Origin of the sequence: Agreia pratensis (assembly GCF_900177685.1) — a bacterium.
GTDB lineage: Bacteria > Actinomycetota > Actinomycetes > Actinomycetales > Microbacteriaceae > Agreia > Agreia pratensis.
Map to the genome: position 1 here is coordinate 1 of NZ_FXAY01000006.1, position 55,388 is coordinate 55,388.

At 63.9% G+C, this 55,388-nt stretch carries 58 protein-coding genes (1 of these 58 running past the window's edge); 12 read left to right on the forward strand and 46 right to left on the reverse strand.

Annotation, left to right across the window (positions count from 1 at the left end; all coding sequences use genetic code 11):
• Positions 1-386: 386 nt before the first annotated feature.
• Positions 387-1,694 (reverse strand): tyrosine--tRNA ligase, encoded by a 1,308-nt coding sequence (gene tyrS, locus B9Y86_RS15100; RefSeq protein ID WP_085487878.1) that lies wholly within the window; start codon positions 1,692-1,694, stop codon positions 387-389.
• A 140-nt stretch (positions 1,695-1,834) separates the two neighbouring features.
• Here tyrS and B9Y86_RS15105 point away from each other — a divergent pair, with 140 nt between their 5' ends.
• Together B9Y86_RS15105 and B9Y86_RS17795 are read left to right on the forward strand one after the other, a co-directional pair.
• Entirely contained in the window at positions 1,835-2,461 is a 627-nt protein-coding gene (locus B9Y86_RS15105; protein WP_085487632.1) for a hypothetical protein, read from the forward strand.
• Entirely contained in the window at positions 2,458-3,189 is a 732-nt protein-coding gene (locus B9Y86_RS17795) for a hypothetical protein (RefSeq protein WP_085487634.1), read from the forward strand. The genes B9Y86_RS15105 and B9Y86_RS17795 overlap by 4 nt, the downstream gene beginning before the upstream one ends.
• Before the next feature lie 32 nt (positions 3,190-3,221).
• Here B9Y86_RS17795 and B9Y86_RS15115 read toward each other — a convergent pair whose 3' ends face one another.
• The 18 genes from B9Y86_RS15115 to infC all read right to left on the reverse strand — a co-directional run bounded on the left by B9Y86_RS15115 (position 3,222) and on the right by infC (position 20,017).
• Complete coding sequence (locus B9Y86_RS15115; protein WP_085487636.1) at positions 3,222-3,845, reverse strand: DNA-3-methyladenine glycosylase; 624 nt, start codon at positions 3,843-3,845, stop codon at positions 3,222-3,224.
• Between the two features lie 4 nt (positions 3,846-3,849).
• Positions 3,850-3,996: a hypothetical protein gene (locus B9Y86_RS17610; protein WP_176223384.1), complete on the reverse strand. Its 147-nt coding sequence runs from the start codon at positions 3,994-3,996 to the stop codon at positions 3,850-3,852.
• A complete protein-coding gene (argH, locus tag B9Y86_RS15120) occupies positions 3,993-5,444 on the reverse strand; it encodes an argininosuccinate lyase (protein WP_085487638.1) in 1,452 nt (483 codons plus the stop codon). Before argH ends, B9Y86_RS17610 begins: the two co-directional genes overlap by 4 nt.
• A 6-nt stretch (positions 5,445-5,450) precedes the next feature.
• On the reverse strand, positions 5,451-6,392 hold the full coding sequence (argF, locus tag B9Y86_RS15125) for an ornithine carbamoyltransferase (protein WP_085487640.1): 942 nt from the start codon (positions 6,390-6,392) through the stop codon (positions 5,451-5,453).
• A gap of 57 nt (positions 6,393-6,449) precedes the next feature.
• Positions 6,450-7,601 (reverse strand): acetylornithine transaminase, encoded by a 1,152-nt coding sequence (locus B9Y86_RS15130; RefSeq protein WP_244894793.1) that lies wholly within the window; start codon positions 7,599-7,601, stop codon positions 6,450-6,452.
• A gap of 41 nt (positions 7,602-7,642) precedes the next feature.
• Positions 7,643-8,542 (reverse strand): acetylglutamate kinase, encoded by a 900-nt coding sequence (gene argB / locus B9Y86_RS15135; RefSeq protein WP_085487644.1) that lies wholly within the window; start codon positions 8,540-8,542, stop codon positions 7,643-7,645.
• Positions 8,542-9,702 (reverse strand): bifunctional glutamate N-acetyltransferase/amino-acid acetyltransferase ArgJ, encoded by a 1,161-nt coding sequence (gene argJ, locus B9Y86_RS15140; protein WP_085487646.1) that lies wholly within the window; start codon positions 9,700-9,702, stop codon positions 8,542-8,544. Before argJ ends, argB begins: the two co-directional genes overlap by 1 nt.
• Positions 9,699-10,745: an N-acetyl-gamma-glutamyl-phosphate reductase gene (gene argC / locus B9Y86_RS15145; protein ID WP_085487648.1), complete on the reverse strand. Its 1,047-nt coding sequence runs from the start codon at positions 10,743-10,745 to the stop codon at positions 9,699-9,701. The genes argJ and argC overlap by 4 nt, the downstream gene beginning before the upstream one ends.
• Before the next feature lie 22 nt (positions 10,746-10,767).
• Positions 10,768-13,299, reverse strand: coding sequence for a phenylalanine--tRNA ligase subunit beta (pheT, locus tag B9Y86_RS15150; RefSeq protein ID WP_085487650.1), 2,532 nt, complete (start codon positions 13,297-13,299; stop codon positions 10,768-10,770).
• A gap of 3 nt (positions 13,300-13,302) precedes the next feature.
• The gene (gene pheS, locus B9Y86_RS15155) at positions 13,303-14,343 is read right to left on the reverse strand and encodes a phenylalanine--tRNA ligase subunit alpha (protein ID WP_085487652.1); all 1,041 of its coding nucleotides are present in this window, start codon (positions 14,341-14,343) and stop codon (positions 13,303-13,305) included.
• A 29-nt stretch (positions 14,344-14,372) separates the two neighbouring features.
• The gene (locus tag B9Y86_RS15160) at positions 14,373-15,281 is read right to left on the reverse strand and encodes an amino acid ABC transporter permease (RefSeq protein WP_085487654.1); all 909 of its coding nucleotides are present in this window, start codon (positions 15,279-15,281) and stop codon (positions 14,373-14,375) included.
• Positions 15,278-15,925, reverse strand: a complete 648-nt coding sequence (locus B9Y86_RS15165) for an amino acid ABC transporter permease (RefSeq protein WP_085487656.1) — start codon at positions 15,923-15,925, stop codon at positions 15,278-15,280. The genes B9Y86_RS15160 and B9Y86_RS15165 overlap by 4 nt, the downstream gene beginning before the upstream one ends.
• Positions 15,926-16,021: 96 nt before the next feature.
• Positions 16,022-16,891, reverse strand: a complete 870-nt coding sequence (locus B9Y86_RS15170) for a glutamate ABC transporter substrate-binding protein (protein ID WP_085487658.1) — start codon at positions 16,889-16,891, stop codon at positions 16,022-16,024.
• A 47-nt stretch (positions 16,892-16,938) separates the two neighbouring features.
• Positions 16,939-17,754 carry an amino acid ABC transporter ATP-binding protein gene (locus tag B9Y86_RS15175; protein WP_085487660.1) on the reverse strand — a complete coding sequence of 272 codons (816 nt, stop codon included), beginning with the start codon at positions 17,752-17,754 and terminating at the stop codon, positions 16,939-16,941.
• 102 nt (positions 17,755-17,856) lie between these two features.
• Positions 17,857-18,666: a TrmH family RNA methyltransferase gene (locus B9Y86_RS15180; RefSeq protein WP_085487662.1), complete on the reverse strand. Its 810-nt coding sequence runs from the start codon at positions 18,664-18,666 to the stop codon at positions 17,857-17,859.
• Between the two features lie 46 nt (positions 18,667-18,712).
• Complete coding sequence (gene rplT / locus B9Y86_RS15185; protein WP_044443029.1) at positions 18,713-19,099, reverse strand: 50S ribosomal protein L20; 387 nt, start codon at positions 19,097-19,099, stop codon at positions 18,713-18,715.
• Positions 19,100-19,132: 33 nt separating this feature from the next.
• Positions 19,133-19,327, reverse strand: coding sequence for a 50S ribosomal protein L35 (gene rpmI / locus B9Y86_RS15190; RefSeq protein WP_044443028.1), 195 nt, complete (start codon positions 19,325-19,327; stop codon positions 19,133-19,135).
• Between the two features lie 36 nt (positions 19,328-19,363).
• Complete coding sequence (gene infC, locus B9Y86_RS15195) at positions 19,364-20,017, reverse strand: translation initiation factor IF-3 (RefSeq protein WP_176223394.1); 654 nt, start codon at positions 20,015-20,017, stop codon at positions 19,364-19,366.
• A gap of 342 nt (positions 20,018-20,359) precedes the next feature.
• Between infC and B9Y86_RS15200 the strand changes: the two genes are divergently transcribed.
• A complete protein-coding gene (locus B9Y86_RS15200; RefSeq protein ID WP_085487664.1) occupies positions 20,360-20,707 on the forward strand; it encodes a DUF1844 domain-containing protein in 348 nt (115 codons plus the stop codon).
• A gap of 10 nt (positions 20,708-20,717) precedes the next feature.
• Here B9Y86_RS15200 and B9Y86_RS15205 read toward each other — a convergent pair whose 3' ends face one another.
• The 6 genes from B9Y86_RS15205 to B9Y86_RS15230 all read right to left on the reverse strand — a co-directional run bounded on the left by B9Y86_RS15205 (position 20,718) and on the right by B9Y86_RS15230 (position 25,083).
• Positions 20,718-21,518, reverse strand: a complete 801-nt coding sequence (locus tag B9Y86_RS15205; protein WP_085487666.1) for an SseB family protein — start codon at positions 21,516-21,518, stop codon at positions 20,718-20,720.
• Positions 21,502-22,251 carry a bifunctional 1-(5-phosphoribosyl)-5-((5-phosphoribosylamino)methylideneamino)imidazole-4-carboxamide isomerase/phosphoribosylanthranilate isomerase PriA gene (gene priA, locus B9Y86_RS15210; RefSeq protein ID WP_085487668.1) on the reverse strand — a complete coding sequence of 250 codons (750 nt, stop codon included), beginning with the start codon at positions 22,249-22,251 and terminating at the stop codon, positions 21,502-21,504. Before priA ends, B9Y86_RS15205 begins: the two co-directional genes overlap by 17 nt.
• Before the next feature lie 88 nt (positions 22,252-22,339).
• Positions 22,340-22,972 carry an imidazole glycerol phosphate synthase subunit HisH gene (gene hisH, locus B9Y86_RS15215; protein ID WP_085487670.1) on the reverse strand — a complete coding sequence of 211 codons (633 nt, stop codon included), beginning with the start codon at positions 22,970-22,972 and terminating at the stop codon, positions 22,340-22,342.
• The gene (gene hisB, locus B9Y86_RS15220) at positions 22,969-23,577 is read right to left on the reverse strand and encodes an imidazoleglycerol-phosphate dehydratase HisB (RefSeq protein ID WP_085487672.1); all 609 of its coding nucleotides are present in this window, start codon (positions 23,575-23,577) and stop codon (positions 22,969-22,971) included. The genes hisH and hisB overlap by 4 nt, the downstream gene beginning before the upstream one ends.
• Before the next feature lie 26 nt (positions 23,578-23,603).
• A complete protein-coding gene (locus tag B9Y86_RS15225; protein WP_085487674.1) occupies positions 23,604-24,677 on the reverse strand; it encodes a histidinol-phosphate transaminase in 1,074 nt (357 codons plus the stop codon).
• Positions 24,678-24,735: 58 nt separating this feature from the next.
• Positions 24,736-25,083: a LysM peptidoglycan-binding domain-containing protein gene (locus tag B9Y86_RS15230; protein WP_085487676.1), complete on the reverse strand. Its 348-nt coding sequence runs from the start codon at positions 25,081-25,083 to the stop codon at positions 24,736-24,738.
• Positions 25,084-25,366: 283 nt separating this feature from the next.
• Here B9Y86_RS15230 and lexA point away from each other — a divergent pair, with 283 nt between their 5' ends.
• The 7 genes from lexA to B9Y86_RS15265 all read left to right on the forward strand — a co-directional run bounded on the left by lexA (position 25,367) and on the right by B9Y86_RS15265 (position 32,994).
• Positions 25,367-26,047: a transcriptional repressor LexA gene (gene lexA, locus B9Y86_RS15235; protein ID WP_085487678.1), complete on the forward strand. Its 681-nt coding sequence runs from the start codon at positions 25,367-25,369 to the stop codon at positions 26,045-26,047.
• Between the two features lie 192 nt (positions 26,048-26,239).
• Positions 26,240-26,965, forward strand: coding sequence for a GntR family transcriptional regulator (locus tag B9Y86_RS15240; protein WP_085487680.1), 726 nt, complete (start codon positions 26,240-26,242; stop codon positions 26,963-26,965).
• 128 nt (positions 26,966-27,093) lie between these two features.
• Positions 27,094-27,600, forward strand: coding sequence for an ureidoglycolate lyase (locus B9Y86_RS15245; RefSeq protein WP_085487682.1), 507 nt, complete (start codon positions 27,094-27,096; stop codon positions 27,598-27,600).
• Positions 27,597-29,093, forward strand: coding sequence for an NAD(P)-binding domain-containing protein (locus tag B9Y86_RS15250; RefSeq protein WP_085487684.1), 1,497 nt, complete (start codon positions 27,597-27,599; stop codon positions 29,091-29,093). The genes B9Y86_RS15245 and B9Y86_RS15250 overlap by 4 nt, the downstream gene beginning before the upstream one ends.
• Positions 29,086-30,579, forward strand: a complete 1,494-nt coding sequence (locus B9Y86_RS15255) for an AtzH-like domain-containing protein (protein ID WP_085487686.1) — start codon at positions 29,086-29,088, stop codon at positions 30,577-30,579. The genes B9Y86_RS15250 and B9Y86_RS15255 overlap by 8 nt, the downstream gene beginning before the upstream one ends.
• 57 nt (positions 30,580-30,636) lie before the next feature.
• Positions 30,637-32,004: a uracil-xanthine permease family protein gene (locus B9Y86_RS15260; protein WP_085487688.1), complete on the forward strand. Its 1,368-nt coding sequence runs from the start codon at positions 30,637-30,639 to the stop codon at positions 32,002-32,004.
• Positions 32,005-32,061: 57 nt separating this feature from the next.
• Complete coding sequence (locus B9Y86_RS15265) at positions 32,062-32,994, forward strand: alpha/beta hydrolase (RefSeq protein WP_176223385.1); 933 nt, start codon at positions 32,062-32,064, stop codon at positions 32,992-32,994.
• Positions 32,995-33,065: 71 nt separating this feature from the next.
• Here B9Y86_RS15265 and hflX read toward each other — a convergent pair whose 3' ends face one another.
• On the reverse strand, positions 33,066-34,598 hold the full coding sequence (gene hflX, locus B9Y86_RS15270; protein ID WP_085487692.1) for a GTPase HflX: 1,533 nt from the start codon (positions 34,596-34,598) through the stop codon (positions 33,066-33,068).
• Positions 34,599-34,640: 42 nt separating this feature from the next.
• On the opposite strand from hflX, the gene B9Y86_RS15275 reads away from it, so the two are divergent.
• Positions 34,641-35,252, forward strand: a complete 612-nt coding sequence (locus B9Y86_RS15275; protein ID WP_085487694.1) for a class I SAM-dependent methyltransferase — start codon at positions 34,641-34,643, stop codon at positions 35,250-35,252.
• Positions 35,253-35,263: 11 nt separating this feature from the next.
• Here B9Y86_RS15275 and dapF read toward each other — a convergent pair whose 3' ends face one another.
• From dapF to B9Y86_RS15325, 10 genes are all read right to left on the reverse strand, one after another.
• The gene (dapF, locus tag B9Y86_RS15280; RefSeq protein ID WP_085487696.1) at positions 35,264-36,145 is read right to left on the reverse strand and encodes a diaminopimelate epimerase; all 882 of its coding nucleotides are present in this window, start codon (positions 36,143-36,145) and stop codon (positions 35,264-35,266) included.
• Entirely contained in the window at positions 36,135-37,073 is a 939-nt protein-coding gene (miaA, locus tag B9Y86_RS15285) for a tRNA (adenosine(37)-N6)-dimethylallyltransferase MiaA (RefSeq protein WP_085487698.1), read from the reverse strand. Before miaA ends, dapF begins: the two co-directional genes overlap by 11 nt.
• Positions 37,074-37,089: 16 nt before the next feature.
• Positions 37,090-38,634 (reverse strand): tRNA (N6-isopentenyl adenosine(37)-C2)-methylthiotransferase MiaB, encoded by a 1,545-nt coding sequence (gene miaB / locus B9Y86_RS15290; RefSeq protein ID WP_085487700.1) that lies wholly within the window; start codon positions 38,632-38,634, stop codon positions 37,090-37,092.
• A 47-nt stretch (positions 38,635-38,681) separates the two neighbouring features.
• The gene (locus tag B9Y86_RS15295; protein ID WP_085487702.1) at positions 38,682-39,362 is read right to left on the reverse strand and encodes a regulatory protein RecX; all 681 of its coding nucleotides are present in this window, start codon (positions 39,360-39,362) and stop codon (positions 38,682-38,684) included.
• A 35-nt stretch (positions 39,363-39,397) separates the two neighbouring features.
• On the reverse strand, positions 39,398-40,465 hold the full coding sequence (gene recA, locus B9Y86_RS15300) for a recombinase RecA (RefSeq protein WP_085487704.1): 1,068 nt from the start codon (positions 40,463-40,465) through the stop codon (positions 39,398-39,400).
• Between the two features lie 260 nt (positions 40,466-40,725).
• On the reverse strand, positions 40,726-40,950 hold the full coding sequence (locus B9Y86_RS15305) for a DUF3046 domain-containing protein (RefSeq protein WP_085487880.1): 225 nt from the start codon (positions 40,948-40,950) through the stop codon (positions 40,726-40,728).
• Positions 40,951-41,048: 98 nt separating this feature from the next.
• On the reverse strand, positions 41,049-41,357 hold the full coding sequence (locus B9Y86_RS15310; RefSeq protein WP_044443014.1) for a helix-turn-helix domain-containing protein: 309 nt from the start codon (positions 41,355-41,357) through the stop codon (positions 41,049-41,051).
• A gap of 245 nt (positions 41,358-41,602) precedes the next feature.
• Complete coding sequence (locus tag B9Y86_RS15315; protein ID WP_085487882.1) at positions 41,603-42,106, reverse strand: CinA family protein; 504 nt, start codon at positions 42,104-42,106, stop codon at positions 41,603-41,605.
• Positions 42,103-42,693 carry a CDP-diacylglycerol--glycerol-3-phosphate 3-phosphatidyltransferase gene (gene pgsA, locus B9Y86_RS15320; protein WP_085487706.1) on the reverse strand — a complete coding sequence of 197 codons (591 nt, stop codon included), beginning with the start codon at positions 42,691-42,693 and terminating at the stop codon, positions 42,103-42,105. Before pgsA ends, B9Y86_RS15315 begins: the two co-directional genes overlap by 4 nt.
• Positions 42,694-42,699: 6 nt before the next feature.
• Positions 42,700-45,576: an FtsK/SpoIIIE family DNA translocase gene (locus B9Y86_RS15325; protein ID WP_085487708.1), complete on the reverse strand. Its 2,877-nt coding sequence runs from the start codon at positions 45,574-45,576 to the stop codon at positions 42,700-42,702.
• A gap of 78 nt (positions 45,577-45,654) precedes the next feature.
• Here B9Y86_RS15325 and B9Y86_RS15330 point away from each other — a divergent pair, with 78 nt between their 5' ends.
• Positions 45,655-46,275 carry a hypothetical protein gene (locus tag B9Y86_RS15330; RefSeq protein WP_085487710.1) on the forward strand — a complete coding sequence of 207 codons (621 nt, stop codon included), beginning with the start codon at positions 45,655-45,657 and terminating at the stop codon, positions 46,273-46,275.
• Between the two features lie 16 nt (positions 46,276-46,291).
• Here the strand turns inward: B9Y86_RS15330 and B9Y86_RS15335 are convergent, their stop codons facing one another.
• From B9Y86_RS15335 to hrcA, 10 genes are all read right to left on the reverse strand, one after another.
• A complete protein-coding gene (locus tag B9Y86_RS15335; RefSeq protein WP_085487712.1) occupies positions 46,292-47,968 on the reverse strand; it encodes a ribonuclease J in 1,677 nt (558 codons plus the stop codon).
• Between the two features lie 40 nt (positions 47,969-48,008).
• Positions 48,009-48,986 carry a 4-hydroxy-tetrahydrodipicolinate synthase gene (gene dapA, locus B9Y86_RS15340; protein WP_139824939.1) on the reverse strand — a complete coding sequence of 326 codons (978 nt, stop codon included), beginning with the start codon at positions 48,984-48,986 and terminating at the stop codon, positions 48,009-48,011.
• A 48-nt stretch (positions 48,987-49,034) separates the two neighbouring features.
• Complete coding sequence (gene era / locus B9Y86_RS15345; RefSeq protein WP_085487714.1) at positions 49,035-49,949, reverse strand: GTPase Era; 915 nt, start codon at positions 49,947-49,949, stop codon at positions 49,035-49,037.
• Positions 49,946-51,235 carry a hemolysin family protein gene (locus B9Y86_RS15350; protein WP_085487716.1) on the reverse strand — a complete coding sequence of 430 codons (1,290 nt, stop codon included), beginning with the start codon at positions 51,233-51,235 and terminating at the stop codon, positions 49,946-49,948. Before B9Y86_RS15350 ends, era begins: the two co-directional genes overlap by 4 nt.
• Positions 51,232-51,699 carry an rRNA maturation RNase YbeY gene (ybeY, locus tag B9Y86_RS15355; RefSeq protein WP_078715309.1) on the reverse strand — a complete coding sequence of 156 codons (468 nt, stop codon included), beginning with the start codon at positions 51,697-51,699 and terminating at the stop codon, positions 51,232-51,234. The genes B9Y86_RS15350 and ybeY overlap by 4 nt, the downstream gene beginning before the upstream one ends.
• Positions 51,696-52,784 (reverse strand): PhoH family protein, encoded by a 1,089-nt coding sequence (locus B9Y86_RS15360; RefSeq protein WP_425319478.1) that lies wholly within the window; start codon positions 52,782-52,784, stop codon positions 51,696-51,698. Before B9Y86_RS15360 ends, ybeY begins: the two co-directional genes overlap by 4 nt.
• Positions 52,726-53,088: an HIT domain-containing protein gene (locus tag B9Y86_RS15365; protein WP_085487720.1), complete on the reverse strand. Its 363-nt coding sequence runs from the start codon at positions 53,086-53,088 to the stop codon at positions 52,726-52,728. Before B9Y86_RS15365 ends, B9Y86_RS15360 begins: the two co-directional genes overlap by 59 nt.
• Before the next feature lie 83 nt (positions 53,089-53,171).
• The gene (locus B9Y86_RS15370; protein WP_085487722.1) at positions 53,172-53,912 is read right to left on the reverse strand and encodes a 16S rRNA (uracil(1498)-N(3))-methyltransferase; all 741 of its coding nucleotides are present in this window, start codon (positions 53,910-53,912) and stop codon (positions 53,172-53,174) included.
• Positions 53,913-53,921: 9 nt separating this feature from the next.
• The gene (gene dnaJ / locus B9Y86_RS15375; protein ID WP_085487724.1) at positions 53,922-55,028 is read right to left on the reverse strand and encodes a molecular chaperone DnaJ; all 1,107 of its coding nucleotides are present in this window, start codon (positions 55,026-55,028) and stop codon (positions 53,922-53,924) included.
• A 96-nt stretch (positions 55,029-55,124) separates the two neighbouring features.
• Positions 55,125-55,388, reverse strand: the final stretch of a protein-coding gene (gene hrcA / locus B9Y86_RS15380) for a heat-inducible transcriptional repressor HrcA (RefSeq protein ID WP_085487726.1). 759 nt of this gene lie beyond the right edge of the window; 264 of the gene's 1,023 nt are visible here — the last part of the coding sequence; its start codon lies beyond the right edge, outside the window — the gene reads right to left on this strand; the stop codon is at positions 55,125-55,127.

Consider the following 55,388-nt stretch of genomic DNA (forward strand, 5'->3'; position numbering starts at 1 on the left):
GCACGCTGTTGAGTTCTCAAAGATCGGACGCACCCGAACATCCACCACACCAACCGGCGCAGCCTCAACTCGGGGCAACTTCTCAAACCTAGACCCAAGTTTTGTTTCTGTCAAATCGTGTTTTGCGCTTATCCGGATAGTTTCGGGCGCTCAACTCGACTTCCGACAGATCGTTCCTGGGAAGAGGCGTTATACATCCTAAAGCAGTCCTACAGAACACTTCTAGAGCGATTCTGATTCAGCTTAGGATTTGGTCCCGCTTGAGGCCGGAAGCTCTTCGGCTTTCCGAACCTGTGGGGTGACAAGAGAAGACTTTACGGGCAGATTCTGCAGCGGTCAAAATGAGCCTGCAGCCCGGGCGTGTCGCCCCGGAATCCCGCGGATCGTCACTCTACGAAGACTCCCGCGAGAGTCTTCTTGCCACGACGAAGCACGGCTACTCCCGCGGAAAGAACCGAACCGTCGATGGTGGCCGTTTCGTCGGCGACCACGGCGTTGTTGACGTACACGCCACCCTGGGCAATCGCGCGCCGCGCTTCGCCCGCACTCTTCGTGAGTCCGGTGTCCACGAGGAGCTGGGTGATCAAAGCGTCTGGTGCACAGGTGGTGTTGGGCAACTCACGGAGCGCCGACACCAGCGTGACGTCATCGAGATCAGCCAGATCTCCTTGGCCGAACAAGGCCTGGGCTGCCGAGATCGCCGACTCGGTCGCCGCCACTCCGTGCACCAGAGAGGTCACCTCGTAGGCGAGTGTCTTCTGCGCTTCACGGCGGAACGGCTCTTCTTCGACGAGCACGGCGATTCTCTCGATCTCCGTCCGAGGGAGGAACGTGAAGATCTTGAGCCGCGTGATGACATCGGCATCGAGGGTGTTGAGCCAGAATTGGTAGAAAGCGTACGGGCTCGTCAGTGTCGGATCGAGCCAGACAGCGTTGCCTTCGCTCTTGCCGAACTTTGTGCCGTCGGAGTTCGTGATCAACGGGGTACCAATCGCATGAGCACTCCCCTGCGCCGCCCTATGGATCAGATCGGTTCCGCTCGTGAGGTTGCCCCACTGGTCGCTCCCACCGGTCTGAAGCACGCAACCGAACTTCCGGTAGAGCTCGAGAAAATCCATGCCCTGCAGAATCTGGTAGCTGAACTCGGTGTAGCTGATCCCCGCGTCGGAATTGAGTCGCGCGCTCACCGCATCTTTCTTGAGCATGGTGCCGACACGGTAGTACTTGCCCACATCACGGAGGAAGTCGATGGCAGACAGAGGCTGCGTCCAGTCGAGGTTATTGACCATACGAGCCGGATTTTCGCCGTCGAAACTGAGGAACTTCTCGATCTGGCTCCGAAGGTAGTCGACCCATTCGGCGACCGTGTCCTTCGTATTGAGGGTGCGCTCGGCCGTCGGACGAGGATCACCGATCAGTCCGGTCGAGCCGCCGACCAGGCCGAGGGGCCTGTGGCCGGCGAGCTGGAGTCGACGCAGAAGGAGGATCTGGACCAGGTTTCCTAGATGAAGACTCGGAGCGGTCGGGTCGAACCCGCAGTAGTACGTGATCGGGGGCCCGGCGAGCAGCCGCTTCAACGCATCGCGGTCGGTGGATACGTGAACGAGACCGCGCCACTCGATCTCATCCCAGACATCCTCGAACGAGGAATCGTTGTGCTGGGTGGTGAGAATCTGATTCGGAGTGGTCGACACCCGACCCACATTATCAGCGGAGGCCCCGGGGCGGACTCGGCGGGAAACAGGGCTGAAGCCTTGATCTATCTACAATCAGGTCAGTAGGCTTGATAACTAGGAAATCAAGGTTTAGACCTTGATAAGCAAGAAAGGCTCCTATGTACGTCATCACTGCAGACCAGGTCGACAGCAGGCATACAGCCGATCTCGCACCGCGCACGATTACTCTGCTAGACGAGAAATTCGCGTCGGGGCTCGCACTTCCTGTCGATAGAAACGCCGGGGACGAGATCCAAGCACTGATCGGTGACGCCGACACCACCATCGGAATCATCCTCGAGCTCACACGAACAGGAAAGTGGAGCGTCGGCCTCGGAGTCGGCGACGTCGAATATCCGCTGGGACCGTCGACGCGAGACACCCGAGGACCTGCTTTCATCGCAGCCAGGGATGCCGTCGACGCCGCCAAGAAGTCTCCCCAACGATTCGCTTGTCGCCACGAAACGACATCGCTCGCCGACGATGCAGCGGACTTCGAAGCCCTGATGCTGCTTCTCCTCTCGGTGCGCGAGCGCCGCACGAAACAAGGCTGGCAGGTGTACGACGTGCTCGCTCAAGGACGAACGCAACGGGATGCCGCTGCCGAACTGGGGATCACCCCGCAAGCGGTCAGCGATCGAATGTCAGTGGCCCAGGTCAGAATCGACCTCGAGGCCCAGGCACCCCTCGTGCGGTTGCTTTCCCGACTTCCCTCGACGACAGAGCCATCGAAAGGACAGCAATGACCGCGAGCACTGGCATCCTCATCCTGCTCGGCGCGGGCGTGCTCCTCAGCTCCATCGCGCTGATCCTCGACATCCGCGCTCATAGCCCGCAGAGAGCACCGTCTCGAACGAGTCGATCGGGGCGAGCTGTTCTCTACTCGCTGACCGTTCTCTCCTGCGGGGTCCTTGTCGCTGCGCTGGTCTTGTCGAGTCTCGTCCCACTCGCCGAGATCCAGGAGACACCGCTCGTACGAGTAGTCATGACTCTCCTGGCTCTCGCCCTTGCGACCATCGGCGGAGGCCCCTTCGCCGTGCTCGCCCTGCGCCTCGCGACCCGGGGCACGAGTCTCACGGGAGTGCATGGGGGCATCCTGATCAGCACGAACGACAGGCAGAGCGCGTCATCTCCGCCACCGGAGGCGCCAAGCCGACGCGGCGTCTTTCTCCGGCACCTTCTCGCCTCCCGCAACGCCGACCGTTTATCGGCCGAATCTTCACCGCCTGACAAAGCCATGGGCACGTCGACGGTCGAGGTTCTCCGCGGCGGTACGACCATCGGCGTACTCGAACGAATCGCCATCGCCGGCGCTATCACCGCCGGCTTCCCCGAGGCAATCGCCGTCGTCATCGCCATCAAAGGCGTCGGTCGGTTCAGCGAACTCGCCGCATCCGAAGCGAAGGAGCGCTTCATCATCGGCACCCTCGCGAGCTTCGTGTGGGCATGTTCTTGTGCTCTGGTTCTGCGCTGAGCAGACCCCACCGTTGAGACGAGAGCGATCTCTCAGTCGCGCTTGCGCGGAGCACTCGCACGATACGGCGAGACCGTCGGGTCTCCGGCGATGAAGAACCGCCACGGGTATGCCGCCGACCCACCCGGTCCGCTGACACCTGTTCGCACGCTCGTGCCTACATCGTGCTCCGCGTCCGAAAGCTCGAGCGAATACACATCTCCACCCACGTCCGCTCCCCCGTCCGATAGAGAAATCGCCATCGCCTTCGTCAGCCTCGCCGGCCCACGAGCGAGGTCACGCACAGCGACCTGCTCCCCTCGGTGGGCACGCGCTAAGTCGATCCCCTCCACGATCTCGCCAGCGCGCAGAAGTACAGCCGAAGCCTGGCCTTCCGGAGAACACACGATATTGGCGCAGACATGCATGCCATAGGTGAAGTAGGTGTACAGGTGCAGCGGCGGGCCGAACATGACGGCGTTACGAGGCGTCATCCCACGAAAGCTGTGCGATCCGGGATCTTCACCCACACCCAGATACGCCTCGACCTCGGTGATGCGCAAGGTGATATCACCCAACGCGGAGTGCCGAGTCAGCCGAGCCCCCAAGAGCTCGGGAGCGACCTCGACGCTGCTCCGGTCGAACACACCAGAACTGCGCGACGCCGGTGTGAACATCTATCTAGAACAGACCCTTGCCGGATACGACCGACACGATCACGACAAAGACGAGTATGGCGACGGCGACGCCGACGACGATCCACGTCGTGCGCTTCGACATCGGCGGCCGGGAACGCTTCTTCTTGTTGTCCTCGTTGCGCAGAGTCACAGGGCACCGATCTCGGGTGCTGCGGCAGCCTGCAGAGCGCGAACGCTCTCCGTGAGCGCGGCAAGCTGCTCTCTCACCCGATCGGGTGCGGTACCGCCGCGTCCATCGCGACTGGCGACAGAGCCTTCGATGGTGAGAACAGAACGCACAGCGGGCACAAGATGCGGCGACAGCGAGGCGTACTGCTCATCGCTGAGCTCATCGAGCTCGAGTTCGTTCTCCTCGGCGAAACGCACGAGTGCGCCCGTGATCTCGTGGGCATCGCGGAATGATACGTGCTGCTTGACCAGCCATTCCGCGACGTCGGTGGCCAATGAGAAGCCTTGAGGCGCCAAGTCCGCCATCCGCTCGGTGTGAAAGGTCATTGTCGCGACCATGCCGGTGAACGCCGGAAGCAGCACTTCGAGCGTGGTGATGGAATCGAAGACCGGTTCTTTGTCTTCCTGAAGATCGCGATTGTAGGCGAGCGGAAGTCCTTTGAGGGTGGTGAGCAGGCCGGTGAGGTTGCCGATCAATCGGCCTGATTTTCCCCGGGCGAGTTCCGCAATGTCGGGATTCTTCTTCTGCGGCATGATCGACGAGCCTGTGGAGTACGAATCCGACAGGGTGACGAAACCGAATTCCTTGGTGTTCCAGAGAATTATCTCTTCGGCGAAACGCGACAGATCGATGCCGAGCTGAGCGGTGATGAAGGCGAACTCTGCGACAACGTCTCGGCTCGCCGTTCCGTCGATCGAATTCCAGGCACTTCTGTCGAAGCCGAGCTCGACGGCCACGGCCTGGGCATCGAGACCGAGCGTGTTTCCGGCCAGCGCGCCCGAGCCATACGGCGACCAATTCGCGCGGCGATCCCAATCGACGAAGCGCTCGAGGTCGCGCACAAGCGGCCAGCAATGAGCGAGCAGGTGATGCGACAGCAGTACGGGCTGCGCGTGCTGCAGATGTGTGCGACCCGGCAGAATCGCGCCGAAGTGCCTGTCGGCCTGGGCAGCGATCGCGTCGATCAGGTCGGTGACAAGGTGCCGGATGCGTGAGGCATGGTCTCGAAGCAACATGCGTACGAGCGTGGCGATCTGGTCGTTGCGGCTGCGGCCCGCGCGAAGCTTGCCTCCGAGCTCGACGCCCGCGCGATCGATGAGTCCACGTTCCAACGCGGAGTGCACGTCTTCGTCAGAAGCCAGCGGACGGAATGTGCCGTCGGCCACATCGGAATCGAGAACATCGAGGGCGTCGATCATGCCCGTCAGTTCGGCGTCCGTCAGGTATCCAGCCTGTGCAAGCGCTCGAGCGTGCGCGCGCGATCCCGCGATGTCGTACGCCGCGAGCTGCCAGTCGAAGTGGGTCGATCTGCTCAGCTCGACGAGCTCTGGAGCAGGGCCGCCAGCGAAACGGCCACCCCAGAGAGCGCCGGCCTCGCCGGCGCGGTTCGATACGGTGTCGTCACTCATCTGTGTTCAGTTTCCTTTCGCCGGCGACTGCTGGCGAAGAAGCCAGACAAGAAGCGCCTTCTGCGCGTGAAGGCGGTTTTCGGCCTCGTCCCAGATGACGCTCTGCGGGCCGTCGATGACATCGGCACTCACCTCGTACCCGCGATCCGCCGGGAGGCAGTGCAGGAAAAGGGCGTTTTCCTTCGCCTGATCGAGAAGAGCCTGATCGACCTGGTATCCCCCGAAGATCGCCACTCGTTCGGCCTTCTCGTCTTCTTTGCCCATCGAGACCCAGGTGTCGGTCACAACGATGTCCGCGCCGCGGACAGCCTGAACCGGATCGACGTGCACGGCCACCGAGCCACCCGTCTCGGCTGCGCGTGCCTCCGCATCGGAGAAGACCTCCGGGCTCGGCGCGAATTCCGCTGGCGCGCCGATGCGCACGTGCATGCCCGCCGTCGCGCACGCGAGCAGGTACGAATGGGCCATGTTGCTGGCTCCGTCTCCGAGGAATGCGACGGTCTGGCCGGCGAGAACACCGCGGTGCTCCCGGATGGTCAGCAGGTCTGCGAGGAGCTGGCAGGGATGGAATTCATCCGACAATGCGTTGACAACCGGAACCGTCGTTCCCTTGGCCATCTCCTCGAGTCCGGTCTGTGCGTAGGTGCGCCACACGATCGCGGCAACCTGCCGTTCCAAGACCCGTGCGGTGTCGGACGCCGTCTCTTTGCCCCCCAATTGGCTCGATGCCATGCTGATGATGAGGGGGCTGCCACCCAGGTCTGCGATGCCGACGGCGAACGAGACACGGGTGCGGGTAGATGACTTATCGAAGATCACGGCGACGGTCTGCGGCCCCGCCAAGGGCTGCACCTGGAATCGGTCTCGCTTGAGCTCCAATGCCAGGTCGAGAATCTCGGCCTGCTCGGCAGGTGAGAGGTCATCGTCGCGCAGGAAATGTCTGGTCACGGGAGAGCTTTCGATAAATGTCGGAAAGGGAAAGACTAGCGGGCGGGGAGGCGAGGTTCAGGCAGAAGGCACGGCGTCGAGAGCCATACGGAACCGTTCGGCGAAGAGACGGACCTCGTCGTCGCCCACAATGAGCGGTGGAGCGATGCGAATACTCGAGTCGTTGGCCGCATTCACGATCAGGCCCGCGTCGAGCGCAGCCGACGACACCGCCGCGGCGATCGGCCTCGTCAGACCGACGCCGATCAGGAGGCCGCGGCCGCGGACCTCAGCCACGTGAGGCGAGTCGATATCGCGGATGATCCGCATGATCTCCTCTCCGCGAGCGGCGGCGTTGTGAACGAGTCCGGCGGACTCGATCTCAGCGAGAACAGCATTGGCTACCGCCGTCGCGAGCGGGTTGCCGCCGAACGTCGAGCCGTGCATTCCGCGCTGGAAGAGTTCGGATGCCCACCCGAAGGTCACGAGAGCTCCGATCGGGAACCCTCCGCCCATGCCCTTCGCCATCGTCACAGCATCGGGAACGATGCCGAACTGCTCGAAGGCGAACCACGACCCCGTGCGACCCGCGCCCGTTTGGATTTCGTCGAGGATCAGCAGCACATCGTGCTGGGCGGTCAACTCGCGAGCACGAACGAGGAAGCCTTCCGGCAATTCGACGACGCCCGCCTCTCCCTTGATCGGTTCGAGGATGAGCGCGGAGACCGAGCTGTCGATCGACCGCTCGAGCGCCTCGATTGTCGAGTCGATATGCTCCACGCCCGAGGGCATGGGTTCGAACGCATCGCGCAGGGCTGGCTTGCCGGTCAGAGCGAGCGCGCCCATCGTGCGACCGTGGAATGAATCGTGCACCGCGAGGATGCGATGACGGTCGCTCCCCCTCCTGTTGAGGCGAGCGAGTTTGAAAGCGGCCTCGTTCGCCTCGGCGCCAGAGTTGCCGAAGTACACTCGGCCCTCGGCACCGGCACCCGTGATCCTCTTCAGCCGCTCGGCGAGTTCAAGTTGCGGCGAGGTGGTGAAGTAGTTCGACACGTGCGCGAGCGTCGCCGACTGATGCGAGACCGCCTCGACGAATGCCGGATGCGCATGGCCGAGCGAGTTCACCGCGATGCCGGCGAGAAAATCGAGATACTGCTTTCCCGATTCGTCCCAGACGTAGCAGCCGTCTCCTCGGGTCAACAGCGCGAAGGGCGAGCCCATCGACTTCATCAGGGAGTCGCCGAAACGATCCGACCATGCTGTCTCGATACTCACAGTGCCTCCCGGCTGACCTCGGTGCCGATGCCGCTCTGGGTGAAGACCTCGAGCAGGATCGAGTGGGGCGTACGTCCGTCGATGATGGCCGCTTTCGCCACTCCCCCGTCGACGGCCTCGAGACAGGCGGCCATCTTCGGAATCATCCCGGACTCGAGCTTCGGCAGCAGATCACGCAGCGACTCCGGATCGATGCTCGACACCAGGGAATCCCGGTTGGGCCAGTCGCTGTAGAGCCCCGCCACGTCGGTGAGGATGACCAACTTGACCGCTCCGAGGGCGACCGCAAGCGCGGCGGCAGCCGCGTCAGCGTTCACGTTCAGCGATTGGCCGGGATGATCGATGTCGGGTGCAATCGACGAGACGACAGGAATGTAACCGGCCTCGAGACGCTGCCGCACGGCATCCGGATCGACCGCGACGATGTCACCCACCTGACCGATGTCTACCCGCTCGCCATCGATCTCGATGGTGCGTTTGCGCCCGGCGAAAAGTCCGGCATCGTCGCCGGAGAACGCCACCGCGAGAGGCCCGTGTTCGTTGATGTGCCCAACGATCTCTCGGCTGATCTGGCCTGCGAGAACCATGCGCACGACATCCATCGCCTCGGGGCTGGTCACGCGGTATCCGCCGCGAAACTCGCTCTGGATGCCGAGGCGATCGAGCATCGCCGAGATCTGCGGGCCACCGCCGTGCACCACGACAGGGCGGATACCCGCATAGCGCAGGAAGACCATGTCTTCGGCGAACGTCTTCTGCAACGCTTCGTCGACCATAGCGTTGCCGCCGAATTTAACGACCATGATCTGGCCGTGGAACCTCTTGAGCCAGGAGAGAGACTCGATCAGTGTCGAGACCTTGTCTCCGGCGGAGGGCGTGTTCGAAATGTCTGTCATCAGGTTGCGTATGCGCTGTTCTCGTGGACGTAGTCGTGGGTGAGGTCGTTCGTGAGGATTGTCGCGGTGGAAGCTCCGACCTTCAGGTCGATGAGAACGTGCACCGCGCGCGGCGTCAGGTCGATCGACTCGCTCGGCTGATCCGGCTGGCCGGACGAGCACACCCGCACCCCGTTGATCGTCACATCGATATCGAACGGATCGAATTGGGCCTCGGTTGTTCCGACGGCCGCGAGCACGCGCCCCCAGTTGGGGTCGTTGCCGAAGACCGCGGCCTTGAACAGGTTGCTGCGCGACACCGCGCGCCCCACGTCGACAGCCTCGTCTTCGGTGGCGGCACGGATCGTCTCGATCGTGATGTCGTGGCTCGCCCCCTCAGCGTCTCCTTGCAACTGCTGCGCGAGATCGGCGCAGATCGACGTGACGGCCGCCTCGAACTCGGCCGAGTCGGGTACGACTCCGGATGCGCCCGACGCCATGATCGTGACCTGATCGTTCGTCGACATGCAGCCGTCGGAATCGAGCCGGTCGAAGGTGACCCTCGTCGCGGAGCGAAGGGCCGTGTCGAGTTGAGCACTCGAGACGTCGGCATCGGTCGTGATGACGACGAGCATCGTGGCGAGCCCCGGAGCGAGCATGCCTGCCCCCTTCGCCATACCGCCGATGACCCATCCCGACGGCGAGGTCACGGCGGCCTGCTTGGGATGCGAGTCGGTCGTCATGATGGCGCGGGCCGCATTGGGTCCGCCGTCGGCTGTCAGCGCAGGAGCGGCGATGTCGACGCCCGCGAGCAGGCGGTCACGGAAGCTCTGGTCTCCCGTGCCGATGAGGCCCGTTGAGCACACGAGCACATCACCCGACGAGACACCCAGTCGTGCTCCCACCTGTTCTGCCGTCTGGTGGGTCGTCTGAAAACCGAAGGCGCCGGTGTAGCAGTTCGCTCCACCCGAATTGAGCACGATCGCCTCGATCGATCCGTCGACGATCGCCTGACGCGACCAGATGATGGGGTTCGCCGTGCAACGGTTGCTGGTGAACACGGCAGCGGCCGAACGCAGCGGTCCGAGGTTCTGAACCAGGGCCATGTCGAGCGCGCCCGACTCTTTGAGGCCGGCTGCGATTCCTGCTGCGACGAATCCTTGGGCGGCAGTGACACTCACGGGGCGACTCCATTCACCGGAAGACCGGTCGTTTCGCCCAAACCGAGCGCTATATTGGCCGATTGGATGGCTGCGCCGGCCGTGCCCTTGACGAGATTGTCGAGAGCGGTCACGGCGACCACTCTTCCCGCAGCCTCGTCGACCGCCAGCCCCACCAGGGCGACGTTCGCGCCCGTGACATCACCGGTGCGTGGAAAACGGCCTTCGGGAAGCAGGTGAACGAAGGGCTCGTCCGCGTAGGCGAGCTCCCATGCGCTGCGCACATCCGACGCCGTCGCACCAGGCGCGAGTCGAGCCGTCGAGGTGGCAAGGATGCCCCGCGACATGGGGACGAGCACGGGGGTGAAAGATACCGAGATGCGTGCGCCGGATGCTCCGCGCAGATTCTGAATGATCTCCGGCACGTGGCGGTGACGTCCGCCGACACCGTAGGCGCTGGCCGAGCCCATGATCTCGGAAGCCAACAGATCCGTTCGGAGCGCTTTTCCGGCACCAGACGGTCCGACCGCAAGGACAGCGACGATGTCATCGCCCTCGACGACATGGGCCGCGAGTCCGGGAGCCAACCCGAGCGAGATCGCTGTGACGTTGCAGCCGGGAACGGCGATGCGCTTCACGCCGACAAGCGCGTCACGCTGTCTCGAGCCGTCGTGCCTGATCAGCTCGGGAAGTCCATAAGGCCACGAGCCATAGAACTCGCCGCCATAGAAGTCCGCCCAGTCGGCCTCATCCACGAGGCGATGATCGGCACCGCAGTCGACCACGAGCGTCGAGGAATCGAGTTGCTCGGTCAGCTCACCGGACTTGCCGTGCGGCAGGCCCAGAAAGACGACATCATGCCCACCGAGGTTCTCGGGAGTCGTGTCGACGAGCTCGAGATGCTCGAGCGAACGCAGGTGCGGGTGCACGTCGATCAGTCGCTGTCCGGCATTGGCATGAGCCGTGACCGTGGTCACCTCGAAGTCGGGGTGGTCGGCGAGAAGACGGAGCACCTCGCCGCCGGCGTACCCGCTCGCACCGGCAACAGCAACCGAATAAGTCATGCCTTAAATCTAGTCGCTCCGCTCACTCGCGCAGTGACGCCCCGAACTCAGCACTGGCCACGGCTAGGCCGGCGAGCTTCGCGTCGGAGGCCTCGCCTGCGGTGAGCGTGCGGTCGGGAGCACGGAAGCGGAGCGCGAATGTCAGAGACTTCTCGGCGTCGCCGACTCCTGTACCCCGATAGTCGTCGACCAGTCTGATGTCCTCAAGAAGCGCGCCGGCACCGCGCACGACGGCATCGGATACCTCACCGGCGGGCGCGGTTCGAGGAACGACCAGCGACAGATCCTGCGTGGCAGCGGGGAATCCGAAAATGGGTCGAACAGCGACCTCTCGCGGCGACAGACCGATCAGCGCATCGAGATCGAGCTCAGCCACCGCGACGACGCGCGGCAGATGGGCTTCCTCCGCGATGCGGGGCAGCAGCTCCCCCGCAACACCGACGGCCGTCTCGCCTTCCGCGGTGGTCACGACGAGCGAGGCCGTGCGACCGGGGTGCAAGGCGGGGTGAGCGCCCTGAACGGGGCGGATCTCCACACCGAGCGCGAGCCCGAGCTGGCGCACCGAATCGAGCGCATCGGCCAATCCGACCGGTCGCGCGTCGAGTCCGGGCTGCTTCTCCCAGGCATGCCCGGCGAAAGCCACAGCGACATGTCTCGGCTGTGCCGGCAGGCCGGAGTCGAGACCGGCCAGCACGTCGTCGGTGGGACGGGCGCCGCCGATAGGCAGTTCTGTTTGACCGTAGACGACGCCGGGCTCCGGAAGGAACACGAGTCCCGTTTCGAAGAGTGCGAGATCGTTGAGTCCGCGGGAGAGGTTGCGGCGCACAATGTCGAGAAGCCCAGGCAAGAGAGACGTACGCAGATAGGGCGCCTCGGCATCGAGGGGGTTGGCCACACGAACTGCGGCGACCGCGGGGCTGTTCGGCGATGCGAAGAGCTGGGTCGCAGCCTCGGACACGAACGGGTAGGCCATGACCTCGACGAGGCCGCTCGACGCGAGCGTCTGCGAAGCCTGTCTCCGCAGAGTCTGCTCGCGTGTCAGGCCCCTCCCTGGAGGAGCCACCGGGAGCACGCTCGGGATCCGCTCGTAGCCGACGATGCGGGCCACCTCTTCGGCCAGAGCCGACTTGTGGGTGATGTCTGAGCGCCACGTCGGCGGAGTCACTCGCAGGCCACCCTCGATGTCGACGATGTCGCCGCCGATCTCGGCGAGCGCCGATCGGATCTCCTCATCGGTGAACTCGGCGCCGATAAGACCGGAGATGTACCCGTCCGGCAGCTCCACGGGCGTGGGCTGCGCATGCTGCGAGTACGTCGAACCCAGCTGATCCGCCGTTCCGCCGGCCAGGTCGACGAGCAACTGCACCACTCTCGCTGCAGCAACCGCGGCGACCGCCGGGTCGACTCCGCGTTCGAAACGACGCGACGCCTCACTCGGCAGTTTGTGTCGACGAGCGGTGCGGGCGATAGACACCGGATCGAAGTTCGCGGCCTCGATCAGCACCGTGCGCGACGAGTCGCCTATCTCTGTCGATGCGCCACCCATAACACCGGCGAGCCCGATGGCCCCGGAGTCGTCTGCGATCACGAGGTCTTCGGGGTCGAGAGCTCGCGTCTGGTCGTCGAGCGTCACGAGCTTCTCGCCCTGGCTCGCACGACGTACCCGGATGCCACCGGTCAGCTTGTCGTAGTCGTAGGCGTGAATCGGCTGGCCGAGCTCGAGCATCACGTAGTTGGTGATGTCGACGATCAGCGAGATCGAGCGGATGCCGGCAAGGCTCAGCCTGGTCGCCATCCACGGCGGGGTCGGCTTCGTCGGGTCGACGTCGCGCACAAGCCGGGTAACGAAGACCGTCGCGCCGACGCGACCCCTGATGGGCTCGTCATCGTCGATGACGACGTCAAATCCGGATGCGTCCTGGACCTCCGACGCCAGCGCGGGATCGCGGAATGCGGCACCGGTAGCGTGAGCGTATTCACGCGCGATCCCCCGGATCGAGAAGGCATATCCGCGGTCGGGCGTGACGTTGACCTCGACGGCCTGATCGTCGAGGCCGAGCAGCGAGAGCGCGTCTGTGCCCACAGCGGGGTCGAGACCCAGCGTTGCCAGACGAAGAATTCCATCGTGCTCGTCACCGAGGCCGAGTTCACGAGACGACGCGATCATGCCATCCGAGACATGTCCGTAGGTCTTGCGCGCCGCGATCGCGAAACCGCCTGGCAGCACCGCACCGGGCAAGGTCACGACGACCTTGTCTCCCGGCGCGAAGTTGTGTGCGCCGCACACGATGCCGCGCACGTCGGCCCCGCCATCCGGAGCCGTCTCGCCGTCGGGCGCGACGCGCACGCTGCACCAGCGGATCGTCTTGCCGTTCGACTGCGGCTCCTCGACGAACTCGAGCACCTCGCCGACCACGATGGGGCCGGTGAGGTCGAAGTCGTGAGAGCCCTCTTCTTCGAGCCCGACCTTGACGAGCGCCGCGTGAACATCGGCGACCGTCGAACCGGGAGTGACGTCGACGAATTCCGCCAACCATCCGAGTGGGATACGCATGGACTAGACCACCATTCCGAACTGCTGACTGAAGCGGATATCGCCCTCGACCATGTCGCGCATGTCATTGAGATCGTTGCGGAACTGCAGCGTTCGCTCGATGCCCATACCGAACGCGAAGCCCTGGTACTCCTCGGGATCGATGCCGGCCGACAGCAGCACATTGGGATTGACCATTCCGCATCCGCCCCACTCGACCCAGCGCGCGCCACCCTTGGCGTTCGGCTGCCACACGTCCATCTCGGCGCTCGGCTCGGTGAAGGGGAAGTAGTTGGGTCGCAGACGGATCTTGGCTCCCTCGCCGAACATGGCGCGAGCGAAGTGTTCCAGCGTGCCGCGCAGATGCGCCATGGTCAGACCCTTGTCGATCGCGATGCCCTCGACCTGCATGAACACGGGCGTGTGCGTGGCATCGAGCTCGTCGGTGCGGTACACGCGACCCGGCGCGATGACGTAGACCGGAAGCTCTCTCGACAGAAGGGAACGGATCTGCACAGGCGAGGTGTGCGTGCGCAAGAGAAGGTGCGACTCCACCGGCTCGATGAAGAACGTGTCCTGCATAGCCCGCGCCGGGTGATCAGGAGCGAAGTTGAGAGCGTCGAAGTTGAACCACTCGCTCTCGAGCTCCGGCCCCTCGGCGACCTCCCACCCCATTCCCACGAAGATGTCGGCGATGCGCTCCTCGAGAAGCGACAACGGATGCCGGGCTCCCACGCGGGCCCGGGTCGGCAGGGCGGTCACGTCGACGAACTCGCTCTCGAGCCGAGCCTCCTCCTCACGCGCGACGATCTGCTCCTCGCGCTCGGCAAGCGCCTGGGCGACCCTGGCGCGGGCCTGACCCATGAGCTTGCCGGCCGCGGCCTTCTGCTCTTTGGGAACATCGCGCAGGGTGGCATTAAGGCGCGACAGCACCGATGCCTCCCCAACGTGCGCGCTGCGGGCGGCTTTCAAGGCGGTCGAGTCATCGGCTGCTGCGATGGCAGCCAGGGCCGCATCAACGGCCGCGGCGACAGATTCGTCGGAAATCACTATGGGGTCAGACACGGTTCCCAAGTTTAGCGACCGAACGACAGCTACTCGGTCGTGCGGTCCTCAGGGTTTCCGTTCGGCAGGCCGATGGCGGAGATCGACGCCGTCGGTGTGATCTGGTCTTTCGGCAGCAGCTTGCCCGGGCTGCGCCTGCGGGCCAGGCGTCGAGCGATCGCCGAGACAGAGAGGTTGACCGCGAGGTAGATCACGAGGGTGACGAGGAAGAGGGAGAAGAGATAGCGGTTGCCAACGCTGCTGCCGAGGTTGTTCATCGTGGTGCGGATGAGTTCGTTGTACCCCACGATGTAGCCGAGGCTCGTGTCTTTGAGGAGCACGACGAGCTGCGCGATGATCACCGGAAGCATCTGTCGGAAGGCCTGCGGAAACTCGATGAAGGCTTTCGACTGAAAACGGGTGAGACCGAGGCTCAAACCGGCCTCTCGCTGCCCACGGGGCAGGGCGGCGAGGCCGGCTCGCAGGGACTCGCCGATGATGGCTCCGTTGTAGACACCGAGCGCCAGGACCACGGCCCAGAACGCCCCGGTCGAGGCCACGAGCAGGATGAAGAGCATCATGAGCAGCACAGGCATGCCACGGAAGAACTCGAGCACGATAGTGGTCGGGATGCGCACGATAGCGAACGTCGACGTGCGCAGCATGGCGAACAGCACGCCCACCACGAGTGCCATCGCTGCGGCGACGGCGGCTGCCTGAAGCGTTGCGAGGAGCCCCTCTCCGACACGAACCCAGAGCTCGGCCAACACGAAGATGTCCCACCGGGACCAGTCGAAATAGCCCGGAAGCGTGATGCCGGACGAATCGCGCGGCTGAGCGAGGGTATAGATGACCCAGGCGAGACCCGCGGCGATCAGAAGGACCACGATCACCGAGGCGATGCGCGACCGTCGCCTGGTACGCGGTCCGGGAGTGTCGAACAGAACAGAGGCGCTCATCGCTGTACCGCCAGCTTCTTCTCGAGGTGCGCGGACACGATGCCGAGCGGAATGGTGACGACGAGGTAGAACGCCGCAACGGCGAGCAAGATGGCGATCACGGCGTTGCCGTTGGCATTGGCCAGCTCCTTGGCGGCCGAGAACAGTTCGAAGACGAAGAATCCGCCGGCGACCGAGGTGTTCTTCGTGAGAGCGATCAGCACGTTGATAAGAGGCGGGATCACCATGCGGAAGGCCTGCGGAAAGATGACGAGCGTCGTCGACTGCATAAAACCGAGGCCCAGACTGCGTGCCGCCTCGGCCTGGCCGACGGCGACGCCGTTGATACCCGAGCGCAGAGCCTCGGCTACGAAGGGAGAGGTATAGAGGGTGAGCCCGATGAACGCGGCCCATTCATAGGGCAGACGTGAACCCAGCTGAGGAAGCACGAAAGCGCAGAAGAACAGCACGAGCGTCAACGGAGTGTTGCGTAACAGCTCGGTATAGACGCTCGCGAAAGCACTCAGCGATGGCACCGGTGAGATTCTCATCGCGGCGATCACCGTGCCGATGATCAGGGCGCATGCTCCGGAGAGCACGAGCAGCCACAGGGTCATCCCGAAGGCTTCGATGAACCGCGGCAGGTTCTCGATGACGGCGTTCACATGGGCTCATCTCGTGCGGAGGGGGACGGTTGGTCTGTTCACCTGAGCGGAGGGTCGGCCGCATCGATCGCGGTCGACCCTCCGGCCGGTTTCGGGCTAGTACCGGTCGACTGCCGGGGGCTCGACGTACTCGAGCACCTCTCCGGCTGTGGCATCCCACGCCGCCTTGTAGCTGCCGTCCTTGTACGACTCCTCGAGAGTGTCGTTGATGAAGTTGCGGAACTCGGTGTCGTCTTTCGCCAGTCCGATGCCGTAGGGCTCCTTCGTGAACGGCTTGCCCACGACCTTGAACTGACCCTCGTTCTGCTGGGCGAGGCCCGCGAGGATCACGTTGTCGGTGGAGACCGCGACCACCTGTCCACCGCGAAGCGGCTCGAGGCAGTTGGTGTAGGTGTCGGTCAGCAGCGGCTCGGCACCGATCTCCGTGAGCTTCGCGGCAGGCGTCGACCCGGTAACAGAGCAGACGGGCTTGCCGACGAGATCCTTTTCGCTCTTGATGTCGTCATTGTCTGCCTTCACGAGAATCGACTGACCCGCCTCGTAGTACGGCCCGGCAAAGGAGATGACCTCTTTGCGCTTGTCGTTGATCGTGTAGGTGGCGACCACGATGTCGACCTCGCCGTTCTGGATGAAGGGCTCGCGATTGGCGGAGACCGCCTCTTTCCAGACGATCTTGTCTTCGGCGATGCCGAGCTTTGCAGCGATCAGCTTGCCGATCTCGACGTCGAAGCCCTTGGGGGTTCCGTCGATGTCAGTCAGTCCGAACAGCGGCTGGTCGAACTTCGTGCCGATCGTGATGGTGCCTGACTCGGCGAGGCGTTCCATCGTCGTTCCTGCGGCGAATGTGGGAGCCGCCTCCGGTGTGGTCGTGGTCTCTGACTTGTCGATCGACCCGGCGCATCCGGCCAGGGCCATCATCGTCGCCGCGGCCAGCGCAGCGATGCTCAGTTTCTTCGATACTCTCATCGGTTTCGTACCTCTCTCCGTATGCTGTGTGCTCGAGCACTCATGTTTTAGTGATCGAGTATTTTCGACAGGAAGTCCTGCGCCCTGTGCGACTGGGGGTTCGTGAAGAACTGTTCGGGGGTGGTCTCTTCTTCGATGCGGCCGTCAGCCATGAAGATGACGCGATCCGCCGCCTTCCGGGCGAATCCCATCTCGTGAGTCACCACGATCATCGTCATGCCGTCTTTGGCGAGGCCGATCATCACGTCGAGCACCTCGGTGATCATCTCCGGGTCGAGCGCGCTCGTCGGCTCGTCCATGAGGATCAGCTTGGGCTGCATTGCCAGGCTGCGAGCGATGGCGACGCGCTGCTGCTGGCCACCGGAGAGCTGCGCCGGCATCTTGTTCGCCTGGTTGGCGATGCCTACGCGGTCGAGCATCTCCAGGCCGCGCTTGTCAGCCTCTTTGCGTGACAGCCCCCGCACCTTGATCGGCGCAAGAGTGACGTTCTCGAGAATGGTCTTGTGCGCGAAGAGGTTGAACGACTGGAAGACCATACCGACGTCAGCACGCAGCTGAGCGAGCTCTTTGCCCTCCTCGGGCAGCAGTTTGCCGTCGATCGTGATGCTTCCCGAATCGATCGTCTCGAGCCGATTGATCGCCCGACAGAAGGTGGATTTGCCGGAGCCACTCGGCCCGATCACCACAACGACCTCGCCGCGATTCACGACAGCGTTGATGTCGTTCAAGACGTGAAGGTCGCCGTAGTGCTTGTTCACCTCGTTCAGAACGACAAGAGGCTCGCCCCGGCGAACGGAGATGTTCGACGTGGCCGGACCTGCCACCGCATCGTTGACAGGGGCATCGGCGTTGGTGGACTCCATGCCCCCCACCGTAGGGGACATCATGTTACCGGCGTGTGTCAGAACGTCGACGGTTACCTAACCGTGATCGGTGGCCGTTTTCTCACGCTCTCGACGCACAGCTCAGCTGCTGCGTTGAGCGAACGCGCTTTCATAGAGACAGACGGATGCGGCTGTCGCGAGGTTCATCGACTCGGCCTGCCCGTAGATCGGCACAGAGATGGCATGGTCAGCCAGGGCCAGGTCTTCGTCGGCAAGACCGCGCGCCTCGTTACCGAAGAGCCACGCAGTCGGAGCATCGAGCACCCCCGAGTTGCGCGCGGTGAGCATGTCGTCGCCCTTGATATCGGCTGCGAGGATCTGGATACCCGCTTCGGTAGCGCGCGCTCTCACATCGGCCAGGCTCGCTTCGACCGCGACCGGGAGGTGGAACAGCGACCCGGTGGTCGAACGCACGACCTTCGGGTTGTACAGGTCGACACTGCGGCCGGTGAGGATCACCGCGTCGGCGCCCGCTGAATCGGCAGCACGGATGATCGTGCCCGCATTTCCGGGATCGCGCACCTCCTCGAGGATGGCGATCAACCGGGGCGATGCACTGAAGATGTCTTTCAGGGCGGTGGGGAACTGTCGACAGACGGCGACGAAGCCCTGAGGGGTGACCGTGTCGGCCATCGCCTGGAGAACGGTCTCCGTGACGAACTCCACCTCGACCCCTGCCTTCTCGGCGGCGTCGGCGATGTCTGCGTAACGGTCGAGGGCGAAGGGTGTCGCGAACAGGTCGACGACGAGGTCGGGCGCGAAAGTCAGCGCCTCGGAAACGGCTTGTGGCCCCTCCAAGAGAAAGAGCCCGGTCTCAGACCGGGCTCCTTTCTTGGAGAGCTTTGCCACTGCCCGGACCCGCGGCGACCGCGGGTTATCCAGGAGGGACATGCGACCTCTTTCGGGTCAAAGGAACATGGATGTTCCCTACAGCTTATTAGGCTGCGGTCCTCGGTGCCGACGTGTCGGCGGGGAGGGCGGCACGAGCACTCTCGACGAGCGCCGCGAAGGTTGCGGGCTCGTGAACGGCGAGGTCGGCCAGGATACGACGGTCGACCTCGATGCCCGCAAGGCCGAGGCCCTGGATCAGACGGTTGTACGTGAGGCCGTTCGCACGGGAAGCCGCGTTGATGCGCTGGATCCACAGGCGACGGAAGTCACCCTTGCGGGCGCGACGGTCGCGGTACGAGTAGACGAGCGAGTGGGTGACCTGCTCCTTGGCCTTGCGGTACAGGCGCGAACGCTGTCCGCGGTAACCGCTGGCGCGTTCGAGGATGACCCGACGCTTCTTGTGGGCGTTGACGGCCCTCTTTACTCTTGCCATTTCCTAATTCCTTATTCCGTGTGGAGTCGGCGACTACAGGCCGAGAAGCTTCTTGATGACCTTCGAGTCGGCGGGAGCCAACACCTGGTCCTGGTTCAGGCGGGCCTTGCGCTTCGCCGACTTGACCTCGAGGTTGTGACGCATTCCGGCCTGCTGCTTCATGAGCTTGCCGGTGCCAGTGACCTTGAAACGCTTCTTGGACCCGGAGTGGGTCTTCATCTTGGGCATTGATATCTCCTTGGGACGTGCTCGGTTTGTGGGGTGCTACTTCGTCTCGGCAGAGTCTGCCGTGACGGTGTCTGTTGCAGCAGGTGATGCAGCCTCGGGGGCCTCATCTGCTGTCTCGTCTGCACCGGGACGTGTCTTCGAAGCAGCCCGCTGCGCGTTGGCCTCGGCCTTCGCCTCGGACTTGTTCTTCAGCGGCCCGATCACCATGACCATGTTGCGGCCATCGATCGTCGGCGTCGATTCGACGGCTCCGAACTCGGATACGTCTTCCGCGAAGCGCTGGAGAAGACGGACTCCCTGTTCGGGACGCGACTGCTCGCGGCCTCGGAACAGGATCATGGCCTTCACCTTGTCGCCTGCCTTGAGGAATCCCTCGGCACGCTTGCGCTTCGTCTCGTAGTCATGCACGTCGATCTTCAGACGGAAACGAACCTCTTTGAGGATCGTGTTCGCCTGATTGCGACGAGCTTCTTTCGCCTTCTGCGCAGCTTCGTACTTGAACTTGCCGTAATCCATGATCTTGGCAACGGGCGGCTTGCTATTGGGGGCCACCTCAACCAGATCGAGGTCTGCCTCCTGGGCAAGCTTGAGTGCGACGTCGATACTGACGACGCCGACCTGCTCACCGGCGGGGCCTACGAGGCGGACCTCGGAAACCCGGATACGGTCGTTGGTACGGGGATCGCTGATGCGTTACTCCTTCAATCGCTGGTGCGGCACTCGCAGACACAGATGTCTGCGCGCCGGGCTCGGCAGCATGATCGTAGGTGAGCACGCAGCCACGAACCTTGAATAATCTGCACGCGAACTGGGGCCGAAGCCGTTTTGCGCACCACACCCTGTCTACTTCGGATCGATGTTCTGACCCGAAGCGGAGTGCAATCTACCCGGTAACCTGTTGAAGCGGTGTGCGGGTGGGAGATTCTCCACTTTTCGTACTGGGGGCAAACACGTTCCCCAGAGCCTTGAAGATACTAACAGAGGTTTTCTCCTCGGCATAGTCCACGACGGCAGGCGACCTAGACTCGCCTCATGAGCTTTGCATATGACGACTCCGCCGCATCCGCCACGCGCGACATCTCGGAGGTGCCCGCGGTCGAACTGATCACCACAACGGCCGTGCACCTCATGAGCGCCGCGGCCATCAAGACGGGACTCGCCGACGACCCCGAGAGCCAGATCGATCTCGACGAGGCACGCAAGCTGATCATCGCTCTGGCAGGCCTGGTCACGAGCGCCTCCCCCGAGATCGGCGATCAGCACGCCCGCAGCCTTCGCGACGGGCTGCGTTCTCTGCAACTCGCATTCCGCGAGGCCTCGGCGATTCCGGATGCCATCGGCCAGGGTCCCGGAGAGAAACTCACCGGCCCGGTCACCTGAGTCGGTCGATTCAGCGCGCTTCGACCAGTTTCACGCCAAGAGAGTCGACCTCGCTCGCGATGAGGTCGCTCGTTTGCCACCTTCGTTGCACGCTCGACAGCACATCGTCGAGTTCGGTGCGTGTCAAGTCGGGAACCAAGCCCAACGCGACGGTGAGCTGCGGGCCCGCCATCCGAGCATCCGGATCACCGTCTGACAGCCGCAGCGCCCGCACGGCCGCCAACGGGGCGATCGACTCGTGGAACGCGGCGATGATGTTCGAGGCGACCGATGGGTGCACCCACGGTGTGCCCTCGGCTATCGCCTTCAGCATCGGTCGACGGAAGACGAATTCTGTGGCGCTCGTGGGGTCGAGCACCATGAGCGGCGTGTCTTCGCCCGCCGCTGCAAGGGCGGCCCTGCGCGCCGACGCCGGTATCGGCCTGGCGGCGGGATTCCACGCCGCCATCGCATCGGTCGAGGTGAATACCGGAAGCACGCGACGTCCGTCGGGAGCGCTGACGGTGACCAACGACAGCTCCTGGGTCTTGTCGAATCGGCGACCGTGGGCATCGACGCCGGTCTCGCCCGCGTGAGCAACGAGTGGAACGAGAAGTCGAACCTCGCGCACCGCGTCGAGTACGTCCTGCTGCGCAAGCTCCGCGGCGCGGAACCTCCGCAGGGCTTCGATGAGTCGCTCCGGGGCCTCGCCCGAGTCTCCGGCGAAGAAGTTCGTGTCGAACGACCGACCGGCCCACGGTCGACCCGCGGAATCTGTCGCGTGGCGATCGTGCGAGGAGTGGCCGCCCGGCTGCTCAGTCAGATGCCACATCCAACGCCTCGGCGAGGGTGAATGCCCCGGAGTACAGCGCCCGTCCGACGATCGCGCCTTCGAGGCCGAGCGGGACAAGGGCACGGAGCTCGGCGAGGTCATCGAGGCTCGAGATGCCACCCGAGGCAACGACCGGGCGGGATGTGTGCTCCATGACCTGTGTGAGCAGCGCGACGTTCGGTCCCTTGAGGGTTCCGTCTTTCGTGACGTCAGTCACGACGTACCGTGCGCAGCCGGCCTCTTCTAGCCGGGCAAGCACTTCCCAGAGATCGCCCCCGTCCTCTGTCCATCCGCGGGCGGCGAGGGTCGTGCCGCGCACGTCGAGTCCCACCGCGATCGCCTCTCCGTAACTCGCGATCACGCTGGCGGCCCACTCCGGATTCTCGAGCGCCGCGGTGCCGAGATTGACGCGCTTCGCACCGCTTTCGAGAGCAGTCTCGAGACTGCGGTCGTCGCGAATGCCTCCGGAAAGCTCGATATTCACGCCCTTCGCGGCGTGGATGACGCGCTTGATGATGTGGAGGTTGTCGCCGCGTCCGAACGCCGCATCGAGGTCGACGAGGTGAATCCACTCGGCGCCCTGTGCGATCCAGTCCGCCGCGGCGTCGACCGGGTCGCCGTGATTCGTCTCCGTGCCCGCCTTGCCTTGCGTGAGACGTACGGCCTCACCGCCGGCAATGTCGACGGCCGGCAGCAGGGTGAGTGCGGGGGTCTTGATGCTGAACTCGCTCATGACGTCCTTCTTGTTTCTGTCAGGCGCACGTGCGGACACCCCGTGCGATCTTAATGATTCCTCTGAGGCCGACGAAATCGGCGTATGGTCAGAGCGATGCGATCCAGTTGCGCAGCAACTGCAGACCCGCCTCACCCGACTTTTCGGGGTGAAATTGGGTTGCCGAGAGAGGGCCGTTCTCGACGGCCGCGATGAAGCGACCATCGTGGTCGGCCCACGTCACCCGCGGCGCAGGGAGCGGAGACTGCGGCGGAAGCAGCCACTGCTGGGCCGCGTTGGAGTGCACGAAATAGAAGCGCTCGTCTCGAACTCCATCGAACAGCACGGACTCGCTCGGCGCATCGACGACGTTCCACCCCATGTGGGGCAGGATCTCCGCCGGCATCTGCTCGACCACACCGGGCCATTCGCCGAGACCCTCGGTGTCGATGCCGCGTTCGACACCGCGGTCGAACATCACCTGCATTCCCACGCAGATTCCGAGCACAGGTCGACCTCCTGCCAGGCGTCTGTCGATGAGTTCGTCACCCCGCACGCTGCGCAGCTGGTCCATCACAGCCGAGAAAGCACCCACCCCGGGCACGAACAACCCGTCCGCCTCCATGACTCTGGCCCGATCTCGAGAGAGTTCCACCCGAGCGCCAGCCCGCTCCAACGCTTTGGCTGCCGAGTGAATGTTCCCACTGCCGTAATCGAGGACGACGACGGATTTCGCCGTCACAGCGCACCCTTCGTCGACGGGATGCCAGATACAAGAGGGTCGAGCGACTTCGCCTGGCGGAATGCCCGGGCGAATGCCTTGAACTCGGCCTCGGCGATGTGGTGGGGATCGCGGCCGCCCAGCACCGTGACGTGGACGGTCATTCCCGAGTGGAAGGTGATCGCCTCGAAGACATGCCGAACCATGGATCCGGTGAAGTGGCCGCCGATGAGGTGAAACTCGAAGCCACTCGGCTCCCCAGAGTGAACCAGGAACGGACGCCCGGAGATATCGACGACGGCCTGCACCAAGGCTTCGTCGAGGGGGACGAGGGCGTCGCCGAACCGGGAGATTCCGGTTTTGTCGCCGAGGGCCTGCTTGATGGCCGTTCCCAGCACGATGCCCACGTCTTCGACAGTGTGGTGCACGTCGATATCGACGTCACCCGTCGCCGCGACAGACAGATCCGTGAGCGAGTGCTTGGCGAAGGCGGTGAGCATGTGATCGAAGAACGGCACTCCCGTCGAGATAGAACTCTCGCCAGTTCCGTCGAGGTCGAGTGAGAGTTCGATGCTGGATTCGCTCGTCGCACGCTGCAGGCGGGCGGTGCGGGAAGGTGTGGCCATATGTCCAGTTTACCGGCCACGACAGGTCAGGCGAGGGCCGCCATTGCATCGAGGAAAGCGGTGGTCTCGGCGCGCGTACCCGCACTCACGCGGAGATGACCCGGAATGCCCAGATCACGAATGATGATGCCCTTCTCGAGCAACGTCTCGAATACCTCAGAAGGATTCTCGACACCACCGAAGAGCACGAAGTTCGACCACGTCGGCCACGGGTGGTAGCCGAGCTCAGTGAGCCTCTCGACGATGCGATCGCGCTGCTTCGCGATGTCGTCGACCATGGCGAGCATTTCGGCCGAGTGGTCGAGCGCCGCGACAGCGGCAGCCTGCGTGAGCGACGACAGGTGATACGGAAGCCGAACGAGCCGAAGTGCGTCGGTCACCGACGGATCCGCCGCCAGATAGCCGAGTCGAGCTCCAGCGAATGCGAAGGCCTTGCTCATCGTGCGCGAGACGATGAGCCTCGGGCGCCCAGGCAGCAGAGTGAGCGCCGATGGGGAGCCCGCCGGCGCGAACTCCGCGTACGCCTCATCGACGATGACGATCTTGTCGGTCGCGTCGTAGGCCGCCTCGATGGTCTCGAGCGACAGAGGCGTTCCTGTCGGATTGTTCGGAGAGCAGAAGATCACGATGTCGGGCTGGTGTTCACGGATGGCGGCCACTGCCGTGCGCGGAGAGATCTCGAACTCGGCGTCACGCTCAGCGGCAACCCACCTGGTGCCTGTTCCCGAAGCGATGATGGAATGCATCGAATAGGTGGGAGGAAACCCCAGAATAGATCTGCCTGGACCCCCAAAGGCCTGCATGATCTGCTGAAGGATCTCGTTCGATCCATTGGCGGCCCAGATGTTGTCTCGGGTCAATCCGTGACCGAGATACCCAGCAAGACTGTCGCGAAGTTGCGAGAACTCCCGATCGGGGTAGCGGTTGATCGTCAGAATTGCCCGAGCGAGAGACTCGATGATGTCTTGCGCAACCGGCTCGGGAATCGGGTGCGTGTTCTCGTTGACGTTCAGCTCGACACGAACATGCTTCTGAGGAGCACCATACGGAGACATGCCCCGGAGGTCATCGCGAATAGGGAGGTCGTCGAGTGAAGTCACGGAACGATTTTAGTGGGCACTGACCTTCGCTGTGCGATTGCTCTAGCTGCTGAGCGGATCAGTATTCGTTGGGCACGGCGAGTCTCTGCCCTGGCTGAACCTCGGCGGAAGGCAGCTGGTTGAGGCTCACGATGTCTGCGATGACATCGCGAGGGTCGGCCGACGGGGCGATCTCTTCAGCAAGACCCCACAGGGTCTCACCCGCCTGAACAGTGACGTAGTCGAAGGTCTGAGATGCCGACGACGAGGCAGTGCCATCGGCGACCGCGCTATTCGCCCCGAAAAGAGCCATAGCGATCACGCCGGCCACCACAGGGATGGACGCAAGCGACGCCAGGACGACTCGACCGCGGCGCGTGATGCGCAGTCGAACGCTGTGTGACGCGGTGGCGGGCAGTGCGGTCATGGCAACCTCCAGGAGAAATTCGTATCCGGCGCTCGGCCGGGAGCACCGGATACGAAGCTGTGTTCCGAATATAGCTTCGAATGTTCGATAGATCAAGCTCGAAAGTCGACAAATATGGCGACACACTCGAACATGTGTTTCGTTTGCATCCTGAGTTGGATACAGTTTCGACTGTCGGTACGAATTGCATCAGCAGCCACCGACAGTGCATCACCAGCCACCGACATCGGTCGTTCCGGCCGGTCAGCACGCTCGATCAGGACTCCGACGGAAAGCGGGACACATGACCACGGAACGTGGAACGAGACGGCGCAAGAGCCTCTCGGAGAAGCAGTTGGCCATCCTCGGAGTCGTTCAACGCTCGGTCAGCCAGCGCGGCTATCCGCCGAGCATGCGGGAGATCGGTGACGCCGTCGGTCTAGCCTCGCTCTCGAGCGTCACGCACCAGCTCAACCAGCTCGAGCTGAGCGGCTATCTTCGCCGAGACCCGAACCGCCCGCGCGCCATGGAAGTTCTGATCGATATTCCGCAGCCCGAGTCATCGTCGGAGACGGTCGAATCATCCGACACCTCGGCGCCGATGGGTGACGCTGCCCTCGTGCCGCTCGTGGGTCGCATCGCCGCAGGTATCCCGATCACGGCCGAACAGCAAGTAGAAGAGGTCTTCCCGCTTCCTCGCCAGCTGGTCGGCAGCGGCGACCTCTTTATGCTGAAGGTCGTCGGAGAGTCGATGATCGACGCCGCCATCTGCGATGGCGACTTCGTCGTCGTCCGCTCGCAGCAGACGGCAGAGAACGGCGACATCGTCGCCGCGATGCTCGACGGTGAGGCAACCGTGAAGGTATTCAGACAGCGCGACGGACATACGTGGCTACTCCCCCGCAACTCGAATTTCGAACCGATCGTGGGAGACCACGCGCAGGTGCTCGGCAAAGTCGTCTCCGTCTTGCGCTCGGTGCGCTGAACGCCCGAAGCGAGCGAAGCGCGGGTGTACTCGCCGAGGCTCGCCATGTCTGTCGGTTGACTGGGGCAGACTTGGTGCACGGGAAGCGGGGATCGGCTTCCGGGAGATCCCAGCTCCCGATCCTCGTTGCGTTGTTCGGATCAGCCCTCGCCGGTTGGTCCTGACGAACCGTGACGAGATGGAGGGAACACAGTGAGAGCGTCCGACAACGAAGAGCTGCTGGACAAGATCCTCGACCTCTGGCGCGGACCGAAGTCCGGAGAGGCGACACTGCCTTCGGAGCCAGCGATTGCACTAGCCACGGGCGCCAGTCGCAACTCGGTGCGAGAGGCGCTGATACGCCTCGAGGAGCGCGGGTACGTGCATCGGACGCAGGGCGCCCGTACAGCACTGAACATGCGGCTCGCCGAGGTGGGAAACCGCGTCGATCGACAGATCGACCACTCGGTCGCCATCGCTCGGGCCGGGTACGAACCGGGGCTCCGTGTGGTCGAGTCCGGGGTGATAACGCTGGAGGCCGGCCCAGATCGGTTCGATGACCTGCCCGACGGGACGCTAGCGCTTCGCACGGTGAAGATGTGGAGCGCCGACGGATTAGCGTACGTCGTCGCCGAGGACATCATTCCCATCACCGACAGCGCACCCCCTCTCGACGTCGAGACCGGTCAACCCGTGTTCGATCTTGCGGAGCGGCTGAACGGTATCGGCGTGGCATGGGAGACGGTGTGGTTCACACCCGTACTGGTCGATTCTTTTGCCGCACGCCTACTGTCGCTGACAGAACCCACGGCTGGCCTGCAACTGGTGTACTGCGGCCTCGGCGCGACCGACGACGTGGCGTACTGGTCGAGGGAAATTCAGATCGCAGCCCCGACGCGCCTCAGGAACGCCCTTGTGCGGAGAGTTCGCCGATCGTGATGCTACCGCCTGTTTCATCCATGTAAACGACTTATTAACTTGTCCAACAAGTTTGCTTTTCGCTTGTTGGACAAGCATAGGTTGGCTTCGACAGGGCACCTCGCCCTGGTACGAAAGCGAGAACACCTATGGCTGAGATCACTGAAATCCTGCATCTGAAGGCGGAGACTTTAACGCCCGAAGGATTCGAGAAGTTCGGCGTAGTCCTCGAGGCGTTGGAAGACGGAACACCCTTCACGGCTGACGAAGCCGTTCTGGATCTTTCGGAGGGTACTCCGCGGTTCTACCTCATGTCCCTCGAAGACAAGCCGCTGGAATTCACCCGGATTACTCGTCACCTCCACACCACGCAAACGCTCCTCGCCCTCGGCGGCGCAGAGTGGTTCATCGCCGTGGCACCGGCAGATGACCTCTCTGATACTGCCGTGCCCGCGTTGCACGACATCAGGGTGTTCCGCATCGTCGGCGAGACCGCCATCACGTTGCGCAAGGGAACATGGCACTCTGGACCGTACTTTCGCGCTCAGAAGCTCAATTTCGCCAACATCGAGCTCGCAGACACCAACGTCGTCGACCACCACACCTACCGCCTCGATGAGTCGATCGGCGTGCGTGTCGTTATCGATGCCGCATGAGCTCGACCGAGCAGCCCCTTCCGCTCCCTGACGCTCCGCACCGTCTGGCGATGCTGGTCCAGGAGATCGACCGCCAGTCCAGCCTCGGCGTCGATCCCCACGATGCGTGGGCCACATCACGCGACGATGCGCACCCTGTTCTTATCGTCGGTGGAGGGCAGGCGGGACTAGCGCTGGCCGTCGGCCTTCGACGTAAAGGCATCTCGAACGTGCTGATCGTCGAACAATCCGGCGAAGGCCAAGCGGGACCGTGGGCCACCTATGCCCGGATGAAGACCCTGAGAACTCCTAAAAACGTCCCGTGGCCGACGTGGGGCATTCCTGCAGCCAGCCCGAGGTCGTGGTTTGAGTCGGTCTTCGGGGCGGATGCCTGGCGGAACCTGACGTACTACCCCACCTCGCACTGGCATGCCTTTCTCGAGTGGTACCGCATCACGCTCGGCATCGCTGTCGAATTCGATACGGCGGTGCAGAGCATCGAGGGTGGGCACAACGCTCGACCGTTCGTGGTGCGGCTCCGAACCGCCGATGGGGAGCGCACCGTCGAAGCAGAACACGTTGTGCTCGCCACCGGTCTCGAGGGCGCAGGCGGCAGACGTGTACCAACGGCTCTTTTCGCCGCCATCCCGGATGAACGCTGGTCGCATTCGCATGACACCGTCGACTTCTCGTCCCTCGCCGGCGCCCGAATAGGCATCCTCGGTGGGGGCACCGGTGCATTCGACAACGCAGCGACGGCACTGGAGGCGGGCGTCCAGTCGGTCGAGGTGCACATGCGTCGACCTTCCATGCCTACGAGCAGCCCGTACCGGTGGATGGATTTCGCCGGTCTCATCGAGCACTATGACGCATTCAACGATCATCAGAAGTGGCGGTTCAACGCGCATCTTTCCCAGGTCGACCAGCCCGCTACCCAAAACGCGATCTGGCGCGCATACGCGTTCCCGACGTTTTCGCTCCACACGTCGTCACCATGGCAGTCCGTGGTCTGGAATGGCTCCGAGATAGAGGTGCACACGCCGAATGGAGTTTCCCACTTCGACTTCATCGTCGCCGCCACTGGAGTGACCGTGAACCTCAGTCACCGACCTGAGCTTTCCGAATTCGTCCACGACATCGCGACCTGGGGTGACCGACTTCCCGTGTCACAGATCGAGGCGGACCAGACACCGGAGCTTCAGTCCTACCCCTATCTCACCGCAGACTTCGGCCTGACGAGTCGAAGCATCGAGAACGAGGAACGTCTGCGACGCGTCCACCTCTTCAATCACGGTGCCCGGATGAGCCTCGGCGTCCTCAGCCATCAGGTCTCGGGGCTTCAGGGCGGCGCCGAACGACTCGCGGCCGGCATCGGAGAGCGTCTCTTTTCTCGCCGCTCAGACGCTCTGATCGATCAGTTTCTTGCCTACGACGAGCCGGCAGGAGTCGTGCTCGGTCCGCGCCCGGAGACCGCGGACGACGGCGTGATGAGTGGAGCGTTGACGAATGGGTGATCAGTGGAACGCCTTTGTTGTCGGCCCCCGCGAGCACGCTCCGGCCCGCACAGCCGGGCCGCTCTGCGGGCTGACATTTGGAGTGAAGGACATCGTCGATGTCGCGGGGCTCCCCAGCCGTCATGGTCTCGCCGCCGAGGCACCTCCCGCAGAGGCTACGAATTCCGCCGTCACGGCTCTTCTCGATGCCGGCGCCTCGTGCGTGGGAAAGACAACGACGGACCAGTACGCGTTCAGTCTCAGCGGACTCGATACGGCGGGAAGCGCTCCCGTCAACCCGAGGGACCCGACCCGACTGACCGGCGGCTCATCATCAGGGTCCGCCGCTGCGGTCGCATCGGGCCTCGTCTCGTTCGCACTGGCCACCGACACCGCAGGCTCAATTCGTGTCCCAGCCTCCTATTGCGGCATCGTCGGTTTCAGACCCAGCCATGGAGCAGTTCCGCTCGACCACGTCGGCCCTCTGGCTCCCAGCTTCGACACTCTGGGATGGTTCGCTGCCGATGTTCATACGGCCGCCCGTGTCGGCGATATTCTCCTCCCTGCTGACACACCCGGCATGCCCAAGCCACGGACGGTTCTCCTGTTGTCCGAGGCTCTGGACGCCGTCGACCAAGCGACCCGGGCGGAGGTGACCCGCTTCGCCGAACATCTAGCGAAGGCTCTGGAGATTCCGTGCCGCACGATCAGTGCCGGAGTGCACCTCGACGACGTCGGCTCCGTGTTCAGGGCCGCGCAGCTGACCGAGATCGCCGCTCATCAGCGCGACCTCGAGGGTGTGCTTCCGGCCATCCGGACTCGGTTCGCCGACGCGGCGACAGCGGTCGAGAATCCGCAGCAACAAGCCCGAGTGCGCGTCGCCCTCTCCGGCCTCAAAGACTCGCTCGACCAGGGAGACCTGCTCGCCCTGCCCGCCGCCGCAGGCGCTGCTCCCCGGGTCACGGCAGTCGGTGCTGAAGAGTACGACTCCCATCGCACGACCACAATCGCGCTCAACGCAGTCGCCGGGCTCCTCGGCGCACCGGCAATCGTTCTGCCGACCTACGAGCCGCACACCGGCATCCAGCTCGTTGGGGCCCCGGGCGCAGACCGGGCGCTCCTCACGTCTGCTACGGCAGCGCCCGACCAGCCTCGGCAACGTCACGGCGACGCGCTCCGGGCCGCCTTCTACCAATATGAAACGGCCCTGACCGAAGGCGACATCGACACGCTGGATTCATTTTTCGCCTCGAGCGACCCGTGCATCCGATTCGCGCCCGATGGCTCCGCATACTCCCGAGAACAGATCAGAGCTCTCCGCGTCAGTCGGGCGGCACCCAGGGAACTGACTCGCATCGAGTTCGCCGCACTGGATCAAGAAACAGCAGTCGTCGCCGCTGAATTCATCCGTACCGGCTCGGGAGTGTCAGGCTTTCAGACCCAAACCTGGCAGCACACCTCGGAAGGGTGGCGGATCCGAATGGCGCACGTCTCCCTCCGCACATAACCCATTCGTCTCATCGATCCCGCACTCGCCACATCCCTCAAGAGAAAGAGATCCACAATGCCCCTGAAAGACCTCTTCACCTGGAAGCTGCATGGAAACGGCACGACGGTCGGACCCGACAACGTTGTGGCCGCGGACGAACGGCTCTCCTTTCCCGTCACTTTGGGGATCGGGCTGCAGCACGTCATAGCAATGTTCGGCGGCGTTTTCATCGTCCCGGTCATCATGGGCTTCCCCACGTCGACCGCCCTGTTGTTCTCAGGGGTGGGAACCATCGTCTTTCTCCTGCTCACGGCGAACCGGGTTCCCAGCTATCTGGGCAGCAGCTTCGCCTTCATCGCACCCGTCGCCGTCATCGCCCCTCTCGGGCAGCAAGGCACCCTCAGCGGAGACTCTCTCGCACTGGCACTTGGCGGAATCCTCATCGTCGGTCTAGCCCTGTCCGTTGTCGGGCTGATCGTGCATTTCGTCGGCGCACGGTGGATCTCGACCGTCATGCCGCCCGTCGTGACGGGGACCATCGTCGCGTTGATCGGTTTCAACCTGGCGGGCGTGGCGAAGAACGAATTCGATGCGGGCCCGATCGAGGCAATCGTCACTGTTGTCGCGATTCTGCTGGTCGCTGTACTATTCCGCGGGTTGCTCGGACGACTCTCCATCATCCTCGGTGTCGTGGCCGGCTACATCGTCGCGGCGCTCCGAGGCGCGGTGGACTTCACGGGTGTCGAGAACGCCGCATGGTTCGGTCTCCCCACCTTCCAGACTCCTCATATCTCGCCTGCCGCGTGGGGACTCTTCTTGCCGGTCGTCCTGGTGCTCGTCGCCGAGAACGTCGGACATGTGAAGACCGTCGCCGCGATGACGGGCAAGAACCTCGACCGTTACATGGGGCGGGCGCTTCTTGCGGATGGTCTGTCGACAACCCTCGCCGGCCTCGGCGGTGGAACAGCCACCACGACGTACGCGGAGAACATCGGCGTGATGGCCGCCAGCCGCGTGTACAGCACCCTCGCCTACTGGGTTGCCGCGATCTTCGCTATCCTCCTCTCTCTGAGCCCGAAGTTCGGTGCCCTCGCCGCCTCCATCCCCACCGGTGTCCTCGGTGGCGCAGGTGTTGTGCTGTACGGGATGATCGGCGTCATGGGAGCTCGCATCTGGGTGCAGAACCGTGTGAACTACTCCTCGCCGACCAACCTTCTCACCGCGGGAGTGGGGCTCGTCCTGGGTATCGGCGGGTTCGTCTTCACGGTCGGAGACTTCTCTATCGGGGCGATCGGCGTCGGCTCCTTCGCCGCGATCATCATCTACCACGCGATGCGAGCCATCTCGCGGGTGCGCGACACCGATCCCGCCATCGACACGCCCGCCCCGGAGAAAGCCGACGGCGGCGAGGCCGGCCTCGCTCCGTTCGAAACTGCCCGCTGATACCGATAGGTGCGGTGCGCGCAACGATTGGCGCACCGCACCATGGGAAGGAATTCCATGCCAGTGCCTGACCTCGACCCTCGGCTCACCGACGTTGAAGCGGCCGAGCTCGTGGCTCGCCGCGCCACCGAGCATCGTGACTGGATCCCGGCCCCCGACGCCGGCCTCGCAGCGATCAGGCACCGCACCCGCAAGTCGCGGCTGCCCGACGACAAAGACGTGACAACCCTCGACGTCGTGGTTCCGGGCGGCCAACATCTTCTCCCCGCCCGGTGGTACGAGCCGACGCACCCCACCGGTGTTACCGTCGTGTTCTTCCACGGCGGAGGTTGGGCGATCGGTGACCTCGAAATGAACGATGCCCTGGCTAGAGAAATCACCCGACGTTCGGGCGCTCGACTGCTGAGCGTGGACTATCGCCTCGCCCCCGAGCACCCCTACCCCGCGGCGATCGATGACGGGCTCGCGGCCCTCCGATGGGTCAGCGCCGAAGGCGGCCCTATCGTTGTCGCCGGACACAGCGCGGGCGGGAACATCGCCGCGGTGCTCGCGCAGAAGAGTGCCGCGGGGCTAGCGCCTCCCATAGACGCACAGCTCCTTCTCTGCCCCGTCGTGGACTGTGACCTGACCAGGGACTCCTACCGTCGAAACGGTGAAGGACTACTCCTCACCACCCGCGAAATGGAATGGTACTGGGACATGTATCAACCGGATCCCGCGCGCCGGACCGAACCGGGAGCAAGCCCCCTGCGCGCAGCACACCTCGCTCCGACGGCACCAGCCACCGTGATCGTCGCCGGCGCCGATCCACTCCGTGACGAAGCGCTCGAATACGCTCGCCTGCTAGAACAAGCGGGAACGCCGGTCACCGTGCATGTGCAGGAGGGAGTGCCACATCTGTATCTCACGTTCCCGATGATCTCTTGCGTCGAAGAGTCTCTGACCCGCGCCGTGGCCTCGCTGCAGCGATCCCTTGACTCGCCTGAATAACGATGACGAAAGGCCGCCCACGGCCCATGCTGGGACGAGGGCGACCCATTTATGTCACAAATCGAACGAGGTCAGCGAGAGACCGCGAACTCTTCTAGGGCCTGCTCGTACTCGGGGTTTACGAGGGCACGCACCCGAGTGCCCGCCTCTTCGTAGTCGGTGCTCAGGACCGTGTTGTGGTCATGCAGCAACGCGACCAGATCACCGCGCTCGTACGGCAGCAGCACATCGACGGTGATGGTCGGCTTCGGCAGCGCCTGCTCGACCATCTCGAGCAGTTCAGCTATGCCCTCACCGGTTCTCGCCGAGACGAAGACCGAGCGCGGCTCGAGACCGCGTAGGACGATGCGATCGCTCTCGGAGATCAGATCGCTCTTGTTGAAAGCCACGATCTCGGGGATGCCTCGCGCGCCGACCTCGCCGATCACGTCTCGCACCGTGGCGAGCTGGCTTGCCGGGTCTGGATGCGCGCCGTCGACGACGTGGATGATCACGTCGGCGTCGGCCACCTCTTCCAACGTCGAGCGGAACGCCTCGACCAGCTGATGGGGAAGGTTACGTACGAACCCGACGGTGTCGGCGAACGTGTACTGGCGACCGTCGACGGCCGTGGTCTTTCGCACGGTCGAATCGAGTGTGGCGAACAAAGCGTTCTCGACCAGCACTCCGGCGCGCGTCACTCGGTTGAGCAGCGACGACTTGCCAGCGTTGGTGTAGCCGGCGATCGCGACAGATGGAACAGCGTTGCGCTTGCGGTTGGCACGCTTGGCATCGCGCGCGGGCTTCATCTCGACGATCTGCTTACGCAGTCGCGCCATCCGGGTATGGATGCGGCGGCGGTCGAGTTCGATTTTGGTCTCACCGGGTCCGCGAGATCCCATACCGGCTCCGGCGCCACCGACCTGGCCTCCGGCCTGGCGCGACATCGAGTCACCCCAGCCTCGGAGCCGCGGGAGCAAGTACTCCAGCTGCGCGAGCTCGACTTGCGCCTTGCCTTCCCTGCTCTTGGCGTGCTGGCTGAAAATATCGAGGATCACCGCCGTGCGGTCGATCACCTTCACCTTCACGACGTCTTCGAGCGCCCGGCGCTGGCTCGGAGCCAGTTCGCTGTCGGCGATCACGGTGTCCGCACCAAGCGACTGCACGAGATCGCGCAGTTCGTGCGCCTTGCCCTTACCGAAGTATGTGCTGGGATCGGGCGTCGGCCTGCGCTGCAGCAGACCTTCGAGTACGACCGCGCCAGCCGTCTCGGCAAGCGCTGCCAGTTCGTGCATCGAGTTCTCGGCATCGGTGAGACTGCCTTGGGTGTAGACCCCGATGAGAATGACGTTCTCGATGCGCAGCTGCCGGTACTCGACCTCAGTGACGTCCTCGAGCTCTGTCGAGAGTCCGACAACCCGCCTCAGCGCCTGTCGGTCTTCCCGCTCGCTCTGGTCGCCGTCGAACCCTGACTCACGGCCGGTCGTGTCACGTTGGAGCGCCTGAGCCGCCGAGTTCGTGAACAGCGAGTATCCCGCTGCCCGCGTCTCCGCCCTGGCCAGCACTCGCGCCACCACGTCGTCACTGTCGTGGTTCTCTGTTGTTGCTTCAGTTTTTTCGGTCATCTGCGTCAAGGATATCCCTCCCAGGTTTGCTACTGTCCCTCTATGACGAATGAGCACTATTTCTCGGCCACCCCGGCGAGTCCGCTCATCCCTCGCGAGATCTCGGTGCGTCTGGCCGATGCAGACCACACTCTCGTCACCGCCGGCGGCGTCTTCAGCCCCGATCGCATCGACGTGGGCACTCAGGTACTCCTCGCCAACACCCCTGCTCCCCCACCCGGCGGCAATCTACTCGACCTCGGATGCGGCTGGGGGCCCATAGCTCTGACCCTCGCGCTGCTGTCTCCTCGAGCCCAGGTCTGGGCCGTCGATGTCAACGAGCGGGCACTCGATCTCGTTCGCGCCAATGCTGAGCGCCTCGGCCTCACCAACGTCCAAGCGGTTCTCGCATCGGATGTTCCCGCTGACATCTCGTTCATGACCATCTGGTCGAATCCGCCTATCCGAGTCGGCAAGACGGAGCTGCACACGATCATGAAGACCTGGCTTCCGCGACTCGAGAAAGGCTCGGATGCGTGGCTCGTCGTGCAGCGGAACCTCGGCTCCGACTCGCTGCAGCGCTGGATCCAGGCCGAGTTTCCCTCGGAGATCCAGATCGAAAGAACGGCGACGAACAAGGGATATCGGGTGCTTCGCGCCCGTTCCATCGCCTGAGCCAGCGCGCACTATCCGAGCGAGAGATCTCCTTCGAACACGAGCTCTGCCGGCCCTGACAACGACACGTGTTCTCCGTCTTCGGCTGCGAACATGCGAACACCGACTGTGCCGCCCGGAACGTCCACCCTCCAGATGTTCGGAGCGCCACGGCCCGCCCAATGGCGTGTGGCCAACGCGGCCGCGGCAGTTCCCGTGCCGCAAGAAAGGGTCTCTCCGCTGCCCCGTTCGTGAACCCTCATCGTGATTCGTCCGACGCCGTCTGCGACGAGTGGCTCGTGCGGCACGACGAACTCGATGTTCGCGCCGTCGACGGGCTCGGGATCGATCTGCGGAATGTAAGCGAGGTCGGCGGCCGCGAGTTCCTCGGCATCCGCAAGAGCCACGACGACATGCGGATTGCCCATATTGATGCCCTGTCCTGGACGGGCTACCGCGAGATTGCGCGCCCTGACGACGGGTTCACCCGGCTCGAGGCGCCAGCGCCCGAGGTCGACCTGGAACCCCGTCGTGCTGCGCTGCACGTCACGCACGCCGGCTCTCGTGCCGATCGCGAGAGTGTCGCCGGGGCCGAGTTCGACCAGCCCGTTGTCTACGAGGTAGCGCGTGTAGACCCGGATGCCGTTGCCGCACATCTCCGCGGCCGATCCGTCCGCGTTCCGATAGTCCATGAACCACTCCGCAGCCGGGTCTTCAGCTAGGGCCGCCGCACCGTCAGGCAGGTTGGCCGACTTCACCGCACGGATCACTCCGTCGGCGCCTACTCCGAAATGCCGGTCGCAGATTGCTGCAACCTGGGCCGGAGTGAGGTCGTTCGTGCCCTGGGCGTCTGTATAGAGCACGAAGTCGTTGCCCGTGCCGTGCCCTTTGGTGAAGTGAAGTTCAGTCGCCATCATGCAAGCCTAGAGTCTCTGCCAGCGCTCGGGCGGACGCGCCCGGCTCGCGGGCATCGAGAGTGACGGCCGCGGCGTAGCGTCTGAACCACCCCACTTGGCGACGGGCATAGCGGCGCGTCAGCGCTCGGGTCGACTCGATGGCCTCTTCTTCGCTGATTTCGCCACTCAGTTGCGCCAGTGCCTGCGCGTAGCCGATGGCCTTACCTGCCGTCGTCTCGGGATCGAGGCCCTTGGAGCGCAGCGCTGCCGCTTCATCGACCATTCCGTCGCGCCACATTCCCGCCACGCGTTCATCGAGGCGCGTGACCAATTCTGGGCGAGGTATCTCGAGCGCGATGATGCTCGAGGTCCGCCACTCGACCGGCGCGTCTGGCAAAGTCCCTGTCAGCGTTCGCCCCGTCATCTCGAACACCTCGAGCGCACGCACCAGCCTGCGACCGTTCTGCGATCCGATGGCCACGGCCGCAGCCTCGTCGTGTTCCTTGAGCTGCCGATACAGGGCTCCTGGGCCGTCTGCGAGCAGCTCGGCTTCGAGCCGCGCTCGGACTACCGCGTCGGTGCCGGGAAAGTCGAAGTCGTAGATCACGCTCGAGACGTAGAGGCCCGATCCTCCGACGAGAATCGGGACATTGCCTCGTTCGATGATCGCATCGATCTCGGCACGAGCCGACGACTGAAAGTCGGCGACCGAATTCTCTTGCGTGACATCGAGCACATCGAGCAGATGGTGCGGAATGCCCCGGCGCCCGCCGAGCGGCAGCTTGGCAGTGCCGATGTCCATACCGCGGTACAACTGCATCGCATCGGCGTTCACCACTTCGGCGCTGCGACCACGCCGCGCGATACCTTCGGCGAGGTCGAGAGCGAGGGCGGATTTTCCTGTGCCAGTGGCCCCGACGACCGCGATCACGTCTGCGACGGACATGTCGCCGCTCGAACCTCTACCGCTCACCGTCGGCGAGGTCGTAGATCGGCACGGTGCCGACTCGAAGGGTTGGTAGGCCCAAAGAGACGGGTCTCGGGCCTGCCGATGCCGCGCCATTCGCTGGCGTCGGCACGCCGCACGATTCGGCCGCGGCGCGATCCCATGCATCGCCAGCCCTCGTGCGACGAACTCGAAGCGGCTGGCCATCGGAGTCGGCAATGAGGTGAAACGGCGCAGCCTCGGTGACAACGACGGTGACGACATCGCCTGGACGCGGCACGGACGAATTCGGCGACACTTCGAAGTGAACGAGCCGCGAATCCTCTGCTCGGCCGCTCAGGCGGTGGGTATCCGAATCTTTGCGCCCCTCGCCATTGGCGACCAGAACATTGACCTCTCGACCGATGATTCGCTGGTTCTCCTCCCAAGAGATGCGATCCTGAAGCGCTGCGAGCCGCTCGTATCGCTCTTGCACCACTGCTTTCGGAACCTGGTCGGGCATCGTGGCCGCGGGCGTTCCCGGGCGGATCGAGTATTGGAAGGTGAAGGCCGTCGCGAAGCGCGCCTCTTCGACCACCCTCAGGGTCTCCGCGAAGTCTTCCTCCGTCTCACCGGGGAAGCCCACGATGATGTCTGTGCTGATAGCAGCATGCGGGATCTGCTGCCGCACACGGTCGAGGATGCCGAGGAATTTGGCCGAGCGGTACGAACGTCTCATGGCCTTGAGCACCCGGTCAGATCCGGATTGCAAGGGCATGTGGAGCTGAGGCATCACCGCCGGCGTCTCTGCCATGGCGTCGATAACATCGTCGGTGAACGCCGCAGGGTGCGGGCTCGTGAAACGGATCCGCTCGAGGCCCGGAATCGCGCCCGCGGCACGCAAGAGCTTTGAGAAGGCGAACCGGTCGCCGAACTCGACGCCGTACGAGTTGACGTTCTGACCCAGAAGAGTGACTTCGATCGCGCCGTCGTCTACCAGCGCCTGGATCTCCGCCAGCACGTCGCCTGGGCGGCGGTCTTTCTCTTTGCCTCGCAGGGCGGGAACGATGCAGAAAGTGCATGTGTTGTTGCACCCGACCGAGATCGAGACCCATCCACTGTAGGTCGAGTCGCGTTTCGTCGGGAGCGTCGAGGGGAAGGTCTCGAGGGAGTCGAGGATCTCAATCTGGGCTTCACCATTGTGACGAGCGCGCTCGAGCAGGCTGGGCAGCGAGCCCATATTGTGCGTGCCGAAGACCACATCGACCCAGGGGGCCTTCGTGAGAATGGTGTTCTTGTCTTTCTGCGCCAGGCATCCGCCAACGGCAATCTGCATTCCGTCGTGCCGGCGCTTGACACTCGCCAGGTAGCCGAGATTGCCGTAGAGCTTGTTGTCTGCGTTCTCTCGCACGGCGCAGGTGTTGATGACGACAGTGTCGGCCTCGGTGCCCGGTTCCGCCTTCACATAGCCTGCGGCTTCGAGTGAGCCAGAGAGCCGTTCGGAGTCATGGACGTTCATCTGACAACCGAAGGTGCGGACCTCATAGGTGCGAATGCGGGGTGGTGCGGTCACGCTGCTCATAGTGCAAGTTTACGTTCGACGAGAGACAAGCCCGAGCCACCGACCGCTCAGCGAAACCGGACGGTGCTCGTTCCGGCTACGAGAGTCTTCGAAACAGCATCTCGGACAACCTGCGACGGGTATCCCTTGCGCTGCAGAAAACTGCTCAGACGCCGTTCTGCCGTCGCCCGATCGAGGCGCAGCAGACTCGGAGCCTTCTTCTCAGCCAGCTCGAGCGCCCGGGCAAGCTCATCGTCGTCATCGAGTGCTGTAAGCACGTCGGACACAATCTCTTGACTGATGCGCTTGGCCCCGAGCTCTCGTTGGATCTGACTGCGACCAAACCCTTTGCGCCGATGCAGACGCTCGATCTCTCGCTCGGCGAACGCATAGTCGTCGACGTAGCCCTTGGAACGGTAGATCGTGAGAAAGCCCTCGAATGCCGACGACTCGACGCCATTCGCCGCAAGAATCTCAGTGACCTGCCATTCGGACAGGTCTTTTCGGGCCAGTGCCCGCACCACCAGATTCTCGAGGTCGGCGAGTTGCAGTTCCTGCTGCTCGACCTCCTCCGGGCTAAGCCCGGTGGTGTCGAGAGTGGGAACAGCTACGGGGCCCGCGAAGTGACGCGCTGCCTGCGGTTGCTCTTCGCGTGCGCCGAACAGAAAGGCCACGGGAGCAACCGAGCTATCGGCTGCTTCGTTCGAACCGTCTTCGTCGGAGTCGGGCGAACCGGTGAATCTGACCATGACCGTGGCCTTTCTGTGGAGGTGGGTAGTGAAGATCAGGCGCCCTTGCGGGCCGCCGCCTTCGTGGCCAGGGCGACCGGGGCAGCGGGGGCAGCTGCGGCCTTGTCGGCTCCGATACCCAGCTTGGTCAGGATCTTGGTCTCGATCTCCAACGCGATCTCGGGGTTCTCGTTGAGGAATCGGCGGGAGTTCTCTTTGCCCTGACCCAGTTGTTCGCCCTCGTAGGTGTACCAGGCGCCCGATTTACGAACGATCTCGTGTTCGACACCGAAGTCGATGAGACTTCCTTCACGGGAGATACCGATGCCGTACAGGATGTCGAACTCGGCCTGCTTGAAGGGCGGCGCCATCTTGTTCTTGACCACCTTCACCCGCGTGCGGTTACCGACGGCGTCGGTGCCCTCTTTCAAGGTTTCGATGCGTCGGATGTCGAGGCGCACAGAGGCGTAGAACTTGAGCGCCTTTCCACCAGCTGTGGTTTCGGGGCTGCCGAAGAAGACTCCGATCTTCTCTCGCAGCTGGTTGATGAAGATCATGGTGGTATTCGTGGTGCTGAGACCACCCGTGAGCTTGCGAAGAGCCTGAGACATAAGACGGGCCTGAAGTCCGACGTGAGAATCGCCCATCTCACCCTCGATCTCGGCTCGAGGTACAAGAGCCGCCACCGAGTCGATCACGATGAGGTCGATCGATCCGCTTCGCACGAGCATGTCTGCGATCTCGAGTGCCTGCTCACCCGTGTCGGGCTGAGAGACGAGAAGTGCGTCGATGTCGACACCGAGCTTCTGGGCATAGGCCGGGTCGAGCGCGTGCTCGGCGTCGATGAAGGCTGCGATTCCGCCGGCCTTCTGGGCATTGGCGATGGCGTGGAGTGTCAGGGTCGTCTTTCCGGACGACTCAGGGCCGTAGATCTCGACGATGCGACCTCGAGGAAGACCGCCGACGCCGAGCGCGACGTCGAGGGCGATTGAACCTGTCGGGATGACTTCGACAGGAGCGCGGTCGTCGCTGCCGAGGCGCATGACGGAGCCCTTGCCGAACTGTCGGTCGATCTGTGCAAGCGCTGTTTCGAGTGCCTTTTCTCGTGTGGCATCTGATGGCATTGCTGTCTCCTTCTGTCGTGCGCGGAATCCGTCGCGTGGGTTTTTCGCCTATAGGCTGTCGCGCCGGCGGACCGGGTGTCGACAAGGCGTTCGCATCGTGTTGTGCGTGTAATCCGACTGTAGACATGACCACCGACACGGACTCCGTGACGGATCGATCAGTGGACAACATGACCAACACTTCTGCTGTGAAGGAGACTACACAGTTCTAGAACATATATTCGATACGGTGCTGGCGTGTCGGCCCGGATTGCCGAAATTCACGGCCGCGGAGAAGGCAAGCCGACCCCGTGCCATCGCGATTCGGGCACTCCACTGGCGCGGCAGAGCGCAAGCCACACCTCTCGCGCCGACACCCCCTGACGGAGGGCTTCGTCTGCGGTTCGATCCGAGAGCTCGGCAATAACCAAGTCGCCCGTCAGGACTCGACCGTAGGCGGCGCCGAACTCGTCGGACACCGCTCTGCGGAACTCGCTCAATCTCATGCTGCCCCTCAGCGCCGCACCTGCGGAAACAGTGAAGGGCCCTGTCACATCGCTCGTGACAGGGCCCCCACGTGATCGATCTCGTGCTCGGAGGTGGACTACCGAGTGAGAAGCTTGGAATCGTAGCCGGCGACAAACTCGTCGGGAACGGTATCGGGAATGGTATCGATGCCTTCGATGACGGCGAGTCGGTCTCCGACCTCACGCATGATGACGGAGATGGGCGTATCGAGCGCCTCGGCTACCGACGCGAGAATCTCGCTCGATGCTTCTTTCTGACCGCGCTCGACCTCGCTGAGATAACCGAGGGCGACGCTTGCTTTACTGGCAACCTGCCGAAGGGTGCGACCCTTCTGGAGACGAAAGTCTCGCAGCACGTCGCCGATCTCCTGGCGAACTAAAATCACTGGACCCCTCCTTGCTGTGTGCCTTGCGTCAATCGGACCTGGCCGACCGGGCGAAACCCGTTCGGTACTGTGTGAAACTCTAAACGACACTGAACCGTCTTTTCTGTGAATGACATTAGTTGTAACGAGATGGAAATGCCGTTCATTCCCGAGTTGGACGAATGTCGAGTACGAGTTCTCATCGATGATTCGAGGCCAAAGCCGTCGTGGATTGGTCCGCGACCACAGTGTCGCCGTCAGGCCGGTCAGTTCTGCTGAAGCGTCTCGAGCATCAACCGGATGGCTGCCGCAACGGTCTGCTTCCGCACACTGTCGCGGTCGCCCTCGAGCTGAAGCCTTCGAGAGAGTGTCCCTTTGTCGGTCGCGAAGCCGAGGAACACTGTTCCCGCGGGGTGACCGTCTTGCGAGCCGGGACCGGCCACACCAGTGGTCGAGACACCCCAGCTGGCGGCATCCGGCTCTCGGCCGAGACGACGCCGTGCGCCGTGCGCCATCTGCATGGCGACCTCGGGATCGACGGGCCCGCGAGCGGAAAGGATCCCTGAATCGACTCCGAGCAGTGAACTCTTGAGATCCGTCGCATACGCCACGACTCCCCCACGGACCACCTGAGACGCCCCTGGAATACGAATGAGCTCGGCCACGAGGAGGCCGCCCGTCAGCGATTCTGCGACAGCCACGGTGAGCGAGCGCCGAGCCATCTCTTCGATCAGCACGCGGGTCTCGTCGAGCGGAACCGACGACGTCATGCCGCCGACTTGCCCGCTCGGCTGAGACGCCATGCCTGCACGAGGTAGTCGATACCCGTGACGACGGTGAGGATGAAGGCGATCGACATGGTGACGATGTTCACCCAGTCGAACCAGCTACCGAAAAGTGCGGGGAAAGGCACGAGAGCGAGCGAGATCGCGATGGACTGTGCCAGCGTCTTGAGCTTTCCACCCCGTGAGGCCGGAATCACGCGGTCGCTCAGCACAGCGAACCGGAACACGGTGATTCCGATCTCCCGCACCAGAATGACTGCCGTTACCCACCACGGTAGCTCCGTCAGGATCGACAGCCCGACGAGCGCCCCACCGGTGAGCACCTTGTCGGCGATGGGATCAAGCAGCTTGCCGAGGTCTGTGACCTGGTTTCGTGATCGCGCGATGTGGCCGTCGATGCCGTCCGTGGCGATCGCCACGATGAACAGCGCTGCTGCAGCGTAACGGAGCGGCGTGTCTGCACCGCCGTCGGCCAGAAGCATCCAGATGAACAGCGGCGCCAGCAGGATGCGGATGACGGTGATGGCGTTCGGAAGATTCCAATTGCTGACGCGCGCGGCGGCCTCGGTCACGGTGCTCTACTCTCTGCCGGTCAGGCCCCAGGCATCTTCGTCTGAATCGCCCTCTTCTTCAGGGTACCGCTCGAGGCCACGAGCAACCGGATCGTCGGCGTAGGGATCGCTGGCAGCCTCGGAGCTCACGGGCGCAGAGCTCGGGGGCGCGGCCTGCTGTGGCGCCGCCGGTGATGCAGGTGTACCTCTGAGCATGGCGAGGACCTCGGGAAGCTGTTCCGCTGTGACGAGCACATCGCGCGCCTTCGAGCCCTCTGATGGTCCGACGATGTCGCGCGACTCCATCAAGTCCATAAGGCGCCCGGCCTTGGCGAATCCGACCTTGAGCTTGCGCTGCAGCATCGAGGTCGACCCGAACTGCGTATTGACCACGAGCTCTGCCGCGGCGAGGAGGATCTCGAGGTCGTCGCCGATGTCGGCGTCGATGTTCTTCTTGACGGTTTCGACCGCCACATCGTCTCGATACTCCGGCCGGGCCTGGTGCGTGACATGCTGCACGACCGTGGCGATCTCTGCCTCGCTGACCCACGCACCCTGCACGCGAATGGCCTTCGAGGAGCCCATGGGCAGGAACAGACCGTCACCCTGGCCGATCAGTTTGTCAGCGCCCGGCTGGTCGAGGATCACCCTCGAGTCGGTGACGCTCGTGACCGCGAACGCCAGCCGGCTGGGCACGTTCGCCTTGATGAGACCCGTGACGACATCGACGCTGGGTCGCTGCGTGGCGAGAACGAGGTGAATACCCGACGCGCGCGCCAGCTGGGTGATCCGCACGATGGAGTCCTCGACATCGCGCGGCGCCACCATCATGAGGTCGGCCAGCTCGTCGACGACGATCAGCAGATAGGGGTAGGGCTTCAGCTGACGATGACTGCCCACAGGAAGGATGATCTCGTTGTTGACGACGGCTTTGTTGAAGTCGTCGATGTGCCGGAAGCCGAAGCTCTCGAGGTCGTCGTACCTCATGTCCATCTCTTTGACGACCCAGGCCAGCGCTTCGGCGGCCTTCTTGGGATTCGTGATGATGGGGGTGATGAGGTGCGGAACGCCCTGGTATGCCGTGAGCTCGACGCGCTTCGGGTCGATGAGCACCATGCGCACCTCGCTGGGCTTCGCGCGCATCAGGATCGACGTGACCATCGAGTTGACGAAGCTCGACTTGCCGGAACCGGTGGACCCGGCCACGAGGAGGTGAGGCATCTTGGCGAGGTTGGCCATGACGAACTTGCCCTCGACGTCTTTGCCGACGCCGATGGTCATCGGGTGGTTGTCGGACGCGGCCTTCGAGGATCGGAGAACGTCGCCCAATGAGACGATCTCGCGGTCTGTGTTCGGAATCTCGACGCCGATAGCGCTCTTGCCAGGGATGGGCGAGAGAATGCGCACTTCATTGCTGGCGACCGCATACGACAGGTTCTTCGACAGGGCTGTGACGCGTTCGACCTTGACGCCCGGGCCGAGTTCGATCTCGTAGCGCGTGACCGTAGGCCCTCGAGAAAAACCGGTGACCGTCGCATCGACCTGGAACTGCTTCAGTACCTCGGTGATAGCCGCGACGATCTCATCGTTGGCGGCGGAGCGGGCAAGTGATGGTCCACCCGTCTTGAGGCTGGCCGCGGCGGGCAGCCGGTAGTCGGCGGCAGGGGTATCGATCTCGATGCCGGCTCCAGCCGGTTCGTCGTCGAGATCGAGCTCTGGCTGCACCGCACGCACGGATGGCGGCGGGTAGGCGGATGACGACTCGACGGCCGCGTCGTCGAGCAGGCTCGTCTGAGGTGCAGCGCCGGGTCGGATCTCACCGGTGAAACGTCGAACCGCATTTTCGGCGGCCTTCATGTCGTCGAGCAAACCCGCTCGGGCCGCCTCGTCTGCGTCGTCGGGATCGACGACGCTGGCGGCGCTGGCGAATGGCTCATCGGCGATCGGGGTTCGATCCTCGACTCGCGGAGCCATCGCGGGAGCGTCGAACTCAGGATCTTCTTCACGCTGCGACGAGTTGCGCCTCCACCACGGGAGACCTTCGGAGTCGACGTCGCGCGCCGCGAGATCGATCTGCTCGGTCGACAGGGCCTCGGTGCCCGCATGGGCCTTCAGAGCCTTTTCTGCCTTCGCCGCCTTCTTCGCCTCACGGTGCTCAGCCTCGTCGGGGAATGCCGCGCCGAACAGGTAGGCATAGAGCTCGCGAAGACGAGAGCCGATGCGGTTCGGCGGTGTCTTGGTGAGGATGAAGACGCTCAGCAGCAGGAGAGCCGAGACCACAACCGTGGCACCGATAGGCGTGATGAGTGCGACCAGCGGCGCCGCGAGGACCCAGCCGAAGATTCCGCCGCCCGAGGCGAGCTGGCCACCCGAGGGGTTCGGCTGTCCGCCGTAGATGTGGCACAACGACGACACGGTGATGAGCATGAGGCCGAGCCCGATGCCGATTCGACCGTTGTTGTGCACGGAACTCGGGTGCCGGAACAGCCATGCCGCCAGCAGGATGAGCACGACGGGAAGCGCATATGCCACTCGCCCGAAGAGGAGGCCGAATGTCCACGCTTCGATCGTGACGGCGACGGCGTTCGAGACGAGGAACCACTCGACGACGGCGCCGGCGATCGCCAGCAGCACGAGCAGGAAGGGCACTCCGTCGCGCCGCTCGGCCTTGTCGAATTCTGCCGGAGAGAAGGCACGGAAGGCGCCACCGACGACGTGAGCCATGCCGAGCCACGCGCGGCTTGCGATGCCCGGACCACGATCCTGTTTCGCGGCGGGGTTCAGCCGAACAGTCTTCTGGGTCGCGGCCGCACGTGTGGGTGTCTTCCGGGCGCCCGTAGACGCACCCGAACGACCTGAGGACGCTCCGCGTGCGCGAGAGGTCGACTTGGTACTCGTAGCCATGCGCTCACGCTACCCGTGGGCACCGACGATCACCGGTTGCGCGAGCCGGGTGTCTGAATTCCGGCGTACCCTCGTGCCATGTCATCTCGCCTGCGCCTCGTCCTCGTCGCGTCTCTACCCGCCGTGGTCTGCGCGCTCATCGGTCTCTTGCATCCGCACCACCTGACCGACGCCACGGCCTCGATCTGGCAGATGATGCACCTGATCCTCATCCCTCTTTTTCCCCTGGTCGGGCTCGGGCCCTGGCTGATCGCGCGCCGATCGAATCGCCTTCTCGGCTGGATCGCCGCCGTGGGCGGGTACGGATTCGCGACCTTCTATACGTCACTCGACCTTCTTGCAGGCGTCGCGGCCGGAACGCTTCAGGTGGCTGGTGTCACAGACGGCAAAGCGCCCATCTACGAGGTCGCCCGCACGCTGGGCCTGATCGGCGTGATCTCCCTTGTTCTGGCGTGCGTTGCGGCGACAGTGGCAGTGGCAATGCATGCACGTCTGCGCGCGCTCGTAGGCGGTGTCATCGCCGTCATCGGCGCATGCCTCGTTCAACCTGGGCACATCTACCCCGGCCTCGGCACCGCGGCGATGCTCCTTCTCGCAGCCGGGCTGGTGATGCTCGCACTCGCTGCCACGTCGACGAATGGGTCGAGTGGTGCGCCAGGAACGACGAAGGGTCCGGCGACACTCGCCGGACCCTCCTGACTCTGTTACTCCGTGACTACGCCTCGATGACGAGGGGAACGATCATCGGTCGACGACGGTAGGAGGTGTTGACCCACCGTCCAACCGTGCGTCGGACGACCTGCTGCATCGCGTGCTGGTCGTGCATACCGTTTTTGGATGCCTCGGCCAGGGCCGCGACGATCTTCGGCTTCACATCGTCGAAGACCGATTCGTCTTCGGCGAAGCCCTTGGCGTGAATCTCAGGTCCGACGACGACTCGACCGGTCTGAGCTTCGATCACGACGATGATCGAGATGAAGCCCTCCTCGCCGAGGATGCGGCGGTCCTTGAGGTCGGCATCCGTGATCTCTCCGACGCTGGAACCGTCGACGTACACGAATCCGAGGTCGTACTGGCCGACGACCGAGGCGACGCCGTCTTTCAGATCGATGACCGTGCCGTCTTCGGCGATGATCGTGTTCTCTTCGGGGACGCCTGTCTGCTGGGCCAGTTTGGCGTTGGCCACCAGGTGACGCTGCTCGCCGTGCACGGGCAGCACGTTCTTCGGCTTGAGGATGTTGTAGCAGTAGAGGAGCTCGCCTGCGGCGGCGTGTCCGGAGACGTGCACTTTGGCGTTGCCCTTGTGCACGACGTTGGCGCCGAGTTTCATGAGGCCGTTGATGATGCGGTAGACCGCGTTCTCGTTGCCGGGAATGAGGCTCGAGGCAAGGATGACCGTGTCGTTCTCCCCGATCTCCACCTGGTGCTCGCCGTTGGCCATGCGGCTCAGTACGGCCATCGGCTCACCCTGTGATCCGGTGGACATGTAGACGATCTTGTTGTCGGGGATGTCCCCGGCCTTCTTGAAGTCGATGAGCACGTTCTCGGGCACTTTGAGGTACCCGAGCTCTGCGGCGATCTGCATGTTGCGCACCATCGAGCGACCCAGGAGGGCGACCCGACGACCGTTGTTGTGCGCGGCATCCAGAACCTGCTGCACGCGGTGCACGTGGCTCGAGAAGCTGGCGACGACGACGCGGCGCGGCGCTCGACGGATGACGTCGTCGAGTACCGGACCGATGGAACGCTCGAGAGCGGTGAAGCCGGGAACGTCGGCATTGGTCGAGTCGACCAGGAAGAGGTCGATGCCCTCTTCGCCGAGGCGCGCAAAGGCACGAAGGTCGGTGAGGCGATTGTCGAGCGGAAGCTGATCCATCTTGAAGTCGCCCGTGTGCAGCACATTGCCTGCGACCGTCTTGATCGCGACGGCCAGTGCGTCGGGAATGGAGTGGTTGACGGCCACGAACTCGAGTTCGAACGGGCCGAACTGCTCGGTCTGCCCCTCGGCCACAGTGAGCGTGTAGGGCTTGATGCGGTGTTCTTTGAGCTTCGCCTCGATCAGCGCGAGGGTGAGTCCAGACCCGATGAGGGGGATGTCGCGCTTCAGACGAAGCAGATAGGGAACGGCGCCGATGTGGTCTTCGTGTCCGTGGGTGAGAACGATGCCGAGAACGTCGTCGAGGCGATCGCGCACGATCGAGAAGTCGGGCAGGATCAGATCTACGCCGGGCTGGTGCTCCTCGGGGAAGAGGACACCGCAGTCGACGATCAGCAGCTTGCCGTTGATCTCGAAGACGGTCATGTTTCGGCCGATCTCGCCGAGGCCACCGACGGGGATGACCCGGAGGGTGTCTTTGGCGAGAGGTCGTGGTTCGTATGCGGTAATGGGCATGTGCCCTCCTAGCTGGTGAATACCAGCCCGTGGTGACGGGCTAGCGTGTTGTGCCCGCGACCTTCGGCAGAGCGCCGCCGGCGGCGGCGTTGCGGTCGGGGCGGAAGTTGGTGAAGTCGATCGAGGGAATCCCCTTGACCAGGTCGATCTCGTTCTCGATCTGCGCGGCTTCCCACTCTTCGGGGCCGACAAGCGGCAACCGAACGCGGGGACTACCGATACGGCCGAGGCCGTGAAGAATATATTTGGCGGCGACCGTGCCGGGAACGTGGGTCATGACGGCGCGCACGAGCGGCTCGAGCGACTGGTGCGCCGCGGTCGCGGTCGCGAGATCGCCAGCATTCACGGCGTCGACCATCGTGCGGTACGGGCCTGATGCGATGTTGTTGGTGACGCCGATGAGCCCGGTCGCACCGATCGAGAGGTGCGGCAGGACGTTGGCGTCGTCGCCGGAGAAGTACATGAGGTCGGTCTGATTGATCACGCGGCTGACCTCGCTGAAATCGCCCTTGGCGTCTTTGATAGCGAGGATGTTGGGGTGCTTAGCGAGACGGAGGATCGTCTCGTACTTGATTGGCACGCCCGTGCGCCCGGGGATGTCGTAGAGGATAACGGGCAGATCGGTCGAATCGGCGATCATGCGGAAGTGCGTAAGCAGGCCGGCCTGAGTGGGCTTGTTGTAGTACGGGGTGACGACGAGGTTGCCGTCGGCACCCGCCTTTTCGCTCTGACGAGCAAGCTGCATCGCGTGCGCGGTCTCGTTCGACCCGCCTCCGGTCAGCACCTTCGCGCGCCCCGCCGACACCGACTTGGCGACCTGCACAAGCTGCAACTTCTCCGCGTCGGTGAGAGTCGAGGTCTCCCCCGTCGTTCCCGACACCACGATGCCGTCGGCTCCGTGGTTGATGACGTTGTCGATGTGCTTCTCGACGCTCGGCCAGTCGACCTCTCCGTCGGCTGTGAACGGGGTGACGAGGGCCACGAGTACCTGGCCGAACGGATTCTCTTTCGTGATCACGGGTTACAGGCTACCGGTCGCACAAGCCTGAAAACTGACACGAAGGCGTCAGAATCCGAGTCGCCCGAGTTGCTTGGGGTCACGCTGCCAGTCTTTCGCCACCTTGACTCGCAGACTGAGAAACACCTGCTTGCCGATGAGGGGCTCGATCTGCTCGCGGGCGGTGGCACCGACAGCGCCCAGCCGCGATCCGCCCTTTCCGATGATGATGGCCTTCTGGCTGTCGCGCTCGACGAACACGTTCGCATAGATCTCGACGAGCTCGCGATCGTCGCGCTCGATGATGTCGTCGATGGTGACGGCCAGCGAGTGGGGCAGCTCGTCGTGCACCCCCTCGAGCGCGGCCTCGCGAATGAACTCGGAGATGCGCGCCTCGAGCCCTTCGTCGGTCGTCTGCTCGGTCGGATACAGCTGGGGAGAGACGGGAAGGAGGCGGATGAGCTCGGCAGAGAGGATGTCGAGCTGGATGCTGCTCTGGGCAGACACGGGAACCACGGCCGCCCAGTCGCGCAGCTCGGACACGGCGAGGAGCTGCTCGGCGACCGCCGGACGCGATGCCGCATCGATCTTGGTGACGATGGCGACCTTCTTCGCCTTGGGAAAGCTCTCGAGCTGCTCGTTGATGAACCTGTCGCCGGGGCCGAGCTTCTCATTCGCCGGGATACAGAAGCCGATCACGTCGACGTCGCCGAGGGTGGTCTGAACGATCGCGTTGAGACGCTCACCCAGAAGGGTGCGCGGCCGGTGCATACCGGGGGTGTCGACGAGGATCAGCTGACCGTCTTCGCGGTGCACGATACCGCGGATGGCCCGCCTCGTCGTCTGGGGCTTCGAGGAGGTGATCGCCACCTTCTCGCCCACGAGGGCGTTGGTCAGAGTCGATTTGCCGACGTTGGGACGCCCCACGAACGAGACGAACCCCGCTCGGAAGTCGTTCGTTTCTTCGGTGCCGGAGTCGGTCACTCGGATCCTCTCTCTGAGACGGTCGGCGTCGCCGACGTGTCTCGTTGCACCAGAACGGTGCTGATTCTTTTGCGGCGGCCCTCGGTTCGCTCGGCGGTCAGCACAAGGCCGTTCGCCGAGACCCGGGAGCCGCTTGACGGAAGTCGGCCCAGCTCTTTCGAGAGGAGGCCTCCCACCGAGTCGACGTCGTCGTCGTCTAGTTCGAGGTCGAACAATTCGCCGAGTTCATCGACCGGCAGTCGAGCGCTGACACGGTAGACACCAGGTGACACTGTCTCAACCTCCACGATCTCCCTGTCGTACTCGTCGGAGATGTCTCCGACCAGCTCCTCGATCAGGTCTTCGAGGGTGACGAGGCCGGCGATTCCGCCGTACTCATCCACAACCATGGCCAGATGGTTCGAGTCGAGCTGCATCTGTCGCAGCGTGTCGTCAACTTTTTTCGACTCGGGAACAAAAAGTGCAGGACGGGCCAACTTACCCACGGCCGTCTTGTCGACCTTGTTCGGCTTCTCATAGCTGAGCCGCGCGACATCACGCAGATACAGGATGCCGACGATCTCGTCGACATCGTCGGCCACCACGGGCATACGTGAGACGCCGGTACTCAGGAACAGGCCCATGCCCTGCCCGACCGTCGCCGTCACATCCACCGTCACCATGTCGGTGCGCGGAATCATGACCTCGCGCACCACCGTGTCGGAGAAGTCGATGATCGAGTGGATGAGTTCGCGATCCTCTTCTTCGAGCACGTCGAGCTCTGTCGCCTCGTCGACCATGCTGAGCAGCTGCTGCTCGGAGGTGAAAGCCGCAGATCGCGGACGGCCGGGCGTGACTCGATTGCCGAACGAGACGAGAGCCCCGGCGATAGGGCCGAGAACCACTCGGAGAGCGTGCACCAGGAAGGCCGTCAGACCGATCACGGCCTCTGGATGAGCCCGGCCCACACTGCGTGGGCTCGATCCGACCAGAACGAACGACACCGTCGTCATGATCAGGGCAGCGAACAGAAGGACCAGCCATGGCCCCTCGATCCAGACCGACAGCACGATCGTGACGAGAACCGCGGCGGTCGTCTCCGAGACGACGCGGGCGAAGTTCACCGCGTTCATATGGGGGCTCGGATCCGTCGCGATTGCACGCAGCGATCTCTTCGCCCTGTACTTCTCGGCAAGTTCGGCGATGTCACCCCGGGAGAGTACGACGAGGGCCGAATCCGTCGCCGCGAACAGCCCTCCCAGCGCCACGAGAAGGAAAGCGGCGATCAGAAAGAGTGCAGTGATCATGTACGACGGCGACGCTCGGTGGCCGCGAAGCCGGTGAGAATGTCACGCTGCAGACCGAACATCTCTTTCTCCTCGTCGGGTTCTGCGTGATCGAATCCGAGAAGGTGGAGAACCCCGTGGGCGGTCAGGAGCTGCAACTCGTCGAGGGTCGTGTGCCCGGCACCGACAGCCTGCACTTCAGCCACCTGAGGGCACAGCACGATGTCTCCGAGCAGCCCGGGAGGGGTCGGTGCGTCTTCGGTACCCGGACGCAGCTCGTCCATGGGAAAGCTCAGGACATCCGTGGGCCCGGGCTCGTCCATCCACTGCACGTGAAGCTGTTCCATCGCGGCCTCGTCGACCAGCACGATGGCCAGCTCGGCGTCGGGATGCACGTGGAGCTGATCGAGCGCGTAGGTCGCGAGCCGCAGAATGGCCGTCTCATCGACAGGAATCGCGGACTCGTTGTTGATCTCGATGCTCATCGCGTCTTCTTGTACCTTTGGTCTCGCTCGGAGGCGCCGATCGTGTCGCCGGCCTTCTTGGCCATCTGAATCTGGTCGTATTTCGTGTAGGCGTCGACGATCTGTCCTACCAGCGTGTGCCGCACGACATCCGCGCTCGTCATGGTGGCAAAGTGGATGTCGTCGATGTCTCCCAGGACTCGTGTCACCAATTGCAGACCGCTCGTGCCCATGGGCAGATCGACCTGGGTGATATCGCCCGTGATCACCATGCGCGAGCCGAAGCCCAGGCGGGTGAGGAACATCTTCATCTGCTCCGGCGTGGTGTTCTGGGCTTCGTCGAGCACGATGAACGAATCGTTGAGCGTGCGCCCGCGCATGTAGGCGAGCGGCGCGACCTCGATCGTTCCCGCGGCAAGCAGCTTCGGAACGACCTCGGGATCGAGCATCTCGTTGAGCGCGTCGTACAGAGGCCGCAGATACGGATCGATCTTGTCGGTCAGGCTCCCGGGAAGGTAGCCGAGACGCTCCCCCGCTTCGACGGCGGGGCGCGTGAGAATGATGCGATTGACCTCTTTGCGCTGCAGCGCCTGCACGGCCTTGGCCATCGCGAGGTAGGTCTTGCCCGTGCCGGCCGGCCCGATTCCGAAGACGATGGTGTTCTCGTCGATCGCGTCGACATAGGCCTTCTGACCCGCCGTCTTCGGCCGGATGCTCTTGCCCCTGGTCGAGAGAATCGCCTGCCCGAGCAGATCCACCGGACTCGCGCCCTTGTCGGCGTCGAGGATCGCAGCACTCGAGGTGACTTCGGTGGAGGTCAAATCCTGTCCGTTCTTGATCATAAGGAGAAGTTCTTCGACGAGCCGCCTGGCCGCATCGACCTCGTCGGCATCGAGCCCTGTGAGAGTGACATCATTGCCCCTGACATGCACATCGACGCCCGGGTACTGCTTCTCGATCGTCGAGAGAAGGCGATCCTGCGGCCCAAGCAGGCGCACCATGGCGATGCCGTCTATGTGGATGCGCGCTTCACCCTGCGCTGAGCCCTCAGCCGGCGGCAAGAGAACCCTCTCCGAGATCGCCAGCGAGAACATGCGCGTGCACATGGAAAACGGTCTGACCCGCGGCCTCGCCCGTGTTGAAGACCAGTCGGAACTCGCCGCCGGCACGCTCGTCGGCGATATGAGATGCGAGCGCCACCACCTCGGCGAGCAGCGCAGGATCGCCAGCGGCGAGCTCGACGACATTGCGATACTTCTCGGTCTTCGGCACGACGAGAACGTGCACGGGCGCCTTCGGGGCGATGTCTTCGAACGCGATGACCGTATCGGTCTCGGCAATGATCGTGGCGGGAATCTCGCGCGCGACGATGAGCGAGAAGATCGAGGGTGAATCGCCTGAGGTTGACATGTCTCTATCTTAAGAGCGTCGGCTTCGCCGCAGCAGGCGGCGCCGGGCGCGTTCGCTCTCGGCACAGCCCGGGAACGTGCCCGTCACCAGCGGTTCAGCCGTACGTTGAGCACGGACAGCGCGGATGGACCCGCCGTCGACGTGCGCAGAATCTCATCGCCCAGTCGCACTCGAATGGCTCCCCGGCTCTCGAAGAGGTCGAGTTCGTGGGGCGCGATGCCCCCCTCGGGACCGACCACGAGAATGAGCACCTGCGCATCCGCCGGCAATGCCACCTCAGAGAGGCGGGCCTCTGCGGTCGGGTCGAGCACCAGCAGTGTGGCGTGTTCGGCGAGTCGAGCGAGCTGCTTGGTGTTCATGTGCTGCTCGATCGAGGGCACCCACGCGCGGATCGACTGCTTCGCGGCCTCTCGCACGATGGCGCCCCAGCGCTCCATGCCCTTCGCGACCTTCGCGCCCGTCCACTTCGACACCGACCGCTCGGCCGCCCAGGGTATGACCCCGGATGCGCCGAGCTCGGTCGCCGCCTGAACGGCCAGTTCGTCTCGGTCTCCCTTGGCAAGTGCCTGGGCCAACCACACCTCGGGAACGGGCGCGGCATCGAGAGTCGACGACTCGACCCTGATCTCGAGCGCCGCGGGCTCGACCGTCACGATCGGGCCGCGCACCACGAGCCCCGCACCATCTCCGATGGAGATGACCTCGCCGATCCGGAGACGATTGACCGTCACCGCGTGACGCGCCTCGGGACCGGCCAGCGCGACGCCGTCTCCGACGGCGTGCGGGGCGTCGGCGAGGTCGGCGCGCAGGAAGAGGGAACTCACCGTACAGTCCTAGACGTTGAGGAAGCGGTCGCGCAGCTTGGCGAACAGGCCCTGCTGGAAGTGTCCCAGGTTGGGGGCAGGATACTTGTGCGCTTTCGCGAGCTGCTTCACCAGCTCTTTCTGCTTGTGGTCGAGCTTCGTGGGCGTCGTCACCTGCACTCCGATCTTGAGGTCGCCGCGACCCTGTCCGCGAAGATGGGTGATTCCGCGGCCCTTCACCGTGATGATCTCTGCGCTCTGCGTGCCGGGCTTGATCTCTACTTCGATGTCGCCGTCGAGGGCGGTGACGCTGGAGGTCGTGCCGAGCACCGCATCCCACATGAAGACCTCGAGTGTGCACAGGATGTCGTCGCCGTTTCGGCTGAAGATGTCGTGGTGGCGCACCTTCATCTCAAGGTACAGATCGCCATTCGGTCCGCCCGCCGGGCCGACCTCACCCTGGCCGATGAGCTGCAGACGCAGGCCCGTGTCGACGCCGGCAGGGATGTCGACGGGGATCGACCGCCGCGCACGCACGCGCCCCTGGCCCTGGCAGGTGACGCAGGGAGCGGGGATGACGGTGCCGTAGCCGCGGCACGTGCCGCAGGGGGCGCTCGTCATGACGTTGCCGAGAAGCGAGCGCACAGCGCGCTGAATCTGGCCGCTGCCACCGCAGATATCGCAGGTGACGGGGGATGTGCCGGGCTGGCAGCACGAGCCGTTGCAGGTTTCGCAGACCACGGCCGTGTCGACCTCGAGGTCGCGGTGTGTTCCGAAGATGACCTCGCCGAGGTCGATCTCGACGCGCAGCAGGGCATCTTGGCCGCGCTCCTCGCGCGACTTCGGACCTCGTGAGCCCCCCTGCGCCCCGAAGAAGGTCTCGAAGATGTCGCCGAAGCCTCCGAATCCGCCCTGTCCTCCAGGGAAGCCCTGCTGGGGCCCTCGGTCGTAGTCGCGGCGCTGGCCTGGATCGCTCAGCACATCGTAGGCATGCGTCACCGCCTTGAACTTCTCTTCTGCGTCGGGCGCGGAGTTCACATCGGGGTGCAGCTCGCGCGCCAGCCGCCGATAGGCCTTCTTTATCTCTTCGGGGGTGGCGCTCTTGTCTACGCCGAGCACGTCGTAATGGTCAGCCACGCGGGCCTCTCCTTATAAGTCGGGATTCGCTGGCCGTGGAGCGGCAGCGTTCTGTCAGATGGGGGCAACGCCGAGACGACGAGCCGGGAAACGGGGTCAACTCTCTCCGAGAGCGCGCGAGAGGTAGCGAGCCACCGCGCGCACGGCAGCGATGTTGCTCGAGTAGTCCATGCGCGTCGGGCCGAGCACGCCGAGGTGCGCGAGAGAACCGCCCTGCGCACTGTAACCGCTCGCGAGGATGGACGTCTCGCCCAGGCCGAACGGCGCGTTCTCGCGGCCGATGCTCACCGAGACGCCACGCTGATCGGCTTCGAGTTCGCTGAACAGTCGCAGCAGAACGACCTGTTCTTCGACTGCCTC

Excerpts from the sequence above, each read along its gene's own strand:
- B9Y86_RS15105 (WP_085487632.1), top strand. The coding sequence starts at position 1,835 with ATGTACGTCATCACTGCAGACCAGGTCGACAGCAGGCATACAGCCGAT.
- B9Y86_RS17795 (WP_085487634.1), top strand. The coding sequence starts at position 2,458 with ATGACCGCGAGCACTGGCATCCTCATCCTGCTCGGCGCGGGCGTGCTC.
- B9Y86_RS15115 (WP_085487636.1), bottom strand. The coding sequence starts at position 3,845 with ATGTTCACACCGGCGTCGCGCAGTTCTGGTGTGTTCGACCGGAGCAGC.
- argH (WP_085487638.1), bottom strand. The coding sequence starts at position 5,444 with ATGAGTGACGACACCGTATCGAACCGCGCCGGCGAGGCCGGCGCTCTC.
- B9Y86_RS15130 (WP_244894793.1), bottom strand. The coding sequence starts at position 7,601 with ATGAAGTCGATGGGCTCGCCCTTCGCGCTGTTGACCCGAGGAGACGGC.
- argB (WP_085487644.1), bottom strand. The coding sequence starts at position 8,542 with ATGACAGACATTTCGAACACGCCCTCCGCCGGAGACAAGGTCTCGACA.
- argC (WP_085487648.1), bottom strand. The coding sequence starts at position 10,745 with ATGACTTATTCGGTTGCTGTTGCCGGTGCGAGCGGGTACGCCGGCGGC.
- pheT (WP_085487650.1), bottom strand. The coding sequence starts at position 13,299 with ATGCGTATCCCACTCGGATGGTTGGCGGAATTCGTCGACGTCACTCCC.
- B9Y86_RS15160 (WP_085487654.1), bottom strand. The coding sequence starts at position 15,281 with ATGAGCGCCTCTGTTCTGTTCGACACTCCCGGACCGCGTACCAGGCGA.
- B9Y86_RS15170 (WP_085487658.1), bottom strand. The coding sequence starts at position 16,891 with ATGAGAGTATCGAAGAAACTGAGCATCGCTGCGCTGGCCGCGGCGACG.
- B9Y86_RS15175 (WP_085487660.1), bottom strand. The coding sequence starts at position 17,754 with ATGGAGTCCACCAACGCCGATGCCCCTGTCAACGATGCGGTGGCAGGT.
- B9Y86_RS15180 (WP_085487662.1), bottom strand. The coding sequence starts at position 18,666 with ATGTCCCTCCTGGATAACCCGCGGTCGCCGCGGGTCCGGGCAGTGGCA.
- rplT (WP_044443029.1), bottom strand. The coding sequence starts at position 19,099 with ATGGCAAGAGTAAAGAGGGCCGTCAACGCCCACAAGAAGCGTCGGGTC.
- rpmI (WP_044443028.1), bottom strand. The coding sequence starts at position 19,327 with ATGCCCAAGATGAAGACCCACTCCGGGTCCAAGAAGCGTTTCAAGGTC.
- B9Y86_RS15200 (WP_085487664.1), top strand. The coding sequence starts at position 20,360 with ATGAGCTTTGCATATGACGACTCCGCCGCATCCGCCACGCGCGACATC.
- B9Y86_RS15205 (WP_085487666.1), bottom strand. The coding sequence starts at position 21,518 with ATGTGGCATCTGACTGAGCAGCCGGGCGGCCACTCCTCGCACGATCGC.
- priA (WP_085487668.1), bottom strand. The coding sequence starts at position 22,251 with ATGAGCGAGTTCAGCATCAAGACCCCCGCACTCACCCTGCTGCCGGCC.
- hisB (WP_085487672.1), bottom strand. The coding sequence starts at position 23,577 with ATGGCCACACCTTCCCGCACCGCCCGCCTGCAGCGTGCGACGAGCGAA.
- B9Y86_RS15230 (WP_085487676.1), bottom strand. The coding sequence starts at position 25,083 with ATGACCGCACTGCCCGCCACCGCGTCACACAGCGTTCGACTGCGCATC.
- lexA (WP_085487678.1), top strand. The coding sequence starts at position 25,367 with ATGACCACGGAACGTGGAACGAGACGGCGCAAGAGCCTCTCGGAGAAG.
- B9Y86_RS15245 (WP_085487682.1), top strand. The coding sequence starts at position 27,094 with ATGGCTGAGATCACTGAAATCCTGCATCTGAAGGCGGAGACTTTAACG.
- B9Y86_RS15250 (WP_085487684.1), top strand. The coding sequence starts at position 27,597 with ATGAGCTCGACCGAGCAGCCCCTTCCGCTCCCTGACGCTCCGCACCGT.
- B9Y86_RS15255 (WP_085487686.1), top strand. The coding sequence starts at position 29,086 with ATGGGTGATCAGTGGAACGCCTTTGTTGTCGGCCCCCGCGAGCACGCT.
- B9Y86_RS15260 (WP_085487688.1), top strand. The coding sequence starts at position 30,637 with ATGCCCCTGAAAGACCTCTTCACCTGGAAGCTGCATGGAAACGGCACG.
- B9Y86_RS15265 (WP_176223385.1), top strand. The coding sequence starts at position 32,062 with ATGCCAGTGCCTGACCTCGACCCTCGGCTCACCGACGTTGAAGCGGCC.
- hflX (WP_085487692.1), bottom strand. The coding sequence starts at position 34,598 with ATGACCGAAAAAACTGAAGCAACAACAGAGAACCACGACAGTGACGAC.
- B9Y86_RS15275 (WP_085487694.1), top strand. The coding sequence starts at position 34,641 with ATGACGAATGAGCACTATTTCTCGGCCACCCCGGCGAGTCCGCTCATC.
- dapF (WP_085487696.1), bottom strand. The coding sequence starts at position 36,145 with ATGGCGACTGAACTTCACTTCACCAAAGGGCACGGCACGGGCAACGAC.
- miaA (WP_085487698.1), bottom strand. The coding sequence starts at position 37,073 with ATGTCCGTCGCAGACGTGATCGCGGTCGTCGGGGCCACTGGCACAGGA.
- miaB (WP_085487700.1), bottom strand. The coding sequence starts at position 38,634 with ATGAGCAGCGTGACCGCACCACCCCGCATTCGCACCTATGAGGTCCGC.
- B9Y86_RS15295 (WP_085487702.1), bottom strand. The coding sequence starts at position 39,362 with ATGGTCAGATTCACCGGTTCGCCCGACTCCGACGAAGACGGTTCGAAC.
- recA (WP_085487704.1), bottom strand. The coding sequence starts at position 40,465 with ATGCCATCAGATGCCACACGAGAAAAGGCACTCGAAACAGCGCTTGCA.
- B9Y86_RS15305 (WP_085487880.1), bottom strand. The coding sequence starts at position 40,950 with ATGAGATTGAGCGAGTTCCGCAGAGCGGTGTCCGACGAGTTCGGCGCC.
- B9Y86_RS15315 (WP_085487882.1), bottom strand. The coding sequence starts at position 42,106 with ATGACGTCGTCGGTTCCGCTCGACGAGACCCGCGTGCTGATCGAAGAG.
- B9Y86_RS15325 (WP_085487708.1), bottom strand. The coding sequence starts at position 45,576 with ATGGCTACGAGTACCAAGTCGACCTCTCGCGCACGCGGAGCGTCCTCA.
- B9Y86_RS15330 (WP_085487710.1), top strand. The coding sequence starts at position 45,655 with ATGTCATCTCGCCTGCGCCTCGTCCTCGTCGCGTCTCTACCCGCCGTG.
- B9Y86_RS15335 (WP_085487712.1), bottom strand. The coding sequence starts at position 47,968 with ATGCCCATTACCGCATACGAACCACGACCTCTCGCCAAAGACACCCTC.
- B9Y86_RS15350 (WP_085487716.1), bottom strand. The coding sequence starts at position 51,235 with ATGATCACTGCACTCTTTCTGATCGCCGCTTTCCTTCTCGTGGCGCTG.
- ybeY (WP_078715309.1), bottom strand. The coding sequence starts at position 51,699 with ATGAGCATCGAGATCAACAACGAGTCCGCGATTCCTGTCGATGAGACG.
- B9Y86_RS15360 (WP_425319478.1), bottom strand. The coding sequence starts at position 52,784 with ATGTGCACGCGCATGTTCTCGCTGGCGATCTCGGAGAGGGTTCTCTTG.
- B9Y86_RS15365 (WP_085487720.1), bottom strand. The coding sequence starts at position 53,088 with ATGTCAACCTCAGGCGATTCACCCTCGATCTTCTCGCTCATCGTCGCG.